The organism is Haloarcula montana, from assembly GCF_035666295.1.
In the GTDB taxonomy this organism is placed as follows: Archaea; Halobacteriota; Halobacteria; order Halobacteriales; family Haloarculaceae; genus Haloarcula; species Haloarcula montana.
Genome location: NZ_CP142028.1, coordinates 1 through 57,671 on the forward strand (window position 1 = coordinate 1; position 57,671 = coordinate 57,671).

At 63.0% G+C, this 57,671-nt stretch carries 52 protein-coding genes and 1 pseudogene (1 of these 53 running past the window's edge); 28 read left to right on the top strand and 25 right to left on the bottom strand.

The genetic code is table 11. The features are described from left to right. Positions 1-339 precede the first annotated feature (339 nt). The 3 genes from VJ109_RS15770 (at position 340) to VJ109_RS15780 (ending at position 2,866) form a co-directional block, all read left to right on the top strand. Positions 340-1,185, top strand: a complete 846-nt coding sequence (locus VJ109_RS15770; RefSeq protein ID WP_276223418.1) for a ParA family protein — start codon at positions 340-342, stop codon at positions 1,183-1,185. Further along, positions 1,182-1,535 (top strand): DUF7970 domain-containing protein, encoded by a 354-nt coding sequence (locus tag VJ109_RS15775; RefSeq protein WP_324760671.1) that lies wholly within the window; start codon positions 1,182-1,184, stop codon positions 1,533-1,535. The genes VJ109_RS15770 and VJ109_RS15775 overlap by 4 nt, the downstream gene beginning before the upstream one ends. Before the next feature lie 566 nt (positions 1,536-2,101). Continuing rightward, positions 2,102-2,866 (top strand): cyclase family protein, encoded by a 765-nt coding sequence (locus VJ109_RS15780; RefSeq protein WP_324760673.1) that lies wholly within the window; start codon positions 2,102-2,104, stop codon positions 2,864-2,866. A 543-nt stretch (positions 2,867-3,409) separates the two neighbouring features. Here VJ109_RS15780 and VJ109_RS15785 read toward each other — a convergent pair. The 4 genes from VJ109_RS15785 to VJ109_RS15800 all read right to left on the bottom strand — a co-directional run bounded on the left by VJ109_RS15785 (position 3,410) and on the right by VJ109_RS15800 (position 7,944). After that, the gene (locus tag VJ109_RS15785; protein ID WP_324760674.1) at positions 3,410-4,168 is read right to left on the bottom strand and encodes an IclR family transcriptional regulator; all 759 of its coding nucleotides are present in this window, start codon (positions 4,166-4,168) and stop codon (positions 3,410-3,412) included. A gap of 201 nt (positions 4,169-4,369) precedes the next feature. Continuing rightward, on the bottom strand, positions 4,370-5,791 hold the full coding sequence (locus VJ109_RS15790; protein WP_324760675.1) for a dihydroorotase: 1,422 nt from the start codon (positions 5,789-5,791) through the stop codon (positions 4,370-4,372). A gap of 38 nt (positions 5,792-5,829) precedes the next feature. Next, positions 5,830-6,240: a hypothetical protein gene (locus VJ109_RS15795; protein WP_324760676.1), complete on the bottom strand. Its 411-nt coding sequence runs from the start codon at positions 6,238-6,240 to the stop codon at positions 5,830-5,832. A gap of 165 nt (positions 6,241-6,405) precedes the next feature. Then, the gene (locus tag VJ109_RS15800; RefSeq protein WP_434737293.1) at positions 6,406-7,944 is read right to left on the bottom strand and encodes a uracil-xanthine permease family protein; all 1,539 of its coding nucleotides are present in this window, start codon (positions 7,942-7,944) and stop codon (positions 6,406-6,408) included. Between the two features lie 207 nt (positions 7,945-8,151). On the opposite strand from VJ109_RS15800, the gene VJ109_RS15805 reads away from it, so the two are divergent. Further along, a complete protein-coding gene (locus VJ109_RS15805) occupies positions 8,152-8,673 on the top strand; it encodes a universal stress protein (RefSeq protein WP_324760677.1) in 522 nt (173 codons plus the stop codon). 11 nt (positions 8,674-8,684) lie between these two features. Here VJ109_RS15805 and VJ109_RS15810 read toward each other — a convergent pair whose 3' ends face one another. Beyond that, positions 8,685-10,049: a uracil-xanthine permease family protein gene (locus VJ109_RS15810; RefSeq protein WP_324760679.1), complete on the bottom strand. Its 1,365-nt coding sequence runs from the start codon at positions 10,047-10,049 to the stop codon at positions 8,685-8,687. 176 nt (positions 10,050-10,225) lie between these two features. Between VJ109_RS15810 and VJ109_RS15815 the strand changes: the two genes are divergently transcribed. The 9 genes from VJ109_RS15815 to VJ109_RS15855 all read left to right on the top strand — a co-directional run bounded on the left by VJ109_RS15815 (position 10,226) and on the right by VJ109_RS15855 (position 22,257). After that, positions 10,226-12,121 (top strand): CocE/NonD family hydrolase, encoded by a 1,896-nt coding sequence (locus tag VJ109_RS15815; RefSeq protein WP_324760680.1) that lies wholly within the window; start codon positions 10,226-10,228, stop codon positions 12,119-12,121. 191 nt (positions 12,122-12,312) lie between these two features. Beyond that, complete coding sequence (locus tag VJ109_RS15820) at positions 12,313-13,332, top strand: SRPBCC family protein (RefSeq protein WP_324760681.1); 1,020 nt, start codon at positions 12,313-12,315, stop codon at positions 13,330-13,332. 120 nt (positions 13,333-13,452) lie between these two features. Continuing rightward, positions 13,453-14,496: an alcohol dehydrogenase catalytic domain-containing protein gene (locus VJ109_RS15825; RefSeq protein WP_324760683.1), complete on the top strand. Its 1,044-nt coding sequence runs from the start codon at positions 13,453-13,455 to the stop codon at positions 14,494-14,496. Between the two features lie 52 nt (positions 14,497-14,548). Continuing rightward, complete coding sequence (locus VJ109_RS15830; protein ID WP_324760685.1) at positions 14,549-15,691, top strand: MFS transporter; 1,143 nt, start codon at positions 14,549-14,551, stop codon at positions 15,689-15,691. 106 nt (positions 15,692-15,797) lie between these two features. Then, positions 15,798-16,997 carry a CaiB/BaiF CoA transferase family protein gene (locus VJ109_RS15835; protein WP_324760687.1) on the top strand — a complete coding sequence of 400 codons (1,200 nt, stop codon included), beginning with the start codon at positions 15,798-15,800 and terminating at the stop codon, positions 16,995-16,997. 57 nt (positions 16,998-17,054) lie between these two features. Further along, entirely contained in the window at positions 17,055-18,197 is a 1,143-nt protein-coding gene (locus tag VJ109_RS15840; protein WP_324760689.1) for an XdhC family protein, read from the top strand. Between the two features lie 129 nt (positions 18,198-18,326). Next, positions 18,327-19,214 carry an FAD binding domain-containing protein gene (locus VJ109_RS15845; protein WP_324760690.1) on the top strand — a complete coding sequence of 296 codons (888 nt, stop codon included), beginning with the start codon at positions 18,327-18,329 and terminating at the stop codon, positions 19,212-19,214. Between the two features lie 77 nt (positions 19,215-19,291). Then, a complete protein-coding gene (locus VJ109_RS15850; protein WP_276223388.1) occupies positions 19,292-19,804 on the top strand; it encodes a (2Fe-2S)-binding protein in 513 nt (170 codons plus the stop codon). Continuing rightward, on the top strand, positions 19,804-22,257 hold the full coding sequence (locus VJ109_RS15855) for a xanthine dehydrogenase family protein molybdopterin-binding subunit (RefSeq protein WP_324760693.1): 2,454 nt from the start codon (positions 19,804-19,806) through the stop codon (positions 22,255-22,257). Before VJ109_RS15850 ends, VJ109_RS15855 begins: the two co-directional genes overlap by 1 nt. Before the next feature lie 3 nt (positions 22,258-22,260). On the opposite strand, the gene VJ109_RS15860 is transcribed toward VJ109_RS15855, so the two are convergent. From VJ109_RS15860 to VJ109_RS15875, 4 genes are all read right to left on the bottom strand, one after another. Continuing rightward, positions 22,261-22,893 (bottom strand): nucleotidyltransferase family protein, encoded by a 633-nt coding sequence (locus VJ109_RS15860; protein WP_324760694.1) that lies wholly within the window; start codon positions 22,891-22,893, stop codon positions 22,261-22,263. Between the two features lies 1 nt (position 22,894). Beyond that, the gene (locus tag VJ109_RS15865; protein ID WP_324760696.1) at positions 22,895-24,103 is read right to left on the bottom strand and encodes a molybdopterin molybdotransferase MoeA; all 1,209 of its coding nucleotides are present in this window, start codon (positions 24,101-24,103) and stop codon (positions 22,895-22,897) included. 878 nt (positions 24,104-24,981) lie between these two features. Continuing rightward, positions 24,982-25,797 (bottom strand): IclR family transcriptional regulator, encoded by an 816-nt coding sequence (locus VJ109_RS15870; RefSeq protein ID WP_324760697.1) that lies wholly within the window; start codon positions 25,795-25,797, stop codon positions 24,982-24,984. Between the two features lie 274 nt (positions 25,798-26,071). Next, the gene (locus VJ109_RS15875; RefSeq protein WP_324760698.1) at positions 26,072-27,319 is read right to left on the bottom strand and encodes a Zn-dependent hydrolase; all 1,248 of its coding nucleotides are present in this window, start codon (positions 27,317-27,319) and stop codon (positions 26,072-26,074) included. 126 nt (positions 27,320-27,445) lie between these two features. On the opposite strand from VJ109_RS15875, the gene VJ109_RS15880 reads away from it, so the two are divergent. From VJ109_RS15880 to VJ109_RS15895, 4 genes are read left to right on the top strand one after another with little or no spacing between them, the layout of a single operon-like run. Further along, entirely contained in the window at positions 27,446-29,113 is a 1,668-nt protein-coding gene (locus VJ109_RS15880) for an ABC transporter substrate-binding protein (RefSeq protein WP_324760699.1), read from the top strand. Positions 29,114-29,125: 12 nt separating this feature from the next. Next, positions 29,126-30,085 (top strand): ABC transporter permease, encoded by a 960-nt coding sequence (locus VJ109_RS15885; RefSeq protein WP_324760700.1) that lies wholly within the window; start codon positions 29,126-29,128, stop codon positions 30,083-30,085. Further along, on the top strand, positions 30,085-30,993 hold the full coding sequence (locus tag VJ109_RS15890; RefSeq protein WP_324760701.1) for an ABC transporter permease: 909 nt from the start codon (positions 30,085-30,087) through the stop codon (positions 30,991-30,993). The genes VJ109_RS15885 and VJ109_RS15890 overlap by 1 nt, the downstream gene beginning before the upstream one ends. Next, the gene (locus VJ109_RS15895; protein ID WP_324760703.1) at positions 30,990-33,125 is read left to right on the top strand and encodes an ABC transporter ATP-binding protein; all 2,136 of its coding nucleotides are present in this window, start codon (positions 30,990-30,992) and stop codon (positions 33,123-33,125) included. Before VJ109_RS15890 ends, VJ109_RS15895 begins: the two co-directional genes overlap by 4 nt. Positions 33,126-33,168: 43 nt before the next feature. On the opposite strand, the gene VJ109_RS15900 is transcribed toward VJ109_RS15895, so the two are convergent. Both VJ109_RS15900 and VJ109_RS15905 read right to left on the bottom strand, forming a co-directional pair. Continuing rightward, complete coding sequence (locus VJ109_RS15900; protein ID WP_324760705.1) at positions 33,169-33,858, bottom strand: DUF1028 domain-containing protein; 690 nt, start codon at positions 33,856-33,858, stop codon at positions 33,169-33,171. A gap of 336 nt (positions 33,859-34,194) precedes the next feature. Next, positions 34,195-34,959 (bottom strand): pirin family protein, encoded by a 765-nt coding sequence (locus tag VJ109_RS15905; RefSeq protein ID WP_324760707.1) that lies wholly within the window; start codon positions 34,957-34,959, stop codon positions 34,195-34,197. A gap of 278 nt (positions 34,960-35,237) precedes the next feature. Between VJ109_RS15905 and VJ109_RS15910 the strand changes: the two genes are divergently transcribed. Then, positions 35,238-35,405 (top strand): hypothetical protein, encoded by a 168-nt coding sequence (locus VJ109_RS15910; RefSeq protein ID WP_324760709.1) that lies wholly within the window; start codon positions 35,238-35,240, stop codon positions 35,403-35,405. An 82-nt stretch (positions 35,406-35,487) separates the two neighbouring features. Here the strand turns inward: VJ109_RS15910 and VJ109_RS15915 are convergent, their stop codons facing one another. The 5 genes and pseudogenes from VJ109_RS15915 to VJ109_RS15935 form a co-directional block, all read right to left on the bottom strand. Further along, complete coding sequence (locus VJ109_RS15915) at positions 35,488-36,135, bottom strand: DUF389 domain-containing protein (protein WP_324760710.1); 648 nt, start codon at positions 36,133-36,135, stop codon at positions 35,488-35,490. Positions 36,136-36,368: 233 nt separating this feature from the next. Beyond that, entirely contained in the window at positions 36,369-36,617 is a 249-nt protein-coding gene (locus tag VJ109_RS15920; RefSeq protein WP_324760712.1) for a hypothetical protein, read from the bottom strand. 341 nt (positions 36,618-36,958) lie between these two features. Beyond that, positions 36,959-37,255: pseudogene (locus VJ109_RS15925) on the bottom strand (DUF8172 family protein); the annotation flags it as partial. Next, complete coding sequence (locus VJ109_RS15930; RefSeq protein WP_324760714.1) at positions 37,252-37,956, bottom strand: universal stress protein; 705 nt, start codon at positions 37,954-37,956, stop codon at positions 37,252-37,254. The gene VJ109_RS15930 and the pseudogene VJ109_RS15925, both read right to left, overlap by 4 nt. After that, on the bottom strand, positions 37,956-39,380 hold the full coding sequence (locus VJ109_RS15935) for an APC family permease (RefSeq protein WP_324760715.1): 1,425 nt from the start codon (positions 39,378-39,380) through the stop codon (positions 37,956-37,958). The genes VJ109_RS15930 and VJ109_RS15935 overlap by 1 nt, the downstream gene beginning before the upstream one ends. A gap of 211 nt (positions 39,381-39,591) precedes the next feature. Between VJ109_RS15935 and VJ109_RS15940 the strand changes: the two genes are divergently transcribed. Continuing rightward, positions 39,592-40,938: a 5'-deoxyadenosine deaminase gene (locus tag VJ109_RS15940; protein WP_324760717.1), complete on the top strand. Its 1,347-nt coding sequence runs from the start codon at positions 39,592-39,594 to the stop codon at positions 40,936-40,938. A gap of 360 nt (positions 40,939-41,298) precedes the next feature. Here VJ109_RS15940 and xacF read toward each other — a convergent pair whose 3' ends face one another. Continuing rightward, positions 41,299-42,741, bottom strand: a complete 1,443-nt coding sequence (xacF, locus tag VJ109_RS15945; RefSeq protein WP_324760719.1) for a 2,5-dioxovalerate dehydrogenase — start codon at positions 42,739-42,741, stop codon at positions 41,299-41,301. Between the two features lie 84 nt (positions 42,742-42,825). On the opposite strand from xacF, the gene VJ109_RS15950 reads away from it, so the two are divergent. Beyond that, complete coding sequence (locus VJ109_RS15950) at positions 42,826-43,692, top strand: fumarylacetoacetate hydrolase family protein (RefSeq protein ID WP_324760720.1); 867 nt, start codon at positions 42,826-42,828, stop codon at positions 43,690-43,692. Between the two features lie 6 nt (positions 43,693-43,698). Here VJ109_RS15950 and VJ109_RS15955 read toward each other — a convergent pair whose 3' ends face one another. From VJ109_RS15955 to VJ109_RS15965, 3 genes are read right to left on the bottom strand one after another with little or no spacing between them, the layout of a single operon-like run. Continuing rightward, a complete protein-coding gene (locus VJ109_RS15955) occupies positions 43,699-43,956 on the bottom strand; it encodes a DUF7968 family protein (RefSeq protein ID WP_324760722.1) in 258 nt (85 codons plus the stop codon). Between the two features lie 57 nt (positions 43,957-44,013). Then, positions 44,014-45,111, bottom strand: a complete 1,098-nt coding sequence (locus VJ109_RS15960; RefSeq protein WP_324760724.1) for a Gfo/Idh/MocA family protein — start codon at positions 45,109-45,111, stop codon at positions 44,014-44,016. Between the two features lies 1 nt (position 45,112). Further along, positions 45,113-46,288 carry a mandelate racemase family protein gene (locus VJ109_RS15965; protein WP_324760725.1) on the bottom strand — a complete coding sequence of 392 codons (1,176 nt, stop codon included), beginning with the start codon at positions 46,286-46,288 and terminating at the stop codon, positions 45,113-45,115. Positions 46,289-46,372: 84 nt separating this feature from the next. On the opposite strand from VJ109_RS15965, the gene VJ109_RS15970 reads away from it, so the two are divergent. The 3 genes from VJ109_RS15970 to VJ109_RS15980 all read left to right on the top strand — a co-directional run bounded on the left by VJ109_RS15970 (position 46,373) and on the right by VJ109_RS15980 (position 48,629). Next, on the top strand, positions 46,373-47,179 hold the full coding sequence (locus VJ109_RS15970) for an SDR family NAD(P)-dependent oxidoreductase (RefSeq protein ID WP_324760727.1): 807 nt from the start codon (positions 46,373-46,375) through the stop codon (positions 47,177-47,179). A gap of 2 nt (positions 47,180-47,181) precedes the next feature. After that, positions 47,182-48,051: an amidohydrolase family protein gene (locus VJ109_RS15975; RefSeq protein WP_324760728.1), complete on the top strand. Its 870-nt coding sequence runs from the start codon at positions 47,182-47,184 to the stop codon at positions 48,049-48,051. A 122-nt stretch (positions 48,052-48,173) separates the two neighbouring features. Then, on the top strand, positions 48,174-48,629 hold the full coding sequence (locus VJ109_RS15980) for a universal stress protein (RefSeq protein ID WP_324760730.1): 456 nt from the start codon (positions 48,174-48,176) through the stop codon (positions 48,627-48,629). A gap of 192 nt (positions 48,630-48,821) precedes the next feature. On the opposite strand, the gene VJ109_RS15985 is transcribed toward VJ109_RS15980, so the two are convergent. From VJ109_RS15985 to VJ109_RS15995, 3 genes are all read right to left on the bottom strand, one after another. Next, entirely contained in the window at positions 48,822-49,580 is a 759-nt protein-coding gene (locus VJ109_RS15985) for an IclR family transcriptional regulator (protein WP_324760732.1), read from the bottom strand. 67 nt (positions 49,581-49,647) lie between these two features. After that, positions 49,648-50,619 (bottom strand): carbohydrate kinase family protein, encoded by a 972-nt coding sequence (locus VJ109_RS15990; protein WP_324760733.1) that lies wholly within the window; start codon positions 50,617-50,619, stop codon positions 49,648-49,650. 51 nt (positions 50,620-50,670) lie between these two features. Beyond that, positions 50,671-51,327, bottom strand: a complete 657-nt coding sequence (locus tag VJ109_RS15995; RefSeq protein WP_324760734.1) for a transaldolase family protein — start codon at positions 51,325-51,327, stop codon at positions 50,671-50,673. 355 nt (positions 51,328-51,682) lie between these two features. Here VJ109_RS15995 and VJ109_RS16000 point away from each other — a divergent pair, with 355 nt between their 5' ends. The 5 genes from VJ109_RS16000 to VJ109_RS16020 all read left to right on the top strand — a co-directional run bounded on the left by VJ109_RS16000 (position 51,683) and on the right by VJ109_RS16020 (position 56,437). Further along, entirely contained in the window at positions 51,683-52,882 is a 1,200-nt protein-coding gene (locus VJ109_RS16000) for a sugar ABC transporter substrate-binding protein (RefSeq protein WP_324760735.1), read from the top strand. An 8-nt stretch (positions 52,883-52,890) separates the two neighbouring features. After that, on the top strand, positions 52,891-53,898 hold the full coding sequence (locus tag VJ109_RS16005; RefSeq protein ID WP_324760736.1) for an ABC transporter permease: 1,008 nt from the start codon (positions 52,891-52,893) through the stop codon (positions 53,896-53,898). Beyond that, positions 53,895-54,722, top strand: a complete 828-nt coding sequence (locus VJ109_RS16010) for an ATP-binding cassette domain-containing protein (protein ID WP_324760738.1) — start codon at positions 53,895-53,897, stop codon at positions 54,720-54,722. The genes VJ109_RS16005 and VJ109_RS16010 overlap by 4 nt, the downstream gene beginning before the upstream one ends. A gap of 165 nt (positions 54,723-54,887) precedes the next feature. Beyond that, positions 54,888-55,784 carry an SMP-30/gluconolactonase/LRE family protein gene (locus tag VJ109_RS16015; RefSeq protein ID WP_324760740.1) on the top strand — a complete coding sequence of 299 codons (897 nt, stop codon included), beginning with the start codon at positions 54,888-54,890 and terminating at the stop codon, positions 55,782-55,784. A gap of 308 nt (positions 55,785-56,092) precedes the next feature. Next, on the top strand, positions 56,093-56,437 hold the full coding sequence (locus VJ109_RS16020) for an L-rhamnose mutarotase (RefSeq protein WP_324760741.1): 345 nt from the start codon (positions 56,093-56,095) through the stop codon (positions 56,435-56,437). 21 nt (positions 56,438-56,458) lie between these two features. Here the strand turns inward: VJ109_RS16020 and VJ109_RS16025 are convergent, their stop codons facing one another. Next, positions 56,459-57,484, bottom strand: coding sequence for an aldo/keto reductase (locus tag VJ109_RS16025; protein WP_324760742.1), 1,026 nt, complete (start codon positions 57,482-57,484; stop codon positions 56,459-56,461). A 62-nt stretch (positions 57,485-57,546) separates the two neighbouring features. Beyond that, on the bottom strand, positions 57,547-57,671 hold the final stretch of the coding sequence (locus VJ109_RS16030; RefSeq protein WP_324760743.1) for a TIGR03560 family F420-dependent LLM class oxidoreductase. 877 nt of this gene lie beyond the right edge of the window; the window shows 125 of its 1,002 coding nt (coding positions 878-1,002); its start codon lies off the right edge, out of view — the gene reads right to left on this strand; its stop codon occupies positions 57,547-57,549.

Genomic DNA, 57,671 nt, shown 5'->3' on the forward strand with positions numbered 1-57,671 from the left:
TCTACTTTTCCGACACCGACCAAAGTGGATATATCGAGATATCATTTATGATTGTGTTACGGGACAAGGGCTACGTTTGTTTTCGACGGTTCTGTTCCATGTGAGTGGTTTACGCGTCTTGCCGGTGGCATGAGCGCAACCGACGCCGAGTGCCCGGAGCCAGTATCAGAATACGATATACCGATCGCGCTTCCACACGATTAGCCCCGCTGACGTGGTTCGAGTTTCGCAAACTCACCACTACCTCGGCGACAGTCGACTCCGCCAGATTATATAGCTGAGCTATATAGCTATACCGTCTGACTAAGCTTTAAGTCGGCATCCGCCGAACGATCACGTATGCTCACCTACACGGTGTACAGTGAGGCCGGTGGTGTCGGGAAGACAACGCTGGCAGGCAACCTCGCTGTCGCTGATGCGAGGGCCGGAAACGACGTCCTCGCGATCGACATGGACCCACAGGAAGGGAGCCTCTCGTATCTCTTCGACGTGGCGGACAACCGTACAGATTCGGACGCCGACAGTCTCGTTAGACACCTCGTCGAGCGGCCACGCGGCGAGTTTAGCGGCCTCATCGAGCGTTCCGAAGGTGTCGATATCGTCCCCGCCCACAACTCGCTGGAGGTCCTCTCGAAACACCTCCGCCGAAGAGAAGAGGAGGCGGCCGATTTCGGCGAAAACTGGAATCCGAACGTTCAGTTACTCCGTGTGTTAAAGGAGGCAGGCGTCCCCGAAAAATACGATACCGTCGTCGTTGACCCGCCGGCCACAGCGGACGTAAAGCTATACAACGCGATCCACGCGACGCGGAACCTCGTGATTCCGTTCGAGCCCAGTGGGAAGGGTCAACAGTCGGTGACAGGCCTCGCAGATCTCGTCGATGGGTTAGAGCAGACGCTCGATATCAACGTCGGTGTCCTCGCTGCTGTCCCGAACCGATTCAAGGGGACTAATGATCAACAGGAGATGCTTGAGGAACTCCGAAACCAAGACTACGATGTCCCTGTTGTCTTCCGTGAGCGGACGTCTCTTCTCGAAGGATGCTGGCGTCAGCAGTGTTCCGCCTTCGAGTACGTCGAGACACACAGGTCCCGGAAGCGCGACTACGAACTGGAGACGCTCGAACAGTTCGAAGAGTTAGCCGCTCGGTTGCGTTCGCCACAGGAACAGGAGGCAACAGCATGAAATCGGGATCCGGAGACGATCCGTTTGCCGAACCGAGTTCGGAGAGTACATCGTCCGAGCCTGACCGATCACCGGACTCAACAGCGACGGAGCCCGAATCCATCGATAGTTCTCCGGAAATTCCGTACAAGTTCCGACGGTCGTCAGTAAAAGCTGACAGGAAACAGCGACCGATCTTCCTTAGACCACACATCGAGGAAAGGGAATCCTCGTTTATCAGGACCCTCGAAGACGAACTCGGCGAAGACGTCTACAAGACTGATGCGCTCGAAGCGGCGCTCGTTGTCGCGATGGACAATCCAGAGCTCGTCGTCGAAGAACTCCGGGAGTGGGGCTACGACTGGGATTGAGCGAGCGTCGACCGGCTGTTTCGGTTTACTGAACTACCGTCAATAGCTTTCCTGATCAGCTGAGTAGGCCGTCTATGAAGAATAGCCATACTTCCTAACTATACTAGCTATACTCTCTGGCTATACTACCTTACTAACTCGTACGCTCAATCTAACTACCCATTCAGTATAGTGGTCTCGTTGGGACGAGTAAGCCAGGTATACCGGCAAGAACGAGAATAGCCATATCATTAGCTATACAGAATGGATATATAAAATAGCTACACTTAACAACTATACTATTTGGCTAATATGTGTCGGTGTATCGTTCACGGGAACTCCACCGATTGGCTGAGGGGAGTCCCTGTGAGACAAGTTGCGGAGGTGGAGACAGGAGAATTGCTCGTGCATCTCAACGACTCTTCAGTGATCGCCGAACACAGTCAATCAAACCCTGCTCCGACACTCCAACCGACCAGAATAATCCGGTTCCCTGTAAGCGCCGGTACAGATCCACTGCTGGCAACCGCTCGGTCCCACGGCCAGTACCCAAGGTTTAATTCAGTTACTGGTGTAGCTACCAGTGTATGCTTGATGGCTATGAGATGTACGACCTGACACAGCCGTGGTCAGGAGATACCCCAGCGTGGCCGACCTACGACAACCCCAAAGTGTGGTACGAAAAAAGCCTGGACACCGAGAAGGTGAACGGGCAGAAAATCGAGTTCATGAACCACACAGGGACGCATCTGGACGGTGAGAAACACTTCGTCGCGAACGGGCGTGACATCGAAGAAGTCCCACTCGACGAACTCGTCAGCGACGCTGTTGTCGCGGACATCTCCGACAAGGTCGGGGATTACGATATCTACACCAGCGAGATGATCGAGGATGTCGTCGATGTCCAAGAGGGCGATATCCTCTTTATCCACACCGGCTATCAGAAACACGCGTGGCACCGTGAGGAGGCAGACCCACACCGGTTCTTCTGTAAGCACCCCGGCCCGAACAAAGAGTTCGCCGAGTGGTGTCAGGAGAAGAACCTGAACTACCTGATCCTCGACTGTGGGAGCGCGGACCATCCGATGAACACCGTTATCCGTGATATCCGTCCCGAACTGGCGGACGAAGCGGCTGACCACCTCGGTGTCGACGACCTCGACGAAGTATTCCCGCCCGAGGGGTACCAGCTGATGCATACCGACCTGTTCCCCGAAGGCATCATCCACGTCGAGAACGCACAGGTGCCGGAGGAGTTGCTCAACGAACGCGTCCAGATCGGTACGTTCCCGTGGCGGTTCCGCGGCGGCGAGTCGAGCGTCTCCCGTGTCGTCGCGTTCAAAGAGACGTAGGACTGCATCGCGGTCCGGCAGACCGACCGCTCCCTGAATTGCAACTGTTTTCCGTTATACGGCACCCGGTGTTGGCACGGAGGACGTGCGTGGTTCACCGGGTGTGGTACTCCGCCACGAGAGACACGGTTTGTGGGATGGACGTGCTACACGATCGCGTCTCTCGCCGTGTGTGCATCGGCTAGTCACCTCTGTCAGGGGTTGCAGAGCCGTTGTCACACCGGTGTTGATCGCTCCGACTGGATCACTGCGTACGAGAACGCAAGGTGTCCTGCATAGTGGGATACGAACGTTTTCGATTCGGATAGTTATCTTATAAGGTACGATCTATTTAGCCTGTCTGAATGGACGTTCGGTCACTGGTTGCTTTTGTCCATGTCAATCGTTAACTTGATTCATTGGTATAACAAACGTACGTCTGATATTCTGTTGAACGTTTCCGTTCAATCGACACTGAGACGATAGCCTGGCGGGAGACACCAGCCGTTACCCGGCAAAGGATGTCCCGAAACCGGTATATTTCATATGATGGGATAAGACGGATCACGAGTAGGCCAAGTCGAGTTCGATGACGTTCTTGATGTCGGAAAGTTTCGAGGGGAACGTCTCACGAAACCGGTCGTTCTGGATACGGTTGGTCGGGCCGGCGATGCTGACGGCACCGAGGATAGTCCCGTCCCCGTCAGTTATCGGTGTAGCGACGCTACGGAGACCGTTGAGCCGCTCTTGGTCGTCGAACGCGATACCCCGCTCGGCGACCCGGTCGAGTTCGTCGAACAGCTCGTCGCGGTCCGTGATCGTGTTCTCAGTCAACGCCGGGAGACCGCGGCGTTCGACGATGTCGACGGCACGTTCTCGGGGGAGGGAGGCGAGAATAGCCTTCCCGAGTGCGGCACCGTGAAGAGAGATCCGCTGGCTGATGTAACTATCAATATGGACAGCTTGCTCGCCCTCGGCCCGGTGTAAGAACACGCCCAGTCCGTGCTCCTCGACGAGCAGGGCGGAGATCTCGCCGGTGTCTTTCGCCAGCCGGTTTATCTTCGGTCGGGCTACCTCGTGGACATCGTGGTACGAACGGGCTTTCGCACCGAGTTTGAGAAAGCGACACCCGAGACGGTAGGACCCGCCCTCGTTGACGACGTACTCGTTTTGTTCCAGCGTCTTGAGATGGTTGAACACTGTACTTTGGGGCAGGTCGATTTCGTCGGCGAGTTTCGTCACGCCGACACATTCGTGTTCCTGTAACGCCTCTGCGATCCGAAGCGTCGTTTCGACCGCGTTGACCGGAACGTTGGAGCCCATACGACCAGCTATATCTTGACCGGGTAAATATCTTTTTCATAGAATGAAATGAGTATCCGATTCGCAGGGATGTACCGGCCAGACAGAATAAATATTCTGTAGGACGGGATAGTGGATGTGTAACTGTCACACGGTACCACTGGTGGTCGATCAGAACCAAAGGGAGAACCGAATCCGTGGAACGATGTCAGGTATCGGCTGTCAGGGCATCGGGGCGCCGTCGGCGTCTCTCGGGAGGTAGTCACGGCCGCCCTTTTCCACCTGCAACTGGCCGTCTTCGACCACGACCTCGCCGCCGACGATGGTGTGGGTCGGCAGGCCGGTAAGCTCGTCGCCGTGGAACGTCGAGTAGCGCGGCTCCATGGTGTGATAGAAGTCGTCGTCGACGACGGCGGACTTCTCTAGATCGACGAGTACCATATCGGCATCGGCGCCCTCGACGAGAGCACCCTTACGCGGGTACAGTCCCCAGCGGCGGGCGTTGTTCTCGGCACAGACCTCGACGAGACGCTCCATGCTGATGCGGTTCTTGTTGACGCCTTCGCTCATCATCACCGGCAGGAAGTACTCGATACCGTTGTTGTCCCCCGGGATCGCGTCCCAGATGTCGCCGTATTTCCCCTCTTCTTTCTCTTTGAACGGCTTCTTGTGCGGGCAGTGGTCGGTGCCAGCGTAGTCGACGACACCTTCGCGCAACCCCTGCCAGAGTTTCCGCTTGCTCTGTTCGCCCCGCAACGGCGGGGAGATCTTCCCCCAGACGCCGAGGTCTTCCTCCTTGGTGTGGGCGAGAAACGCCGGCAGGGTCTCCGCGTTGATGTCGACGCCCTGCTCCTGATACCGCCGACAGATGTCGACCCCCTCGCCCGTGCTCATGTGGACGATGTAGGCGGTCGAGTCGGTGTAGTCGGTGAGTTTGGCGATGTTCTCGATCTGCATCGCCTCGGCGACGTTCGGTGCGGACTCCGACCACGCCTGGAGATCGTTGCGGCCCTCCTCCTGGAGTTCCTGGCGCCGCTCGTACGCGAGATCCTCGTTTTCGGCGTGGAACATGACGACGCCGTTCTCGATGTCGGCGACCCTGTCGAGTACCTTGTAGACACGTCCGGAATCGGAATGGTTGATCCCCAACTCGGGTGAGGCGTGTTTATACCAGTTGTAGAAGATCTTGAACGAGCGGATACCGGCATCCGCCAGCCCCTCGATCTCGTCGACGTGGTGGTCCTTGTGGACGATCGCGTGGTACCCGAAGTCGATGTAGGAGTTCTGTTCGCCCGCCTCGATGAAGTAGTCCATGTCGGGCAGGTACGGATCGGGCTGGAGGAGGAAGTTCACCACGGTCGTCACGCCGCCGTGGACGGCCCCCCGCGTCTCCGTCTCGAAGTCGTGGGCCAGCCCCTCGTGGTACTCGTACTCGTAGCGCGAGAGGCCCCAGTGGACGTGCGGGTCGATGAAGCCGGGGATCAAGTAGTTGCCGTCGGCGTCGATACTGCGGTCTGCCTCGGGGAGCGACCGGTCAGTGCCGACCGCGACGATCGATCCATCCGTCGCCGCGACACCGCCCAGAATCGTTCCGCTCGGCGTCACAACTCGGGCATTGCGTATCCGCAAGTCTGCTTGCGACATGCTGTTTCACTCCACTCACCCACGCGACTTAGCTTTTCCTACCCGTCGTGAGAGCGATCCTCGATACTATCGACGATCGTCTCGTGGCATTCTACCGGATACGTCGGATACACCGTCACGGGTTTGGATTCGTTTTCGACTTGAATACGGAGCGCGTACCGGTTGCCGTACGTCCGGTACATGCTCAACACGCCGACGGCGGCGAACGCGATTCCGACCAGTGGGTTCCGGGTTATCGCGACGTAGCCGCCGATCCCGATCAGGAGGGCGCTCATGATGGCGAGATCCCACCGAAGCGACTGGAGCGTTACCTTCCGGACGTGTTCGTTGTCGATCTGTATTTTCTCTCCGTCGCGTTCGATGTACACCGCATCGTCGGTGTATCCGATCCAGCCGCTGTCGCGGAGCGACATCCGCGTCACGTCGACGGCGTCGTTCGTCTGTGTCATAGTTCGAAAAGCAACGGGGCTCACTTTGCAGTTTGGACAGCGGGCGCAGTCGATAGTGTCCGGCGCCAGCATCTCGGCCACGTGATCTCGGTCGAAGACGGGGCTAGTGACGGTAGTTCGTTCCGAGCAGTCAAAAGAAGTCTAGGTGGATCGGGCGACCGAAGTTCAGTCGTCAGCGACTTTCGGTCCGGAGTCCCCGCCCGAGAGCAACTGCTGGTGGAACGGTTCGAACTCGTCGGCGTCCTCGGTGATCTCTTCCCACTGGGTCAGTCCACGCTCCTCGTCGGTACCCGGGATAGTGTTGTCGAGGATGAACGCGGCGAGTCCGCCGACGGCGATCTCCGTCCCCATGACGATACTGATCGTCTGAGCGACCTCCGGGATGCCCAGCACCGCACCGAATACGGGGACGTTGCTGAGCCCGGTCTCGAGTGCGCCGCTTTCGAGTCCGGAGATGTACTGTGGAATCGACAGTCCGGCGAACAGCCCGAAGCCGAGCACGAACACGTTCCGGTTCTGGTTCATATCGACGTGCTGGAGCTGCGAGAGCCCGACACCCACGATCTGTGCGAACATCGCGAGGAACAGCCCACCGACGATGGGGTTGGGGATCGTGGTCACGAACGCGCCGAAGGGGCCGACGAACGCGACGAGAATCATCACGAGCGCACCGACCTGGACGACGTACCGGGAGGCGACGCCCGTGATACCGATCGCACCGATGTTCTCGGTGTAGGACGTGGAGCCGTTCCCGGTACCCATGATGCCGGCGAAGACGTTGCCGATCCCCTCCATGCCGAGCCCGTGGTTGACGCGCTTCTTGTTCGGTGCACCTTCACCGGCCATACGGGCGACGGAGTGGTAATCGCCGAAGCTCTCGATGGCCGACGCGAGCATCCCTGCGAACATCCCGACGATGAAGGAGGTGGTAAACAGCGGCATCCCCCACTGGAACGGCGTGATGACACGCACCAACGGCGCCTCTGCGATCGGGCTGAGATCGACGATATTGACGACTCCCGCGACCGACAACACCAGCGCGAGTAGGTACGCCCCACCCAAACCGAGCAAGACGGGGAATAATTTGAACACCTGCGAGTAATCGTCGAGGTACTGCGAGAACAGCGTGATGAGCACGAGCGTCAGACCCGCGAGGTACCAGTTCTGATTAGCCGAGATGATCTGCGGGACACTGATGAGCGCCAACCCGATCAGCGTGATGACCACGGCGATGACGATCGGCCCCATGTACTTCTTCAGGCGACCGAAGATGCCGAGATAGCCGATGAGTACCTCGACAGCGCCGGCGACAATGATCGCCCCTTGGAGTTCCCGCATCATAACCGTCGAACTCGCGCCGCCGCCAGCACCTCCGAGTGCGGCGACGATAGCGATAGCCGGCCCGAGCATCGAGAACGTCCCTCCCTGGACGATGGGGTACTTGTTCCCGATGGTCGTCTGTGCGAGGGTCGCGATCCCCGAGACCAGGAAGAACGTCGCGATCAACTGGGCCGTCTGTCCCCCATTGAACCCCAGGACTCCGGCGAGTACCAGTGGAATCGCGATCGTCGACCCGACCATCGTCAGCCAATGCTGTGTCCCGAGCAGGACCGACTTCCCCAGCGGTGGCTTGTCTTCGATACCGTACGTTACCATGTTTCCGCCGTCGGTGCGTGCTTCAGTTGCGTCGTCTGATTCTGTCATTAGTATCACCGGTTGCTGGAATGCTCGTCATGGCAATCCATAGCTTGCGATAGGATTGGTATATACTAACAGGGTGATAAAACTATTGATGGGTGGGGTTATTCACGGTCACCTCAAACCTGTTCCAGCGGTCAGCTCCATTCCCCGGAACGATAGACGCGGAATTGTTGGGCCAACTTATATTATGAATGCCCGTCAAGATTCGGTATGGGACAACGTATTCTCGTCCCCGTGGACGACTCGGAACGCGCGAAAGAGGGGCTCCGGTACGCGCTCGAAAACTTCCCCGACGCGGAGTTTACGGCCTTACACGTCGTCTCCTCGGGGACCGGTGACCTCGGAGCGTTCTCGGGACCATCCGGGGAGACCCAGGAGGAGGCGGACGAGGGAGACACCGATACCGATACCGGTTCCGCTTCGGCGCCCGGAGACCTCGGGGCGTTTCCGGGACCCGGCGGGGAGCCACCGGACCAGACGGACGAGGACGACGCCGGCGACCCCGCCCTCGGCATGGCACGAGAGATCGCATCGGAGCACGGCGCCGAGATCAAGACCGACCGGATGCGTGGTCGCCCCGACCGGGCTATCGTCAAGTATCTCGAAGAGAACGAGTACGACCTCGTCGTGCTCGGAAGCCACGGGCGCGACGGCGTCGCGCGAGTGCTCCTCGGGAGCGTCGCCGAGAAGGTCGTCCGCCGGTCACCGATTCCGGTACTGGTCGTTCGGTAATCCGACCGGAACTACTCTGTCGTGGCGCTCTCGGAAGCAGCCGCCGGCTCGGTCGATACTCTCCCACCGGGGAGGACCGCATTCAATACGACTGCGGTGAGACCACCGACGAGGAGCCCGGAGCCCAGCAGTACCTGGACTTCCTCGGGGAAGGCCGAGACTGCGTCCGGACGCACCTCCACGCCGACACCGAGGACGACGGAGACCGCGACGATCGTCAGGTTACGCTGTGACGATACCACGCGATCGGCGAAGATGCGGAGCCCGATCGAGAAGATCATCCCGAAGAGGACGATCGCCGCGCCGCCGAGAACTGGGTCCGGCATTGCGCTGATGACGGCGGCCACCTTCGGGAAGAACCCCAACAGGACGAGAAACACCCCACAAATTCCGACGACGAACCGGCTGGCGACGCCAGTAAACCCGATCAGGCCGACGTTCTGTGAGAAGGACGTGTTGGGGAACGCACCGAACACGCCCGCGACCATGCTCATCACACCGTCGGCAAGCAGTCCCCCCTCCATTTCCTCGTTCGACGGTTGCCTGTCGACGACACCGGTCGTCCCCTCGATATCACCGATCGTCTCGATCGACGTGATGAGATACGCGAAGGCGACGATGAGAATCGCGGTCGGCTCGAAGCTGACGCCGAATTCGAGCGGGCTGGGCAGCGAGATCAGGCCAGCACTCCCGACGCCTGAGAGGTCGAGAAGTCCCAGGGGGATCGCCGCGACGTAGCCGACGACGACGGCGACGAGCACACTCGCGACCGACAGGAACCCCTCGAAGAACTGGTTGAGTCCGATCGCGACCACGAACACGAGCAGTGCCAATCCGATATTCACGAACGCGCCATACGATTCCGCGCCCGGTCCACCCGCCGCGTAGTCGATGGCAACTGGAATCAGCGTCAGTCCGACCAGCATCACGACGATGCTCGTCACGAGCGGCGGGAACAGTTGTCGCAGATCGTCGTAAAAATAGCCGATGACGATCTCGACCGGAGCGGCGACGATGACGGCACCGAAGACCGCCGCGACACCGAAGGACGTCCCGATGCTGATGAGCGGCGCGACGAAGATAGCACTGGTCCCCATCACGACCGGGAGCCGTGCACCGACAGGGCCGACGGAGTACACCTGGACGAGCGTCGCGAGACCGGCGACAAGCAGTGCCATCTGGACGACGTAGGTCGTCTGTGCACCGTCGAGGCCGATCGCGCCGGCGATGACTAACGGCAGTGCGACCGTCGAGAGGAACATCGCTCCCAGATGTTGCAACCCCAGCGGAATCGCTTCGCCGAGCGGTGGCTTGTCCTCGATAGCGTACTGTACAATACTGTTCTCGTTCTCACTATCTGTGGGATCGATCCCCATGATATCCCGTACGTAAACTGTTCGTAATAAATCATACTGTCGTGTCAGGAATGGCCGAGAGGCGAAAGCAGCCACCATGCCTGTAACAGAGTGAGATCCCAGCGTCTGCCCGCCGGGCGTACCCGAGGATCGCCCCGTACGTAAGTTATTTTACGCTCTTGGTGCTCGGTCGTAGCATGCGTAGCGAACCAGCGTACGGAGTGCAAGCAGAGCTGAACGTTTCGGTAGAGATGCGTGACGGCACGGTGTTGGCGGCCGACATCTACCGGCCGACAGACCCCGAGACGGGCGATCCGATCTCGGAGCCGAAACCGGCACTGCTCGACCGCACGCCGTACGGCAAGCGCGGCCGCATGGAGCGCCACGGCGAGTGGTACGCGAAGCGAGGGTACGTCGTCGCCATCCAGGACTGTCGGGGCCGATTCGAGAGCGAGGGGGATTTCTACATCTTCAAGAACGAGGCCGAGGACGGTCACGATACCGTCGAATGGCTCGCCGACCGGCCGTACTGTGACGGACAGGTCGGCACCTTCGGCACCTCCTACGGGGCGTGGGTACAGTCGGCGTTGGCGACCCAGGACCCGCCACACCTCGAAGCGATGTTCGTCAACCAGGGGGCCGCGAACGGGCGGAAAGCGACGTTCCGGCACAACGGCGCCTTCGAGTTGCGCTGGCTCTGCTGGGCGTTGACCCTGGGCGGCGGGTTCGCCAAGCGCGCGCTCGAAGACGACGACATCCAGCAGGCACTCGCCAACGTCGATGTCCGGGAGGTGCTCGAAGACGGACCGATCCAGCCCGGCCAATCACCACTCAAACACATCCCGGACTACGAGGAGTGGACCTTCGACATCATGACATCGGGCAACGCCAACGACGAGCTCTGGCAGTCCCCGGGGATCAACTTCGAGGCCTACTACGACGAGAGCGCGGACGTGCCGACCGTCTACGCGGGCGCCTGGTACGACTCCTACACCAAGGCAACCTGTGACAACTTCGAGGCGTTGGCCGAACGCAAGGACAGCGACCACTTCCTCCTCATGGGTCCCTGGACACACGGGTGGAACAGCTACCCGCTGCCGTCCTGGAACAAGTCCTACTCCGGCGAACTGGAGTTCGGTGAGCAAGCGCTGATGGACTACCAGCAGACCCGCCTGGACTTCTTCGATCACTACCTGAAAGGCGCGGACACCTGGACCGACCAGTCGACCGTCGAGTTCTTCCAGATGGGGGAAGGCGATGGTCACCAGTCCCGTGACGGTCGCCTCTTCCATGGTGGCTCCTGGCGGAGCGCGTCGGACTGGCCGCTTCCGGAAACGGAGTTCACTGCCCTCTACGCACACGAAGACGGCGTCCTCCGGCGGGAGGCCCCGAGCGAGGCCGAGTCACACACGAGTTACGAGTTCGACCCCAAGAACCCCGTGCCAACGCTGGGCGGGAACTGCTCGTCGTATATCACCTACGAGCCACGGGAGGAGAGTATCCTGGAGTATCCGCTCTCCGAGCGGAATCTGGTAGATATGACCGGGCGTGGCGGATACGACCAGCGGACGAGAGCGGACACGCTCGGGGCCAAACGGGCCGATAGACCGCTGGAGACCCGCGACGACGTGCTCGTCTTCCGGACACCGCCACTGGAGGAACCGATGCGCATCGCCGGCCCGATCTCCGTCACGGTGTACGGCGAAACCGACGCACCCGATACGGACTTCACCGCCAAACTGATCGACGAGTATCCGCCGAGCGAGGAGTTCGAGGACGGGTTCGCGCTCAACCTGGCGGATTCCATCTGCCGCGGCCGCTACCGCGGCTACCGGGAGACCCCGGACTTCGTCGAGCCCGGTGCCGTCCACGAGTACACCATGGAGCCGTACCCGACGGCGAACGTGTTCAAGGCGGGCCACCGCATCCGACTGGACATCTCCTCGTCGAACTTCCCGCGGTACGACGTGAACCACAACACTGGCGGACCGCTGTACGGTGACCGCGAGTACAACGTCGCCACGAACACCGTCCACCACAGCGAGGAGTATCCGACCCACATCGAACTCCCGCTCCAGCCGGCCGACAAATAGCGGTTCCGACGATAGATATTTGTGTGAACAGCGACCACGTTACAGTATCACACCGCGAACAGTGGCGGTCGCGACGGTGACGACCCACCGGATACGACAACTATGATACAGCAATCGTTTCACGACGGAGCGGCGACAGACCCAGAGACGGCCGGCCGACGACCAGGTGCAGTCGGAGGTGACACGGGCCGATGATGGAGTTCAGCGGCGAATTCACGGTCGACGGATCGCCCGAGGAACTCTGGAAGTACTTCACCGACCCGGACATCCTCTTGGACTGTGCCCCCGGCTGTAACAAGATGGTCCTGGAGAGTCCGTCACACATCGTCGCTGGGCTCTCTGTCGGCGTCGGAAGCGTCAAACCGTCCTTCGACGTCGAGGCCATCGTGACGGAGTGTGACCGGCCGAACAGACTGGAGATACAGGCGACGGGTGAAGCCAGCCGGAACTCCTTCGACGTGACCGCCTGGCAGGAGCTTCACGACAACGGCGACGGGACGACGACGGTGTCTTGGCAGGCCAACGCGGAGATCTCCGGGATCATCGCGAGCATGGGCGAACGTGCCATCGGGAGCGTCGCCGACAAGCTAGTCAACGAGTTCTTCCAGGACATGGAGGCACACGTCAACGCGGGGACACCTGCGGAGTCGAGGCTCCAGGCGGCGAGTAGCGAGGAGACCGAGGCGCTCTCTGAGAAGGCGTCGGAACCGGCGACCGAATCGGCAGGTGCCGACGCCGTCGGTACAGTGGTCGGCAAGGCCGTCTCGATGACCAGTGGTGACGGGCCAAGCAACGGTCAGTCGTTCGCTGCCGGTGTCGTCCTCGGCCTCCTCGGCTCGGGACTCTGGCGTCGGCTCCGGGGGAGCGATCGACAGCCGGTCCCCACACGGACCCCGTCGACCGGAACCCCACGAGCGACGGAGCAACCGACCCCACAGCCCGCCGCACCCGAGGACAGCTCTTCACTGCTGGTGCTTGGACTGACGGCCGCACTGGGCGCAGCAGGCGCGATCATCTGGCAACAGTCACAGTCGGCGGACGCGTCAGAGTCGGTAACTGCCGATCCGACCTCGGCTGAGACGGACGAATCAGCCGACGCAGTCGAGATCGACGACGACCAACCGGCCCCAGAAACAGCGGAGGCCGAACCGATCACCGCCAGCGACGCAACGAGCGAGAACCCGCTTGACAGGCTGGAGAGCCGTCCGTAAGCCCCGAACACCAGCACCTATCGAGTCCTGTCAGCCGATCGCTGACAGCGATCGTGGGAACCAAACCGCATTTACTGTGCAACGACATACCACCAACGGGCCATGCCCGACCGATCACGTATGAAGGCTGTTGTACTCCCTGACTGGGGCGAAGAACTGGCAGTCGAGTCACGCGAACGACCGGACCCGGCGCCCGACGAAGTCCGCGTCGAAGTCCGTGCCTGTGGCGTCACACGCACCGTCGAGAACGCGATACAGGGCGGGCTCGACGACGACCCGGGGCTCGTCCCGAGAGTGCCGGGACACGAGTTCGCCGGGGTCGTCGACGCCGTCGGCGAAGACGTCACCGACCACACTGTCGGCGACCGCGTCGCGGCGTATTTCTATCTCACCTGTGGCCGGTGTGACGCCTGCCGGCGCGGGGACGCCAACCAGTGTACCGACTTCGGCGGGTGGCTCGGCGTGAATACCCAGGGCGCGTACGCCGAGTACACGACGCTCCCGGCGGCAAACGCCCTGCCGATCCCCGACGACCTCTCCTTCGGGGCCGCGGCGATCGCCGCCGACGGGGTGGCGACTCCACTTCACATCTGTGAGCGGACCGACATCGGTGACGAGGACACCGTGCTGGTCATCGGCGCGGCCGGCCGTATCGGCGTTCATCTGACCCAACTCGCCGCCGCGCGTGGTGCGACGGTTCTCGCTGCCGACGTTCGGGACGAGCGCCTGGCACACGTCGAGAGCGTCACCGGGCCGGCGGTATCGACGATTGACGCCAGCCGCCCCGACTTCACGGCACGACTGCGATCGGCGACCCGCTACGGCGACGGCCCGTCAGTCGTCGTCGACACCGTCGGCGACGTTCCGACGCTCGAAGCCGCGTGGGACGCGCTCGCGATGGGCGGGCAGGTCGTCTCACTGACGACCCACCACGACCGGTCGTTCGCGCCGCCGCTGAAGGAGTTCGTCGTGAAGGAAGCCTCGGTCATGGGATCACGGTACGCGACCAGACAGCAGGTGATTCGTGCTGCGCGCCTGCTGTCTGACGGCCGTATCGACCCTGTGATCACGGACGAGGTCGGACTGTCGGCGGTGCCCGCGGTGCACGCGGACATCCGGGACGGGGACACGTTCGGGATGACGATTCTGGACCCCGCCCGATGACGCCTGTCCGTCTCCACGGTGAGAACACGCCAGCGGGGGAGTGTCGTCGCTGATGGCACTCCCGCGGCGAGCGCTGGCTGTCCTCGGCTGTGGGCTGTTCGGGATGGGACTGGCCGTCGGCGGGTTCGGAACCTACGTCGCGGAACTCGTCGCGCGGGACTTCGCTCCCAGCGTCGCCGGCTTCGGATCGACGCTGTTCCTGTTCGGGCAGTTCGTGATCGTCTGGCCGACTGACCTCCTCGCCCGACGCCGTTCGGCTCGTCTCGCCGCCACCGTCGGCCTGGGGGCCGGCACAGTCGGGACGGCCCTCGGTGGAAGCCTCTCCCTACCGCTTGCTCACGCCGGGCGTCTGCTGCTCGGGTTCGGGATGGGGGCGACGTTTCTAGCGTCGATGAACTACGCCGGGGTGCGTGCCGACGACGGTGATGTCGCCCGAACACAGGGACTCCTCGGCGCGACGTTCACGCTCGGTCTCGCGGTCGGTATCGCGGTCACACCGCGGGCTGTCGCGGCTGTCGGGCCGGTGGTACCGGCCCTCGCCGCAGCGGTCCCGGTCGCAGCCTCGGCGCTGTTCGCGCCATCGCTTCAGCCCATCGCCTCCGGTGAACCGCGGCGGTTTCGTGACTACGTCGACGCGTTCTGGAGCCCTTCCGGGATCGGACTCGGACTGGCCAACGCGGCGTCATACGGCCTCCTCATCGTGGCCACGACGTGGTACACGGACGTACTCTCCGGCGTTCCGGCGTTGCCGACGACGCTCGTTCTGGTGGGCTTTGCGACGGCGACGTTCCTCGGCCGAACGTACAGCGGGTGGCTCACGACGGTGACGACGGCGACACGCGCCGTCGAGGGCGGACTGGTCTTTCTCGCGGGGACGCTGGGGCTGGTTGCCGCCGCCCTGTGGCTGGGGGCACCGCTCCTGCTGGCCGTCGCGCTCGTCCTTACCGGAGCCGGGTTCGGACTGCCGTTCGGCCCGCTGTTCAGTCTCGCATTCACCGACATCGACGCCGACGCCGGCGTCCTGCTGGTCGGGATGACCGCTATCGGCAACGTCGTCGCCCTGGCGTATCCGTGGCTCGTCGGGCAACTCCTGGAAGTGACGGCGGGCTATACGGTCGGGTTCGTGGTGCTGTCACTGTCGACTGTCGTCGTCGTCGGCGTCTGGCGACAGACCATGGGCAAGAGCGAAGGATGAGCCTCGGAAAACTGACTGCTGTGCAGTCCTGTGATCGAATGGGTTGCCGGTTCCAACCCCGACCGCAGGCGGTACATATTTGAAACCGGTGAGTGTGTACGTACGTATGGCAGCGGAAAGCCCGATCCTCGAAGACATCACGGTTGTGGATCTCTCGACGTTCGTCACCGGCGGCTTCTGTTCGCTGATGCTCGCGAACCAGGGTGCGGATGTCATCAAGATCGAACGCCCGAACGTCGGTGACGACATCCGTCACTCCGGCCCGCCGTTTATCGACGGCGCGTCGCCGTACTACTGGACTGTCAACTACGACAAACGAAGCGTCGAACTCGACCTCAAGAAAGCGGAAGGACTGGCGGCCTGCTACGATCTCGTCGAGAGCGCCGATGTCGTCCTCCAGAACTTCCGGCCGGGTACCGCCGAACGGCTCGGTATCGGCTACGACGACCTCTCCGAGCACAACGAGGAACTCGTCTACTGTGACATCTCGGCGTTTGGCAACACTGGCCCCTGGAGCGAACGCCCCGGCTACGATCTGCTCGTCCAGGGGATGAGCGGGATCATGTCCGTGACCGGTGAGGAGGACGGCGACCCGGTGAAAGTCGGGCTGCCACAGACCGATCTCATCACGGGCATGTGGGCGGCGTTCGGTATCATGAACGCGCTGTACCGCCGCGAGCGGACCGGCGAGGGGGAGTACGTCGAACTCGGGATGCTCGACGCGACGTTGCCGTGGCTGACCAAACAGGCCGGCAAGGTCTTCGCCGGCGAGGAGCCGACACGGATGGGGACGAAAGACCCGGTGCTGGCTCCCTACCAGACGTTCGAGACCGCCGACGGCTATCTGAACGTCGCCTGTCTCAACCAGAAACTCTGGCGGGGCTTCTGTGAGGCGATCGACCGGCCCGACCTCGCCGAGGACGACCGGTTCGCGACCAACGCCGACCGCGTCGAGCAGATGAACGCGCTCGAAGCCGAGATCGCCGAGACGCTCACCGCCCGCACGACCGACGAGTGGATGGAGATCCTCGTCGAGGCCGGGATCCCGGCCGGCCCGGTCCAGACCGTCGACGAAGCGCTGTCGAGCGAACAGGTCGAAGCCCGGGAGATGGTCAGCCACATCGACGACGGCGACCGGGAGATCCCCGTCATCGAACACCCGCTGAATTTCGGCAGCGCCGTCTCCGGATTCGACGCCGCCCCGCCGGAACTGGGCGAGCATACCGACGAAGTATTCCGGGAGCTGGGCTACGACAAGGAACAGTTAGAGCGACTTCGGGACGACGGCGTCTTCGGTGACGAATAAGCTTACCGGCCCCGGACAGATCGGCAACTTAACTGATCGGAGGACTAACGTGACAGTATGACACAGGCTACGTCCGAGGATCCCTGGAGCGTTACCGAAACGGATCTCCGGGAACAGATGCGTTCGCTCCGCCAGAACGACGCGGACGCGGCGGTCGTTACCGTCGCGGCCGTCGACGGGTCCGCGTATCGCCGACCCGGTGCGAAGATGCTCGTCCCGGCTGACGGGGACGCCGCCGGTGCGGTCACCGCGGGCTGTCTGGAAGAACCGGTCGTTGATCTCGCCCAGGAGATACTCGCCAGCGGCCAGCCACGGATCGAGGTGTTCGACCTGCTGGAGTCCGACGACGACAGCTGGGGGTTGGGGCTGGGCTGTAACGGCGTCATCGATCTCTTCGTCGAACCGCTGGACGCGAGCGTGGACCGGCCGCTGGCGATGCTGGACAACGGCGACCCGGCAACCGTTCTCACGGTCGTCGACGGGTCGGGCGACACCCCGATCGGGAGTCGAACCGTCGTCGGAGCCGACGGGACACGCGAGGCTGTCCCCGACCGTGAACCGGTCCCGACGACACTCCTCGATGCCATCGGTGAGACAATCGACCGAATACACGGGACGGGAAGCACCCGGACGGTCGATATCGGTTCGGCGACGGTGCTGGTCGACAGCCTCCAGCCGGTCTCGGACCTGCTCCTCTTCGGAAGCCAGAACGATCTGCCGCCGCTGGCGCGTCTCGCTGCCGATGTCGGCTTCCGCGTCACCGTCCACTCCCCCCGTGGGGGCGTCGACGAGTCGACGTTCCCGCACGCGGACACGGTGACGACTGGACACCCGACCACCATAGCCGACAGCGTCGCGACCGACCAGCACACGTACGCGGTGGTCATGTCGCACAACCTCGTCGACGACCGCCTCGCCGTCGAGACACTCCTCACGGAGACCGAGGTACCCTACGTCGGTCTCATGGGTCCTCGCGAGCGGTTCAAGGAGCTTCGGAAGTCGATGGCCGAGGACGGCGTCAAACTCCCGAAATCGGCGCTTGACCGCCTCTCGACACCCGTCGGTCTCGATCTCGGCGGGGGCGAACCGCTAGAGATCGCGCTCAGTATCGTCGCAGAGGCACTGGCCGTCAGTAACGGCTGCGAGGGGGAACGACTTCGGGACCGCGACGGCCCGATTCACCCGAGGATACCGGAATAGCGACAACAACACTTATTATCGCACTGGACGGAGTATATTCATCAACAATATGTGGCCAGATAGCGCACCACGAGCGACTGCACGCGACCTGATCGACTGTCACGGCCACCCGGAGGTGCGTGGCACAGAATGAAACCCTCAGCGTTCGAGTACCACCGCCCTGAAACCGTCGATGAGGCGGTGACGTTGCTGTCCGACCTCTCCGAGGCGGAACTGATGGCGGGAAACCAGTCGCTGAGTATCGTGATGGCCAATCGCCTCGCCAACCCTGACCACATTATCGACATCAACGCTGTCGACGAACTCTCTCACATCGATGCGACCGGTGACGCCGTGGACGTGGGGGCGCTCACCCGCCACTGCGATATCGAGCACTCGGACGTGTTGACCGAAGAGTACGCGGTGTTGTCCGAGTCGGCGGGACAGATCGCCGGGCCGACGGTCCGGAACCGCGGTACCATCGGCGGGAGTATCGGCGAGGCCGATCCCGCCGGCAACTACCCCTGTGTCCTCGTCGCGATGGGTGGTGAACTGGAACTGGCGTCGACGGACGGCCGGCGCACGGTCGACGCGGACGACTACTTCATCGCCTACATGATGACCGACATCGAGGAGGACGAACTCATCACCGCTGCCCGGTTCCCCACCGACCCGTTCCCGGCCGCCCGAACCGGGATGACCTTCCTCGGGCAGAAACGGGCGGCACAGACGTGGCCGACGCTCAGCGTCGCAGGCGCGGTGCGCGTCGACGACCCCGACGCTGCCGAGCCAGCCATCGAGGAGGCCCGCATCGGGCTGGCAAACGCCGCGGACGTTCCGCTGCGGATCGAAGCCGTCGAGGCAGCGGTCGAGGGCGAACCACTCGTCGACGCGACGGTGGAAAACGCCGGCGAGATCGCCTACGAGCAGGTCAGTCCGGCGGCCGAGATGCACGCGGACGAGACGTACAAGCGGGAACTGGCCCGCGAGTACACCAAGCGTGCGCTCCGGACGGCCTACGACCGAGCGATCGCCTGACGACGCGTCGGGCAAGTGCGGCATATTGGAACAGGTTTAAGACGCTGACATCCTTTGTTTGAAGGTGTCTAACAATCATGAGTACGGATGACGCAGCGGCGACTCCCGACCGCCCGACACAGGAAGTCTCTCTGACGGTCAACGGGGAAGAGGTGACTGCGGAGATCGAGCCGCGCCTGAAGCTCTCCGATTTCCTCCGGAACTACGTCGATCTAAACGGTGTCCGTGTCGGCTGTGAACACGGGGTCTGTGGCGCGTGTACGGTCAGCTTCGACGGCGATCTGGTCAAAAGCTGCATGATGTACGCGGTACAGACCGACGGGGGCGAGATCGTGACCGTCGAAGGGCTCGGCGAAGACGGCTCCCTCCACCCGATCCAGGAAGCGTTCCACGAGGAACACGCCCTCCAATGTGGGTTCTGTACGAGCGGGTTCGTGATGTCGACCCGTGACCTCCTCGAAGAGGACCCCGACCCCTCACAGGAGAAGATGGAGTCACATCTCTCCTCGAATATCTGTCGGTGTACTGGCTACCAGAACATCTACGACGCCGTCAAAACTGCGGCCGACAAGATGGAGGACGAAGACTGATGTCGCGGTCCGAAGCCGCCCCGGACGAGATTCAGGACGAACCGGACGAGGAGACGTTCGTCGGTACGGGACTCAACCGGGTCGAGGACCACCGTATCCTGACCGGTCGCGCGGAGTACATCCACGACATCACTCCGGAGGCCTGCCTGAGCATGGGCCTGCTCCGGACGACACACGCCCACGCCGATATCGTCGACATCGATACCAGCGCCGCCGAAGACCACCCTGACTGTGACCTCGTCCTGACTGGCGAGGACATCGCCGCGGAGTACAACCCGATGCCGTGTGGCCTCGACAGCATGTCCGAGTGGGCGCTTGCCCGCGATACGGTCCGGTTCGTCGGCGAGCCGGTCGCACTGGTCGTAGCCGACGACCGCTACGTGGTCGAGGACCTCATCGACCGAATCGACGTGGAATACGACACCAAGGAGGCGATCACGGACCCCGTCACAGCCAGACAGGACGAGACACTCGTCCACGAAGAGCTGGGAACGAACGTTCCTGATAAGGAGCGGCTGACCTTCGGCGATGTGGACGAAGCCTTCGAGGAGGCGGACAACGTCCTCGAGAACCAGTACTCGTGGGGTCGTATCTCGGGGGTCCCACTGGAGACCGCCGGCGTCGTCGCCGAGTACGACGAGGAGGCCGACAGTTTCGACATCGACTGTAACATCCAGCTTCACACGCTGGTCGACGACACCATCTACGAACCGCTCGGGTACGACCCCGACGACGTCAGGCTCAACGTCCCGCCGGACGTCGGGGGCAGCTACGGGACGAAGATCGCGATCCACCGCTACTGTACGCTCGCAGCGATGGCCAGCCAGCAACTCGACGGTCGCCCGGTCAAATACGTCGAGGACCGCATCGAGAACCTCCAGGGCGGGGATATGCACTGCTCCGACCGGGAGTACATGATGCGGCTGGCATACGACGACGACGGGACCATCCAGGGTCTCGACGTGAACTTCGTCGACGACTTCGGAGCGTACCCCCACTACCCGGTCAATCAAGCCCTCAAGCCGCTCTCGGTCGTCACCAACGCCTACAACATCGACCCCGTCCGGTACAACTACGAACTCGTCCTCACGAACAAGACCGCCCAGACTGCCTACCGCGGGTTCGGCGTCGACCCGCACCTCTACGCGCTGGAGTCCGTCGTCGACGACGCCGCCGACGACCTCGGGATGGAGCCCTACGAGTTCCGCCAGCAGAACCTCATCCAGCCCGAGCAAATGCCGTACAAGCTCCCCTCGAAGAACATCTACGACTCGGGTGACTTCCCTGGGGCGCTCGCACGGATCAAGGAACTCGTCGAAGACGAGGAACGGACCGAGGGCGGGCTCCTCGACCCGGAGACCGTCGAACAGCAACGGGAGGACGGGAAGTACCGCGGCGTCAGCTACACCGTCCACATCGAACCCGGAGTCAGCGGGGCCGACTGGACGGACCGCCAACGGTCCGACCGGGACGCACTCGCCGACCGCGAGATGGACGACGTCGACGAACTGCCCGAACACCTCCGCTGTGAGATCGAGGCCGACGGGACCGTCCGCACCTACCTGGCGACCGACTCGTCGGGTCAGGGCCACCAAACTATCGTCAAACAGCTCCTGGCCGACCAGCTCGAGATACTGCCAAGCGACATTGAGGTCGACTACCTCGACAGCGTCGAGGCACCGACGGAGTACGGCAGTGCCGCGTCCCGGATGGCCGTCATGCTCTCCGGTGCCACGGAGGGGCTCGGCGAGACGGTCGTCGACAACCTCGAACGACTCGCGGCCCGCCACTGGGATGTGGACCGGGAGACGGTCGTATACCGTGACGGCGGCGTCGAACGTGAGGACGGAACCGAACGACTCAGCCGAGCCGACCTCGTCGAGATCGACGACGAGACCGACGGCGACCGGCTGACCTACGCCGAGTACGACTACGAGTTCCCGGTGTTGGACGTCGAGGAGTTCGGGGAAGCGCTCACGCAGAAGTACCCAGTCTACCCGACGGCAGCGTTCGCCGCCAACGCGCCGATCGTCGAAGTCGACATCGAAACCGGCGAGATAGAAGTGCTCAAGTTCTACTCGCTGCGGGACTGTGGCACACAGCTCAACCCGACGATCGTGGAGGGCCAGGCCCACGGCGGGTTGGCCCAGGGGATCGGCGCGGCGTTGCTCGAAGAGTTTTCCTACGACCAGTCCGGGCAACCACAGGCCGTCACGCTCTTCGACTACCTGTTGCCGTCGACCAAGAATATCCCCGAGATGCACCTCGAACACACGGAGACGCCGTCGCCGTTCACGACGACCGGCGCGAAAGGGACGGGTGAAGGTGGAATGATCGACGGCCCCGCGAGTATCGCCACGGCGATCAACCGCGCACTGGAGCCGTTCGACATCACCGCCGATCGCATCCCCGTGACACCCGACCGAATCCGGAAGAAGCTCCGCGAGGAGTAGCCCTTACCGGTCCGTATGCCGACCGTCTAGGTCCGCTGGGCGATCGATGTCCCGCAGGACACCCGGATCACCGGTTTCGATCATCGCTGCGTCCGGATCGTTCAGGAGGATCTCCCGACCACCGACATCCCCGTCGATGTTCGACAGCGCGTCGAAAAACCGGCGATCGAAGAGGACCGGATTACCACGTGTCCCGTCGTACGCGGCCGCGAGCGCGTCACCGTCACCACAGCGATAGGCCCGAAGCAGCGCGTCGATCGACTGGACGGCAACGTCGGGCATATCTCCGAGCGCGAAGACGACTGCATCGGCGCCGCGTTCCCGCGTGGCTTCTACCCCTGCGGCCACCGACGTGCTTTGGCCCGCCTCGAACGCCTGGTTCACCCGGATATCGGCCCCGAGATCCGCGATGGCCTCGCGAACGCGCGCTGCCTCGTAGCCGACGACGACGGTCACGCCATCGACGGAGGATGCAGAGAGCGTCCTGACAGCGTGTCCGACGAGCGGTTCGCCGTCGACCGCTTCGAGGAGTTTGTTCGAGTCACCGTAGCGGCTGCTCGTCCCTGCCGCGAGGACGACACCGTGAACGGTCGGGTGAGTCTCCTGGTCGGGCGCTCCTGTGGGTGTCCCCGTCATCTCACTGGATGGCGGCGTAGGGAACCACGCCGACATCTTGTCCGGCTGCCAGTGCGATGTCGGTCAGGACGAACCCGTCTGCGCGTGTCGCACGCGTGCTCGAAGACAGCACGCTCGGGTCGAACTCCCGCTCGTACACCTGCAGCGGGGAGTCTACGTGACCGAGCGGCATCGCCTCACCGTCCGACAGGACCACCGGGATCGCGTACTCGAACCCGTCGGGGCCGAGTTCGATCTCCCGAGCGATGGGGCGCCGTACTGTCGGCAGGTCCTGTCTCCCGGTGAAGAACGGCCGCACGACGAGTGACGCGACAGTATGAGCACCGATCGGTTTCCCGGGGATCGCGAAGGCAACGGCGTCGGGGAGTGAGGCGAGTGCGAGTGGTTTGCCGGGTCTGAGACGGACGCGGTGGAACGTGACCGTCCCGAGGTCGTCGAGCGCTCGCACGACGTAGTCTTTCGGTCCGACGCTCGTCCCACCGGTCGTTAGGACAACGTCGTGTTCCTCCGCCAGCCGGCGTATCGCCGCTTTCACCCGCTCGAAATCGTCTGGGACAGTCCCCTCAAACGTCGCCTCGTGGCCCCAGGATCGAACGAGTCCCTGTAACATCGGGGAGTCGAGATCCGATTGCGTTCCCTCGTGGATTTCGGAACCGGTTGCGAGGACACCCACGGACAGTGGCTCGAACACCTCGACCGTCTCGTGACCGAGGTCCCGAAGGAAGACGGCGTCTTTCGGCCCGAGCCGTTCGCCGCGCTCGAACACTCGCGTACCGGCCTCGACGTTGCTCCCGTGCCTGTACGTAGCGGTGCCCGGTTCGAGCGTCGGTCCTCGAAGCCGGCCCCTGTCGACGGTCGCTGCCTCGTATTTGAGCACGGCGTTTGCCTCCGCTGGCAGGGGCGCGCCCGTGGCGATTTCGATCGCCGATCCGTCGTCGAGTCCCGGAGGTTCGTCTTCGGGATACACGCCCGCCTCAACGATATCCAGCGGGTAGGCGTCGGTCGCATCGAACGCGTATCCGTCCATGGTCGCGTAGTCGAACGGTGGGATGTCCGTCGTCGCCGTGAGTGCTGTCGCGAGGACCCGACCGCCGATCCCGTCGAGTGCTACCGTCTCGGTCGGACGGGTCTCGAACGTGCGGTTACGGACAGTCAGCACACGATCGACGGCGTCGGTTCGATGGATCAACTCCCGGGTTTCGTCTCCCATTCGATGATGGATCTTGTACAGCTACGGATAAAAAGTCCGCGCTGACACGCTAGTCACAATTACTGTATTCGATCTCCGAATCCCCGTCCCCGATCCCGAACACCGCAGCGATGCGATCACGTGGACTGTTCGGCGCCTATGAACCGATGCGGGGAATTCGCGTTGGCGTCCGGTATCCCTATCGTGGCCAGTAAAAAGCGACGGACACCCGACCGTACGACAGCAGTTCGATCGGCATGTAAATCGCTGCAGTTGTTACTAAGCGGTGAATGCCGCCGTGGGAGACGTCTGAACCGCCGAACGGTAACACGACGGAGGGGATCACCACGGATTCACCGACCCGTGATCATCAAAACCAAATCAGCTGATACCACGGGCCACGATTCTAGTCCAAGAAACAGATATATCATGATAGTTCACCCACGAACATGCATCAATATACGGGATAGAAAACAAAAATACGAATACAACTCTACTCTCGACGTTCTCGAACTTATCTTAGCGGATAATAGAATGGATTGCCGGAATTTAGCGATATATTTCCAAACACTGGACGGAAGTGGGTGTCTCGATAGAATATCTCGTCGTAAGCCCGGTTTCTCCTGGTATTTCTTCCCAATAGGTCAACCTCGATGTCGTCTGCGGCGAACTATCGGGACCCGACGTTGTCGGAATCGTCGAAAACGAGGGATCTTGAGGCTCACCCGTAGTGAATCGGGTCCGATTTATGCTATATTGTCGATACCGCGATCTGTCTTCAGCAGTCCCGAAAGCAATGGATGGTTTCGATGGGGACTCGTGCTGCTCTACAGTGCACCGGTCTGAAATAACATATGTACGATCGTTACTCCAAGCGTTCGTGCGTCCGTCTTCGGTCCTCAACTGAACGTCGGGAACTCGTCGTCTGTCTCCTCCATGTTGATGTTCACTTCGATGACGTTCGCGGTGTTCACCACGTCCTCGATGAGTTGCTCGTGATACCCGGACTGTTTCATCCGTCTAACCGGCCCTGAGACGCTTATCGATCCGAGAACTCTGCCGTGGCGGTTGCACACGGGTGCGCCGATAGCTTGGAGCCCCGTGATCTCCTCTTCCTCGTTGAGCGAGTACCCTCGTTCACGTATCGTTTCCAGATCCTCGAACAGCGCCTCGCGGTCGGTGATCGTCGACTCCGTCTTCTCCGGGAGCCCGTATTGGTCGATGATCCACTCGACCCGCTCGCGGGGCAGGTGTGCGAGTATCGCCTTTCCGGTCGCCGAGAAGTGCAGATAATCCGCACGCTGGAGCTTGTTCACCTGATACTCGCTTCCGACCGCCTTCTCACCGCTGACCTTGTAGAGGTTGACCCCGAGTCCGTGCTCCTCGGTCGCCAGGTGAGCGAACTCGCCGGTCTTCTCCGCGAGTTCCTCCAGTTCGGGCTTGCCGATCTGATAGAGGACGTTCTGATATCGAACGTACTCGCCGACGAGCAGGAACTGCAGGGAGAGTTCGTAGGTGTCGCCCTCCTTGACCACGAACTTCTCCTCGCGGAGCGTACTGAGGTAGTTGTACACGACGCTCTTCGAGAGGTCGAGATGTTCGGTTAGTTCGGTGACGCCGGCGCCGTCTAACTCCTCGAGCGCTCGGACGATGTCGAACGCACGGGACACTGTCTTGAGGGTCCGCGGCGAACCGTTTGTCCGGTCGTTCGTCATACCCGTGTTCGGATCTGTATCGATATAGTTGTTTGTATTTCGCAAACGCTATTTGTCGACAGTTTCGCCGAGGGAGCGAGAGAAACGGCAATCAGATCGAACTCTCACAGCGCCCTCAATTATCTTCTCCCGATATCAGGGAACAACAGGGCTGAGAACAGCATCCCGGAATGCGTTCTCATACTCTGGAAATAGGAACAGGAGCGGGTTCGCCGGGTCGGGTCAGAACGCGAAACAGAGAGCCACTACTGGACAGTCGGCAGTTCCAGAACAGCTACGCCTCGGCTAGTTCGGCGAGCGCACCCGCCAGAACCCGCGTCGCGTCCGCACAGTCGTCCCAATCGGTCCATTCCAGTGGGTTGTGTGAAATCCCGTCACGGGAGGGAGCAAAGAGGAGTGCCGCGTCGGTCACGCTGGCGACGTGCATCGTATCGTGTCCGGCGCCGGAGTGCATATCGAGTGTCGCCAGGTCCGCGTTCTCGCCGGCAGCGTGGAGCGCGTCGCGACAGCGGGCGCTCATCTCGATCGGGCTGCGGTCCCAGGGCCGTTCGATCGACGTACGGACGGGTCGCTCGTCCTCGATCGCACCGAGACGCTCCCTCGCTTCGGCGATGATGTGATCGATGGAGTCGTACTCGACGTCACGGACGTCGAGGGTCAGCGAGACAGTTCCGGGAATGACGTTCGGTGCGTTCGGAGAGACATCGAGTTTTCCGACGGTCGCGACGGCTGTCTCGGAGGCATCACAGCGCTCGGTCGTCACCGTTTCGACGGCGAGAACGAACTCGCTGGCGGCTGTCAGTGCGTCGGCGCGGTCACCCATGAGCGTCGAGCCTGCGTGGTCGGCCTCGCCGGTGATCTCGATCTGGCACCGCGAGAGCCCGACGATACTCGTGACGACACCCGCAGCCGCGTTCTCGGTCACGAGCCGTTCGGACTGTTCGATGTGGAGTTCGATCCACGCGTCCCACGCGCCGGCGTCGACCCGTCCCTCGCCGCGGTAGCCGATATCCGCCAGCGCATCCCCGAGCGGGACGCCGTCCGCGTCCTCGATAGCCAGCGCTTCATCGAGGCTCATGTCCCCAGCCGCGACGGCCGACCCGATGAGCCCGCCGTCGAAGCGTTGGCCCTCCTCCTCGGTGAAGCAGACGACCTCGATCGGGCGGGCGGGTTCGATCCCGGCATCCTGCATCGTGCGGACGCTCTCCAGGCCGGCGTAGACGCCGAGCGGGCCGTCGAAGATACCGCCTTCCGGAACGGAATCCAGGTGGCTCCCGGTCGCGACAGGAGCGGCGTCCGGGTCGGCGCTCTCGGAGGTCCACCGACCGACGATGTTCCCGACCTCGTCGATCGATATCGTGAGGCCGGCGTCACGGAGCCGCTCACAGAGGAACTCCCGCGCTCGTCGGTCCGCCTCGCTCCCCGTGAGAACCGTCCGTCCGCGGCCCTCCTCGGTGGGGACGGCACCGAACTCCGCGTTCGACTCGATATCACTGCGGAGCCGTTGCTGATTGATTTCCATGGCGCTTGCGTTGGGCTTCGTCGCTTCCCATATATTAACATTTCGCGGAAAAACCGACATATCGGTTCGTATCGGTACTGCCACCACCAGAATGTTTATTAATGGTTGTTCGCATTGGTAGAGTACATGCGAAAGAATAGCAAGGGAGAAGAGTCGACTTCCAGCAACAGCTCACGGTCGCTTCGCGGTCGGATCGGCCGACGGACGTTCCTCGGTGCGGCGGCATCGACGGGGACCGCTGCCCTCGCCGGCTGTTCCGGTGGCGGCTCCGGGGACGGCTCCAGCTCGGGCGGTGACGGCGGCTCCGGGGACGGTGGCGATACCGCGACCGAAACGAGCGGCGCCCCGAAACAGGGCGGAACGCTCCAGTGGGGCGGCGCAGTCCCGGTTCAGGGACTCGACCCCCACATCGATACCTCGGCGGCGTCGAAACGAGTCCTCGAAAACATCTACGAGGAGGTCGTTGCGCTGCAGGACGACTACTCCATCGAGCCCCACCTCGCGACCTCCTTCGAGCAGTCCGAGGACAACACGCTCCTGACGTTCGAGCTTCGCGAGGGTGTGACCTTCCACAACGGGAAGGAGATGACCTCCGCGGACGTTCTGGCCAGCTACGAGCGCGTCCAGAACGGTGACTACCTCGCGACGGGCTTTTTCGACTTCGTCGAGGAACTCCGTGCCCCCGACGACTACACCTTCGAGATCCAACTCACGCAGCCGTTCGCCCCCTTCCTGGCGAAGATGGCGACGGCGGAACTGTCGGTGATGCCCGCCGAGAAAGCCGAACAGGACATGGTCGAGGAACCGATCGGGACCGGCCCCTACAAGTTCGAGAGCCGGGAGATCGAGACCTCGTTCACGATGGTCCGCAACGAGGACTACTGGGGCGCCTCCGAGGAGGACGGCCCGTTCATGGACCGGATCGTCAAACAGGAGGTCCCCGACGCGAGCGTCCGCCTGCAGTCGTTCCTCTCCGACGAGTTCGACTTCATCAACGGCGTCGCACCGAAGGATGTCTCACGGGTCGAGAACGCCTCGGGCGTCCGCCTGGAACAGCAGTTCCCCAAGTCGCTGGTCTACCTCGGGATGAACTGCGACCAAGAACCGTTCGACAACAAGGACGCCCGCCTCGCACTGGACTACGCGATCGACAAGGAGATGGTCGCGGAGGCCGCGCTGTACGGCACGGGACAGACGACCGCGTCGCCGGCCGCACCCGGCAGCCCGTGGGTACACCCTGACATCGGCCCCCGAGAACGGGACCTCGACCGCGTCCAGGAGCACCTCGACGCGGCTGGCCTCTCGGACGGTTTCTCGGCGACCTTCAAGATCCCGCAGTCGTATCCGGCACAGGTGCAGGCGGCGGAGGTCATCGCGAACAACGCCTCCGAAGCCGGGATCGACCTCGACATCCAGCGGATCACGTGGAACACCTGGCTCTCGGACGTCTACAACGACCGGAACTTCCAGGCGACGACCAGTTCCTACCTCGCGCTGTGGTACCCCGACGTGTCGTTCTACAAGTTCCTCCACCCCGACGGGGCGTTCTTCTTCACCAACTGGACCAACGACGAGTACAACTCGCTGGTCGAGGAGGCCCGGACGATCTACGACGACGACGAACGCGCCGACCTCTACCACCAGGCGACCGAGATCCTCCACGAGGAGCGGGCCGGCCACCTCTTCCTGTGGTGGCAGCCCAGCCTCTACGGGGCCGCCGACCAGTACAAGGGCGACATCGGCGCGCCGGACGGCTCGACGCTCCAGTTCGCCGACAACTGGCTCGACCGCTGATCCCCAGACACGATGTCGATGTACAACTACGTGGCCCGCCGTATCGGGTTCATGACGGTGACGCTGTTCCTAGTGACGCTTATCGCCTTCGGGGTCACCAACATCCTCCCGGGCGACGTCGCGTTGCTCATCCTCGGTCCGAACGCGAACGCGGAGTCGATCGCGGCACTCCAGGCCCAGTTGGGTCTGGACCGCCCACTGTACATCCAGTATATCGACTGGCTGGTCGGTCTCCTGCAGGGAGATATGGGCGAGTCGCTCCGGTTCGGTGACCCCGTCGTGGGGCTGATCGCCGAGCGACTCCCGCGCTCGCTGTTGCTCGCGGTCACCGCGACGCTCGTCGCGGTCACGCTGTCGATCCCGCTCGGCGTCTACGCTGCGATCAATCAGAACGAAGCCCCCGACGTGTCCGCCTCGATGTTCGCGTTCGTCGGCATCTCGCTGCCGATCTTCCTGTGGGGACTCGTGTTCATCCTGATCTTCGCGGTGTGGTTGAACCTGTTCCCGACGAACGGCTACGTCTCACCCGGTGAGGACCTACTGGCGTCGTTACACCGGCTGGTCCTCCCCGCAGGAGCGATGGGCTTTGCGCTGACAGCCTACATCATGCGGATGACCCGGTCGTCGATGTTGGAGGTCCTCAGCGAGGAGTACATCAACCTCGCGCGGGCCAAAGGGATGAGCCAGCGGGTCGTCGTGCTCCGACACGCGCTCCGGAACGCGATCATCCCCGTCATCACCGTCATCGCGTTCCAGTTCAGCTACGCCTTCGGCGGCGTCGTCGTGCTCGAAGAGGTGTTCCTCTGGCCGGGGATCGGCCGGTTGACCCTGACTGCGATCCAGAGCCGCGACATCCCGCTCATCCAGGGTTGCATCATCGTCGTCGCGTTGATCTACATGCTGTCGAACTTCGCTGCTGACCTCCTGTACGCCTACTTCGATCCGCGCATCCGCTACGGAGGTGAGAACTGATGGCCGCCGAACGACAGACCGAGGCGTCCGATAGCGGGCGGTTCGGGCTCTCCGACTCACAGATCGAGCGCGTCGTCGCGTTCGCCCGGAAGTTCCGGCGCAACACGAAGGCGATGATCGGGCTGACGATCGTGTTACTGCTGTTCTTGGTCGCAGCCTTCGCGCCGGTTATCGCGCCCTATGGGATGAACGAGACGAACATCCAGGACCGGACCCAGGGTCCGTCGCTCGAACATCCCTTCGGAACCGACGACCTCGGCCGTGACATCTTCAGCCGCGTGGTTCTGGGGAGCCGTATCTCGCTGTACGTGGGCTTCGGGTCGATCTCGGCGGCGCTCGCGATCGGAGCCATCCTCGGGGTCATCGCAGGATACGCCGGGGGACTGCTCGACGAGGTGCTGATGCGCGTGATGGACGCCGCGATGGCGTTCCCGCCGGTGTTGCTCGCCCTGACGCTGCTCGTAGTGCTGGGGCCGGAACTCCGGAACGTGATCATCGCGCTCGCGTTCGTCTACACGCCCTACATCGCACGGGTCTCGCGGAGCGCGGCGCTCTCCGAGCGCAACGAGGCCTACGTCGAGGCGGCGGTCGCCCGCGGGGAGAACAACACCCGGATCGTCTTCAGCGAGGTGCTCCCGAACTGTACGGCACCGATACTCGTCCAGGGGTCGCTGAACGTCTCCTTCGCGATCCTCGCGGAGGCGAGCCTCTCGTTTCTGGGACTGGGCGCACAACCCCCCCGTCCGTCCTGGGGGCTGATGATCGATACCGGACGGGGGTTCATGCAGTCCGCGCCGTGGATGTTGCTCTTCCCCGCGCTGGCGATCGGTATCGCCGTCGTCGGGTTCAACATGCTCGGTGACGGCCTGCGTGACGTCCTCGACCCCAAAGTGGAGGCGATAGAATGAGCGACGAGCGACCGGTGGACGGCGACGGGCCGCTGCTGGACGTGCGGGACCTCCGCACCGAGTTCCGGACGGAATCGGGGTCGGTCGTCGCGACCAACGACGTCTCGTTCTCGCTCGACCGCGGCGAGACGCTGGGTATCGTCGGCGAGTCCGGTGCGGGTAAGTCCGTCACGGCCCGTTCGATCATGCGTCTCATCGACTCGCCCGGGGAGATCACCGGCGGACAGGTCGTCTTCGACGGCGAGGACCTACTGGAGAAGACCGACCGGGAGATGCGTGATGTCCGTGGGAATCGGATCGCGATGATCCCCCAGGACCCGATGTCTTCGCTGAATCCGGTGATGACCGTCGGCGAGCAGATCACCGAGACGATCCGCCGCCACCAGGACGTTTCGAAGTCCGAGGCCCGTCGGCTCGCCGTCGAGTCGATGGACGACGTCGGCATCCCGGACGCGAGCGAGCGCATCGACGACTACCCCCACGAGTTTTCCGGGGGAATGCGCCAGCGCGTCCTCGTAGCCATCGGGTTCTCCTGTGAGCCGGACCTCATCATCGCGGACGAACCCACCACCGCGCTCGACGTGACGACGCAGGCGAAGATCCTCGACCTGCTCAACGAGATGCAGGAGCGGGAGGGAACGGCCGTGCTGATGATCACGCACAACCTCGGTGTCGTCGCCCAGACCTGCGACGACGTCGGCGTGATGTACGCCGGCAACCTCGTCGAGACGGCGGAACTCGGGGACCTGTTCGAGCGGCCGCGACACCCCTACACTCGTGCATTGATCGACTCCATCCCGGAAGTCGAGACCGAGTACGACGAACTACCGACGCTGGACGGCTCGATGCCGGACCTCGCGGACCTCCCGAACGGCTGTAACTTCGCTCCCCGGTGTCCTCACGCGACCGAGGCGTGCCGGACCGGCGACGATCCGTCGCTGGACCCGGTCGGCGAGGGCGCTTCGAGCGCGGCGTGTATCCACGCCGAAGACCTCGATCTCTCCGAGAGCGCGGCCTCGGTGACGGGCGGCGGCCGGAGCGAGATCGACCGCAGCGGCGAACCGCTCTTCGACGTGCGGAACCTGAAAAAGCACTTCAGTGCCGGCGAGGGGATTCTCGGGAACGTTCGCCTTTCGAGGGACGGCGGCGGGCTCCCGACGATCGAGCGGCGCTACGTGAAGGCAGTCGACGACATCAGCTTCGACATCTATCCCGGAGAGACCGTCGGTCTGGTCGGCGAGTCCGGCTGTGGGAAGTCTACCGTCGCACGGACGGTCCTGCGGTTGCTCGAACCGACTGCCGGCGAGGTTTACTTCGAGGGGCAGCCGGTCCACGAACTCGGCTCCAGCGAGATCCGGAGCCTGCGCCGCGAGATGCAGATCATCTTCCAGGACCCACACAGCTCGTTGAACCCGCGAAAGACCGTCGGGCGGATCATCGGTCGCGCGATGGAGCGCCACGACATCGCGACCGGCGAGGAGAAACGCCAACGCGTTCGGGAGCTACTCGAACGAGTCGGGCTCTCCGGCGACGCCGCGGGCAAATACCCACACGAGTTCTCGGGCGGCCAGCAACAGCGGGTCGCGATCGCACACGCGCTCGCCGTCCAGCCGAAACTCATCGTCTGTGACGAGCCGGTGTCCGCACTGGACGTGAGCGTCCAGGCCCAGATCCTCAACCTCCTCAACGAGATCCAGGCCGAGGAGAACATCTCGTATCTGTTCATCTCCCACAACATCGGTGTTATCCGGCACATCTGTGACCGCGTGGCCGTGATGTATCTCGGGAAGATCGCCGAGTTCGGCAGCATCGAGGACGTCTTCTCGCCGCCGTTCCACCCTTACACCGAGAGTCTCCTCTCGGCGGTCCCGCACGCGAACCCGGACCGTGAGACCGACCGTATCCTTCTCGACGGGAGCGTCCCGAGCCCCATCGATCCACCATCGGGCTGTCCGTTCCAGACCCGTTGTCCGAAGAAGATCGGCGACATCTGTGAGGACGAACTGCCGCCGTTGGAGGCCGTCGACGGTTCGGACCACCACATCGCGTGTCACCTCTCGACCGAAGAGATGAGCGAGCGCGAGTCGTTCATCGCTCCGAAACACCGGACGAACCCGACGGAACTGGACTGATCGGAGCGGTTCCCCGCTCGCATTTCGCTCGCGTCTCTCCGTCTCAGTACTTGATGCCGAACTCCAGCAGTTCCGGCGGGTAGTCCTCGAATAGCTCGTCCGTCTCGGCTCTGATGCGGGCTTTCGCTTCTCTCGCCTCCCCGAGCAGTGCCCGGAGATCCGCGACGGGGGTCTCCGAGAGGTCGACACGGAGGTTGTGGTAGAACTCCGGTTCGGGCGCGTGGACGAGGATCGCCGCGCTCATCTCGCCCCGGTCGTCGCCACCGGCCGCCACACCGGCTTCGAGTGCCGAGACGAGACTCTCGGCCATGTCGCCGTCCGCGTCGAGGTACGCCTCCTCGACGGCCTCGACGACGCCTGGGCCGGTAAGGAGGTTCCCCGCGACCGTCTGGTGCTTCCCGACGCGGTGTCCGGCCCACCCGCTGCAGCGCTCGCCGGTGAAGCCGAACTCGCTGTCGGACCCGACGCCGTGGACCTGCCGGAAGGCGGCGTGCTCGTCGGCCGCCAGCAGCGCCTCGCACGCGTCGTCGATCCGCTCGCCGTCGTCGGCCCGTTCGATCGCGTTCCGGCCGTGTTCCGTCTTCGTGAACGCCTGTGTCACTGCTGCCCCGTTGGCGCTGACGTACGGACAGGTCGCGCCGACGGCGACCGTGCCAGTCGTGACCGCGGCGCCGAAGGCATTCGTCTCGGGATCGCGTGCGGCTATCGAGAAGGTTCCAGGTGTGTGACGCATACCGTCATCTCTCCCGGCGAGCGCCTATAGCTTTGCCTGTCGGTGAGTAAGCCATCGATACAGACATACCTGATAATAGATAGATAAGTGAGTTATTTATTAGCAAATACCCCATATATAAACACATACAACGAGAAGAGAGGGGTCAGAAGTTCTAAGATACTTCAATATAGGACAGATACAAATGCGTATCTTCCCGATAGAACTATCTAGGTAAACTTATGGGTGGATTTCCCGTTCACGTCGGAAAGTACCCGTCGGTCGATAGCTGTTCCGACTGTCCTCAGTAACTCGTTCGGTACGTCGAAGAGCGTGGTACCGAGCGTCGACGCTGTCTCACCGGCCGATTGTCCCCTGGCGCGTGATCGGGGCGTCGGGGTTGATGGAAAACGCGACGATAATCGAGTCCTCGGTTGCGGTGACGGCTACGTCGCGATCGTCGGTCACGAGTGCGCTCTCGGTGTATCCGACGGACTCCTCGCCGATCTCGACAGCCCCCTCGAAGACGTACAGATAGGTATGCCAGTCCGACCGGGACGGAAGCGTGGTCGTGGCGCCGGCCTCCAGGCGGCAGTCGGAGAAGTGGACGTCGTTGCGGACGGAAAGCGGCGCGTCACTCCCTTCGGGGCCGAAGAGGTGTCGCCACTCGCCGGCGACCGGGTCGGGAATGGGCTCGTGTTGGATATCCGGATCGAGATCGAGACTATGTGGCCGGACGAATATCTGGAGCATCCGCAACGGCGGGTCGTCCGCGAGCGTCTCTTCCGCGTGCCAGAAACCGCTGCCGGCGTTCATCACCATCACGTGTTCGGGATCGGTCACGAGTTCGTTGCCCTGGCGGTCGTCGTGGCGCATCACGCCGTCGGGCACCCACGAGATGATCTCCTCGTTGCGGTGCTGGTGCATCCGGATCAGCGTCCCCGGGTCCATGAACGACTCGACGACGGTCGCCAGCGGCCCGTAGCCGTGGTCGTCGTGGTCGGGAACTGCTCGGCCGGGGAAGTTGAAGTGGGTCCGGAACTTGCCCTGGTTCTGTGAAACGTCGGTTCGTGGTGCCGTGTAGAGACGAGGCTGTGTCCGTGTCGAAGACGAATCGTCCATTACCGAATTAACGTCTCTCAGGCGTATATGGGTTCTGTGTGGTTCCTCGATATGCCACGCTCCCCGTGACCGCTCTCGATCCGCTACCGTGGCAGTTCTGATTCTGGTGAGCCGGAACCGAGTTCCTGACGCGCTTGTCTGTGAGGCAGTGGTTCGTTTAGGGTGTCATAGAACGATTCCCAAGATGTTGTTTGCACCCACAATTAGGTGAATTAGCTATTAGAATGACTGTGCGTATAGTGCGAACTCTTTTATTAATCGGTAGTGGGGAAAATGCTATGGAGAAGACAGAGGTTGAGCTTCTCGGCGTCCAGTTAACACTCGTCGGACTGCTTCTCGTCGTATTCTTTGAGAGTGTCTTTCCGTATCCATTGGTGGGTCTGTTACTCGGTCTTGTTGGAACGTCTGTGTTCCTGACTGCACTGATTTCAGATACTTGGCCCTGATATCTGAATCACCTGAATTTCCCAAAGGGGTACGTACGATTCAGCATGGACGAGCGAAACAGGCGATAGGTACGTTGCATGCCTATTTGGTTGTGTCCGCTTTCCGATCGCCACGAGCCCCGAGCCAGAGTGTCACCGTCCCAGTTATCACGACCATGCCTGCATTGAGGACGAGTAAGAGGAGGCCGCCACTGGCCTTGCCAGGCGCTTGTGACAGTAATGTTATTCCCCCAGCAGCTGCAGCCGGGACGAGTGCGAGGGCAGCGACGACACCGACGAGCGTGTCTTGCCGTTCTTTGTCGGTCGTTACCCCCGCCGCGATGCCCGCCGCAGCAGCAGCAACGACGCTGAACCAGCCGGCCGTAATACGCTCCTCAAGTAGTGGTTTATCGATGAGGTTCTCCGCAGGTGGGAGAACTCCTGTCGTGTTCAGTGTTACCGTCGTCACGATAGCCCCCACAGTCGCAGCCAACAGACCGACGACCGCGACCAAGGCCCCGAATCCGGCTCGATTCAACCGGTTGGCAGCAATGCCAGCAGAAACGAGTTCCAACGGCGTCAATGCGGGAGCAATGACCATCGCGCCGATGAGGATCGGAATCGAGTTAGTGAGAAGGGCCACGCCAGCAAGCACACCGGACATCGACATCAAAACAAGATACGAGGTATCAAGGCCGACCTGTTCGTACTTGTTCTCGCACTTTTCAGTAAGTGAGACTCTAGGAGACATCTCGAAGAAATACGGGCGTGCCGGGTGAAAGAATTGCGACGATGCGAGAGTGTCTACTAATCGAACTCCGTCCGTATATTCCACTCTTATTCACCCTATCTACCTTCTGTACCGGTCACATAGCTCTTAACAGAGATACGGTAGTTGAGAGCGCTTGTGCAAGATGGAAGGCGCGAACCTCGCACGGTAGCAACTCCAGGGCTCGGGTGCTGGAATCGTTCGATACAGAGGGTCTATCGGTCGTTCTGTTTCCCTTCACGATATCCCAATACTCCTGACTCAGCCGTCGTTTTCAGGATTCGGTATATTCCAACGAGAACCCTGACCATGAGAATCCCACCACCAACCCAGATGAGAACCCGTGAGAGTTCAATCCCTCCGAGGAGGATGGTCTCGGGAGTAATTACCCCGAGAAGGAAGAGAGCCAAACCAATCCAGAACGCTTCGTTCCGCTGGGAGAGTTCTGTGAGAGCATCCGCCATATCGTTAAGTAAGTTGTTGTGGGGATTAAACTTCTCCAATGACCGACTCGCGCCCTCCATCTTGCATGGCGTTCAGAAAATCTCTAATATTGGTAGAACTACTGGCGGTCAATACGCAACTCTCATCGACCGGGTGTTTCAGACGATAATATCTCTGAAGAAGAGGATTTCAACGGAAACGATAGAGCGCAAATATCAGCACTAGATTTATCCCGCTTCACGGACTTCATTCTAGTATGAGTCTTGAAGAGACAGTTGACTACCTCGCTGAAGAACTTGACCTTGAGCGGAGTGAACACGTCCGTGAGGTCGGCCAGTCGGTCGCCGAGCTTCGCGACTGATCAGAACATTTCTCTGAAGTCTCGTTCGACGAGTCCGTCCTCCAGATACGTGATGAACTCTTGTTTCGTTGGTCCTTGACGATCGAGCAGATCATCCCGTTCTGCACGTTGGAGGACTGCCTGAGCGAAGTCCGTACAGTGGGACTCGTGCTGCCCAGCGTACTCTGAGAGGGCTTCTCGCCAGTGCATATCCAGTTCGAATTCGGACAATCGAATTTGGATCCCGTCTTTTCGTTCGACGAGGTCGACATCCAACTCTTCGAGTTGCTTGAATCAGAGGTTGTTACGCGACACTACACCGATTCGTCGTCGGACGATTCGTCGCTTCGGACGACCAGCACCGGCCCGACCGACGCCGCAGCCACGCGCTCGGATTCGTCGCCGAAGACGAGCGACCGGAGCGACGGTGCCGACTCGCCCATGACGATAGCGTCGTGGTTCGGGACCGCGTCCATCAGCGACTCGAACGGGGAGTCAGTCGACAGTGACGTTTCGACGTCGATTCCGGCCTCTCTGAGCCGGTTCGTGGCAGTGTCCAACCGGTCGTCCATACCTTCCTCGGTATCGCCTGCGAGTAACAACGTGACATCGATCTCGCGGTCACCGATCACCTCGATCACGAATTCGAGGATTCGATCGACTGCAACGTCACCGGACAACGAGACGAGCAGGCTGTCGATGTCGCCGGTTACCCCGGAGATAGCGAGCGCTCGCGCACCGACCTCGTCGGCGATGCGTTCGAGGGTCTGCTCGCGGTCGTGCGTGAACACCAGCCGATAATTGACCTCCCCACCGGCAGCTCTGAACTCCTCGGTGAGGTCTTCCAGGGCTGCGGTTGCCCGCTCCTCGTACTGGAGTCGAGCCTGATCCGGCGGCGTCTGTTCCGGCAGAACGTGGTAGCCGAGGACGGTTACGTCGACGGGTCCCAGCAGCTGCATCAGTCCCGGTGAGACCGTCTTCCCCTCAAGGATTTCGACGGGAACGAGTACGCGGGTCATTATAGGGCTCCTTTGAGACGTATATCGCGGGCATAATAGAAGTACCACCCGGCAGTGGCACCGATGACGCCGATGCCGACGACGATCGAGAGCGGGTCCATGAACGCGATGAGGCCGAAACTCGCCAGCGCACCGATCACCGGGATCACCGGACCACCCGGGACCGTGAAGTCGGGATCGTACCAGTCCGGTTCGTCCCGGCGGATCGCCACCAGCGCGACACACATCAACCCGTACATGATCAGGTGGAGGAACGAGGCGACTTCGGCCAGCAACTGGACCTGTCGGGTGGCCGCCAAGACGATGACGGGGCCACCGGCCATCCCGAGCGCGACGTGTGGCGTTCCGTATTTGAGGTTGATCCGACTGGCCCACCGCGGGAGGAGTGCGTCCTTCGAGACACCATAGATGGCCCGTGAGGTGCTGAGAATCGAGGCGTTGGCCGACGACATCGTCGCTAACAGGCCGCCGACGATGATCACGAGCGCACCGGGAGTGCCGAGTAACGCGCGACCGATTTCGACCATCGCGGTCTCCCCAGCCGCTGCCAGCGCGTCCTGGGTGAAGACGCTCGTCGCCACGAAGATCGTCACCACGTACATCGCCGTGACGATCACTACCGAGCCGATCATCGCCAGCGGGAGGTTCCGGCCCGGTGACTTCATCTCGCCCGCGACGGTCGCGACCTGTGCGAAGCCCAGATACGACGTAAAGACCAGCGCGGCCACGGACATGATCGGTCCGATGGCCCAGACGTCTCTGGCTTCCCCGGGCGGGGTACCGGCATCGACGAATCCGAGTGCGTCGGCCATCCCGAACGCGAGAAAGGCGAGCAGCATCGACAACAACAGCGCGACGATCCCGTTCTGGAGTTTCGCCGCGTTCTCCGTTCCGGTGACGTTCAACACCGTAAACCCGATCCCGGCGACGACTGCGATCCCGGAGACGATGGTTTCCGGACTCGAACCGACGGTAATCCCGACCAGGGCGAGGCCGTCCAGCGCGTAAAAGCCCAGGCCGACTAAGTAGAACGCCGTCGCGAACACCAACCCGAGCCACAGCGAGAGTCCGATGACGGTTCCGGCAAGCGTCCCCAGCCCGCGGGAGATGAAGTAGTACCCCCCACCGCTTTTGGGCATCGCCGTCGCCAACTCGGAGGTCGGCAGTGCGACCAGGAGTGCGATGACGCCGCCGACCCCGAACGACGCCGCGGCGGCCACCCCGACCTCCGCGCCGGCCAGCCCGGGAAAGACGAAGATCCCGGCGCCGATCATCGTCCCGATCCCGATAGCCAGCCCTCCTGAGAGCCCGATCGTCCGTTCGAGTTCGGCGTCGTCCGTGATCGTCGCGTCATCGGTCTCGACGACGTGCTCGGCGTCCGGTGCTTCGCCCTCGATGTTGGTTCCGGTCGGTTCGGTGCTCATTTGTGTGGCGTTTCATCTCCGGGCCTGGAATAAGTACGGGCTGTCTCGCGCCGGCGTCCGGAGAGCCGACGGTAGTCGAGGGTCCCAGCCATATCTAAAGCGGACAACGGGTGCCCTGAACGTCGGCCGCCCCGAGCGCTCCAGACGGACAGTTTCGGCAGCAACGGTCTTCCCCCTGGCTTTTTTCCGGTGTCGACATTACTTCGATTGGATGTTGCTATCAGGAACCGTCCTGCAGGATTCGACGACGGTCATCGAGGACGGGGCTGTCGTCGTCGAGGGGGCCGAGATCGCTGCTGTCGGTGACCGGACCTCGCTCGCCGATCGGTATCCCGACCACAGGACGAAGCGATACGGTGTCGTCATGCCGGGGTTGGTGGGGAGCCATATCCACTCCGTCCAGAGCCTCGGACGGGGTCTCTCGGACGACCAGGAGCTCCTCGATTGGTTGTTCGACGCCGTCCTGCCGATGGAAGCGTCGCTGACGGCCGACGAGATGGAAGTCGCGGCCAGATTGGGCTATCTCGAACTCATCGAGACGGGGACGACGACGGTCGTCGATCACCTCTCGGTCAACCACGCCCGCCGCGCGTTCGAGGCAGCCGGCGACATGGGGATTCGGGGACTGCTGGGAAAGGTACTGATGGACCAGCACGCGCCCGATGGGCTCCTCGAAGACACGCAGGCCGGCCTCGACCGAACGGAGACGTTGATCGAGGAATACCACGGGAGTTTTGACGATCGGATCCGCTACGCCGTGACGCCGCGGTTCGCCGTGTCCTGTTCTGAGGCGTGTCTCAGGGGGGCACGCGAACTCGCGGACGAGTACGACGGCGTCCGCATCCACACCCACGCCAGCGAGACCCGTGACGAGATCGAAACCATCGAAGAAGACACCGGAAAGCGGAACATCCACTGGCTCGACGAGGTCGGACTCACCGGCGAGGATGTCGTCCTCGCACACTGTGTCTGGACCGACGAGTCCGAACGGGAACTGCTGGCCGAGACTGGGACCAACGTCACGCACTGCCCGACGTCGAACATGAAACTCGCGAGTGGCATCGCTCCGATCGTCGACTATCTCGACCGCGGGATCAACGTCGCGCTCGGCAACGACGGGCCGCCCTGTAACAACACGCTCGATCCGTTCACCGAAATGAAACAGGCGAGCACCCTCCAGAAGGTCGATCAACTCGATCCGACGGTGACCCCGGTCCAAACGATCTTCGAGATGGCGACTGTAAACGGGGCGAAAGCCGCCGGATTCGATCGCCTCGGCGAACTGAAACCCGGCTGGCGGGCCGATATCGTTGGTCTATCGGCCGATGGAACCCGTGCGACCCCTCTCTACGACGTGCTGTCGTACATCGTGTTCGCCGCCCGGGGCGACGATGTCGAGTTCACGATGGTCGACGGCGAGGTACTCATGGAGGACGGCGAGGTAAAAAGCGCCGACGCGGACGAGATCAGACGGTCGGCAAACGAGGTCGCGGAATCGCTCGATCTCAGCCACCCACGGATGCGTTCGGACTCCGAAGGACCCAGTTCGGACCGGTAACCAATTCCCTACCGCTGACGTTTTAGACAGACAGAGGGCCGTACTGGAAGTGAGATTCGCGAGTCCGCGTCCAAATATTTCGATAGAGCTTCAGTAGTACCATCGTCCAACACAAATATCGGATCTAAAAACTCACACTCCCATTTGCGAGAAACTAATCGGAATATTTCGGATTGTATTCCCAGTTCTACCCCTAATTATACGAAGTTATCCCCTGATACTGGTTCGTTCGACCCGCTCGTTCGATCGTGTTCCGCTCGATTGTGGTGTAATCGAGATCTCCTTCTAAATATTCCGGATCGAGTCGGAAATTTACCTGTAGCGATTCCTTCGACGGGGCCACTCTTCGGAGGCGACCCGTCAGTAGTTCATATACACCGTCTTCGAGATGGTGTAGAAGTCGAGTCCGGCGTCACCCTGTTCGCGGTAGGTCTCACTGGAGGAGTCTTTCATCCCGCCGAAGGGGACGTGCAACTCCAGTCCGGTCGTCTTTTCGTTGACTTTCACGACGCCGGACTCGGAGTCCTCGACGAACTGATTGGCCTCGGAGAGGTCCTGCGTGACGATACTGGCCGAAAGGCCGTAGCGGACGCCGTTAGCGACTTCGACGGCCTCCTCGTAGCTTCCGACCGGAATTACGGCAAGCACCGGCCCGAAGATTTCCTCCTGTGCGATCCGCATGTCGGGCTCGACGTCGGAGAACACAGCCGGTTCGACGAAGAAGCCGTCGCCGGCGTCGACCTCGCCGCCGCCGGTTTCCAGCGTCGCTCCCTCGTCGACGCCGATATCGACGTACTCCAGCGTGCTGTCGAGTTCGCTCTCGCTGACCTGCGGCCCCATTTCGGCCCCGTCCAGCCCCGGGCCGACTTCGATGGCCTCGGCCGCGGCAACGACACCCTCGACGAACTCGTCGTAGATGTCCTCGTGGACGATCGCCCGCGAGGTGGCCGTACAGGCCTGTCCGGTGACGCCGAAGGCCCCGCTGGCGGCGATGTCGACCGCCTCGTCCACGTCGGCGCTGGGCATCACGACGGCGGGGTTCTTGCCGCCCATCTCCAGTTGGATCCGCTTGCCGGTCTCCTGTGCCTGGTCGCCGACGGTGTCCCCGACCGCCGAACTCCCGGTAAAGGAGACAGCGTCGACGGCCTCGTGTGTCGAGAAGGTTTTGCCGACCTCGCTGCCGGGACCGGTGACGTAGTTGAGAACGCCGTCGGGGAGCCCGGCCTCGTCCAGACACTCGACGAGCTTCCGCGAGACGTTGGGGGCTTGCGAGGCCGGTTTGAACACGATCGTGTTCCCCGTTGCTAGGGCCGGCGCGATCTTCCAGGCCGGGATAGCGACCGGGTAGTTCCACGGGGTGATGAGACCCGCGACACCCAGTGGTTCGTTCACGGTGTACAGCCGCGTGTTCTCGCTGCTGGAGGCTTTCACCGTGCCCCCGAGGTCGCTGGCTTTCGCGGCGTAGTACGCGAAGATGTCGATGGCGCGCTGGACCTCGCCGGCCGCCTCGGGCCGGGCCTTCCCCTCCTCGCGGACGAGTGTCTCGGTGAGTTCGTCCTTGCGGTCCGCGAGGTTCTGCCCGGTCGCGCGCAGTATGCGACCCCGCTCCGGGCCGGGCGTGTCGGCCCACGCCGTGCTCGCCTCGGCAGCGGCTTCGACGGCCGCCTCGGCGTCGGCTGTCCCCGACTGCTGGAACTCGCCGACGATATCCGATCGATCTGCAGGGTTGTGGACCGTGAAGGTCTCCCCGGTGTCAGCGGCGATCCATTCGCCGTCCACGTAGTTATGGTAAGTTTCCGTCATCAACCGTACTGACGCGGTCGACTTACGAGAACCTTTGGGACGAGCATCGGAACCGACAAGTCGATGCCCGCCGAAATTAAACGTATGCGATATTATCGCACAGTCGGAGCCGGCGGTCCCCGCCTCGTTGCCAGGGCGGGCGCCGACGCCTACGACCTGACTGCCGTCCGGCCGAACGTGACAGCGTTCGAAGACCTCGCGTACGTTGCAAACGTGAGCGACCGGACCGTCGACGAGGTGGCCAGCGACCTCATCGACGCGACCGAGCCGGTGTCGGTGCCCACGGAGACGGCCGTCGGCGTCCCGACTCTCGTCGACGAGGTGTGGGCGGCGGGCGTCACCTACGAGATCAGCGAGCAGGCCCGCGAAGCGGAGAGCGGGATGCCGGAGATGTATCTCGATGTCTACGGCGCCGAGCGCCCGGAGGTGTTTTTCAAGGCGACCTGGGACCGGGTGGTCGGTCCGGGCGACGCCGTCGGCGTCCGTGGGGACTCCGAATGGAACGTCCCTGAACCCGAACTGGGGATCGTCCTCTACGAGGGCGAGATCGTCGGCTACACCGTCGGTAACGACGTGAGCAGCCGCTCTATCGAAGGCCAGAACCCGCTCTATCTCCCGCAGGCGAAGGTGTACGACCGCTGCTGTTCGCTCGGCCCGTGTGTCGCGACACCCGATGCCGTCGGGGACCCTCACGACCTCACGATGACGATGACCGTCGAACGCGACGGCGAGACGGTCTACGAGGGGAAGACCTCGACCGGGGAGATGGTCCGGACCTGCGAGGAGTTGGTCTCGTACCTCCGTCGGCACAACACCGTCCCCGAGTCGGCAGTCCTCCTGACGGGGACCTCGCTCGTCCCGGAGGAGGGGTTCTCGCTGACGCCGGCCGACGAGATCCACATCGACATCGAAAACATCGGTGGCCTCACGAACGACGTGACGACTGTCTGATCCCGGTCAGTCGTCGCTCCGCTCGTAGTCGAACGCCGTCTCCGGGCCGATCCGGTGGCCGTCCTCGACTGCGCGCACGCGGAGCGTGACTGCCGTCGTCTCGCCACAGCCGTCCGGCACGACCTCGGTCCACTCGTCACCGACCGCCACCGGACCGGCCTTCGACCGGCGGAGGTACTGCACGTAGACAGTCTCGCGTAGTTCCTCGGCGGCGGCGTCGTCTCCGGTGTGAGCAAGCACGACGCGATCGGCGTCGGCGGGCATACGGGTGCTGAGCGCCGAGCCGAAAAAACCCTTCCGCCCGCTCTCGCGGGGAGTGAGTTACCAGGAGGTGATATTCACGTCCCGAAGCGGGCGGTCGAGCGGGACCGACACCTGTCCACCGGTGTAGTGAGAGATGTAGAAGCCAGCGATGATCTCCAGCGATCGGGTCGCCTCCTCGCCCGTCGAGGGGTTCTCGATGGCCCCGTCTAGGACAGCCACGGCGTCGCCAGCGGCGTTGGCGAAGGCGTCGCGGTAGTCCTCGTCCCACGTCCAGGCACTCTCGATTCCCGGCAGGTCCGCCTCGACGTGGGTACCGTCCGCGAGCCGCCAGTAGCGCCACTCCCCGTCGTCGTTGTTGAGGTAGAGTTTCCCTTCGCTGCCGACGAACTGGAGTGTCATCGAGGAGGCCGCTCGGGGGATAGTGCAGTCGATGGTGACGAAGCTCCCGTCGTCCATCACGACGAACCCGCCACCGCCGGCGTCGTCGACACGCTCCCCTGCTTTCAGCGAATCGACGGCCTCGTTCTCGCCGGTGATGTAGCCGGAGACGCGCTCCGCACGGGTGTCGAGCAGATACACCAGCGTATCCAGCAGGTGTGTGGAGTTTCGCAACAGTTCCATCCGGAACTGCGTGGCGACGGAGTGGACCTCGCCCAGGAGATCCTCGTGCTGAATGAGGTCCCTGAGCTGCTGGAGTTTCGTCGTGAACCGGAACGAGTGGTTGATCAGCAGTTCCGTCTCCGTCTCCTCGCAGACGGCGACCATCTTCTCGGCGTCGCTGACCGAGGAAGCGATTGGCTTCTCACACCAGATCAGCCCGGGATCGGCCGCCGACTCTGCGGCGTCGACGACGTGGTCCGCGTGGAGATACGACGGCGTACAGACCGAGACCATATCGAGGTCCTCCGCCGCGAGCATCGACTCGTGGCCGACGTACCGCCTGTCGGATGGAATCTCCCAGGCCTCACCGAACCGGTCGAGTTTCTCCTCGTCGACGTCGGCGACGGCAACCAGTTCGACGCCCTCGGTCGCGTCGTACCCCCCGGCATGGCTGGCCTTGACCTTCTTCTGGCCGATGTCTTCCTCGTCGTGCATCCCGAGGATACCCATCCCGGCGATTCCGCCAGTCCCGATGATGCCAGCTCTGTAGGTCATATCACTCGTAGGTGTGGACGCTGCCGGTGGCGTTTGCCTCGATGTAGTCCCAGTCGTAGTCGACGCCCAGGCCCGGCCCCTCGGGGACCTCGACCATTCCGTCGTCGTCGACCGTATCGAGCATGTCCGAGTAGCCGCCCTCGTACACCGGCGGCTGGGTGTTCGGACAGTCCGGGTGGACCAGGGCGAGTTCGTAGTAGTTCGTGTTGCGAATCGCCGCGATACAGTGTCGCTGGGCCGGTCCCGGCGCGTGGAACTCCACGTCCATCCCGAACCCTTCGGCCACCTTCGCCCGCTTCATCGCGCCGGTGATCCCGCCGTCGTACTCGGGATCTGCCCGCAGGAAGTCGGTCGACTCGTTGGCGGCGAAGTCGGTCGCCGGCTCCAGCCCCCGGACGTGCTCGGTTTGGAGGATAGGGGTGTCGAGAGTCTGGCGGAGTTTCCGGTGGGCATGCTGGGAGACGCCGCCGTCGCGGTAGGGGTCCTCGTACCAGAAGAAGCCCTCCTCGTCGAGCGCGCGGCCGAGTTTCAAGGCGTCGGCGTAGGTCTCTAGTTCGCAGGCCGGGTCGTGCATCAGGTCCATCTCGTCGCCGACGCGCTCGCCGACGGCGTGGACCGCGTCGACCTCGCGGTCGAGGTCGCGGGACCCCTCGCTGCCGCCCCAGCCGTGGATCTTGAAGCCGCCGTACCCCATCGAGCGACATTCTTCGGCGAAATCGGCGAAGGCTTCGGGCGTGTCCAGCCCGCCGTTTTCGTCCCCGTGATAGGTCGAGGCGTAGGCGGGGAACCGCGTCCGGTAGGTCCCGAGCATCTCGTGGATGGGGGCGTCGTACTTCTTGCCGGCGTAGTCCCACAGGGCGATGTCGATGGGGCCGATCCCCATCCGGTCGTACTTCCGGAGCGCCCGTTTCACCTCGCTCCAGTGTCGCTCCCGCTCCAGCGGGTTCTTGCCGACGAGGTAGTCGGCGAAGGTGTTGATCTGGGCTGCACCCGGGGAGTTGCCGCCGACGTACTCGCCGGTGATCCCCTCGTCAGTGTGGATCTTCAGGCCGAACAGTTTCCGCTCAGTGACCGAACCCGGTTCGTACACGAGGTTGAACCCGTGTTGGTCTGTCCCGACGTCCTCGATCGGATAGGCGAACTCGACGGACTCGATGCTGGTTATCTCTGGCGCCATACTCTACTCTTGTGACACCGGGGGAGATAAACGTAGGGTCTTTTACCGGTGGTTTCATTTCGCCGTGGCGAGTACCTACCCCGCATGGTCGGACACACCAGCTACGACTTCAGCGGTGAGACCGCAATTGTCACCGGTTCCACGAAGGGAATCGGTCGGGGAATCGCCGCCGGACTGGCCGATGCCGACGCCAACGTCGTCGTCAACTCCCGGACGGAGTCGGCTGTGGAGTCGACCGCCGCGGAACTGGACGACCGTGGCTCGGGTCGCATCGTCGGTATCCCAGCGGATGTCGGGTCGACCGACGATATCGACACGCTCGTCGACCGAACCATCGAGGAGTTCGGGCGGATCGACCTGCTCGTCAACAACGCGGCCGTCTGGCCCGAGGAGGAGTCACTCGTCGATTCGGACCTCGAACAGTGGAACCACACGATGGCCGTCAACGTCCGCGCACAGTATTACGCCGCAAAGCGGGTCGCCGGACACATGATCGACGAGGGAATCGAGGGCTGTATCGTCAACCACACGAGCCAGGCCGGCGACCGCCGGACGGGTCCGTTCGGGCTGTACGGCATCTCGAAGACCAGCATCAACGGCCTCACTTGGCGGATGGCTCAGGAACTGGCCGAACACGGCATCCGGATGAACGCCGTCTCGACTGACGTGACCGAGACGGCACAGCTCCGCCACGAGGCCGAACAAGAGGCGGCAGACGACCCCGACCGGACGGCCGACGAGATACTGCGAGCCCGGGGCGAGCAACGGCCGCTGGGCCGGCTCGGACAGCCCGAGGACCTCGCCGACGCGGTGCTGTGGCTCGCGAGCGACCGCGCGGACTACGTCGTCGGCGACATCGTCCGTGTCAGCGGGGGCGGCAACCTGGAGTGACCATGCGTCTCGTCGACACCCACACCCACACCTGGGGACCGGACACCGCGGAACTGCCCTGGTCCGAGACGGTCCTCCCGCCGGGCTGGGAGGGACCCTACACCGCCCACGATCTGATCGAGGACATGGACGCTGCCGGCGTCGAGGAGGCAGTGACGGTGACGACGCCGATGTACGGCCGCGGCGTCCGGGCCAACGAGTACACGATGCGGTCCATCGAGGCGTACCCGGACCGCCTGTGGGGGGTCGGCCTGATGGACTTCTACGGCGACCCCGACGAGGTGCGGGCGGCGCTGCGCCGTGTCGTCGGCCACGACCGGATGCTGGGCGTCCGGATGCACGCGTGTCTCGACTACGAGGAGCACTCGACGGAACTGAACCGGACTGCCGACTGGATTCTCGACGACGAACTGGCACCGGTCTGGGACGAGGCCGCCCGGCAGGGGACAACCGTGTTCGTCTTCCCGAAGGCCGAACAGCTCTCGATGGTCGCAACCCTCGCGGAACGGCATCCAGAGGTGCAACTGGTCATCGATCACATGGCGTTTCCCGACGAGACGACGGCCCCGGATGCGGCGCCCTGGACGGATTTCGAGGGAGTGGCCGACCACGACAACGTCGCGGTCAAGGTAAGCTCGCTCCCCCGCTCTAGCGAGGCGGACTGGCCCTACGAGGACCTGTGGGGCTACGTTCGCAAGCTCGCGGACTGGTTCGGCACCGACCGCCTGCTGCTCGGCTCTGACTACCCGTGGATGGACGACTGGGCCGAGTACGAGGACTGTCTTTCGTGGGTCGAGGAGGCACCGTTCCTCTCGGCACGTGACTACTCGTATCTGGCTCACCGGACGTTCGAACGGGTCCACGGAGTGTGACTGGGGTCACTATCGAACGCGTCGAGACGGTAGAGTGGGCTTACCGCTCCCGGATGCGAGACTGCTGTCGGTCCCGGCCGAGACCCCAAACACCTAATTGTCCGTCACACGAATTCTCTGGTATGGCACACGACCGGATACTGCTGGCAATCGGGCCGGACGACCGTGACAGCCTGGACACCCTCGTGGACGCCACCATCGACCTCGCGGAGCCCGCGGACGCGACCGTGTCCCTGCTGTATGTCTTCCCGCGGGACGACTACGAGACGATAATGGAACAGATGGACATCGACACGACGACCAGCGGGCTCACGGCCGACGAGGTCGCACAGCGCCACGAGAGCGTCCGGGAGCCGGCCGACCGGCTGGAGTCGCTGGGCATCGACTACGATATCGGGGGCGTCTCCGGCGGGAACCCAGCGGACCAGATCGTGCGGAAGATCGAACGGATCGACGCGGACGTGGCCGTCGTCGGGGGTACCAAACGGTCGCCGACCGGGAAGGCGGTGTTCGGTGATCACGCCCAGCAGACCCTCCTGAACGCTCCCGTACCGGTGCTATACGTCAAGCGGGAGTAGGTGCGACGATCGGACTGTTATCCGTTCCGCAGAGGTGAACGCACTACCGCCAGAAGAGAACGATAGCGAAGGCTAACGTAACATGCGTACCTTTGTTATATGAATGGACGAGACGGTCGGTAGGCTGCATCAACGCCGTCGTTCAGTAGAGCGGAACAGCATACCACTTCGACCGAACAGTCGTCCGAACGGTCACGAGTACACGAGGTTGATTTCGATGACGTTTGCGGCCGACCGGAGCAGTTCGGGGATCTCCTCGTGGAAGCGGTCACCCTCGATACGGGTCGTCGGACCGGAGACGCTGAGTGCCCCCACGAACTCCCCGTCCTCCGGTACGATCGGGGCGGCGACACAGCGCAACCCCGAGAGCCGCTCCTCGCGGTCGTAGGCGTACCCTCGCTCCCGGACCTCGGCGAGTTCCGATTTAAGTTCCGCCCGGTCCGTGATGGTGTTTTCCGTCCGAGCCGGGAGACCGTGGGTGTCGACGATCTCGTCGACGCGTTCCTCGGGTAACTCTGCGAGGATCGTCTTCCCGAGTGCGGTACAGTGAAGCTTCACCCGCTTGCCCGCGTAGGTGTCGACTGCGACAGCCTGGGTACCCTCGGCACGGGTGATGTAGACGCCCTCGCCGTGTTCCTCGACGGCGGCGTTGGCCATCTCGCCCGTCTTTTCGGCCAGCGCCGCGACCTCCGGGCGGGCCTTCTCGTAAATGTTCATCCGGTTGCGCTTGTACTCTCCCAGTTCGAGAAACCGCAGTCCGACGCGGTAGACACTGCCTTCGTTCGTGACGTACCCCTCGCCCTCCAGCGTTTGGAGATGGTTGTGGATCGTGCTCTTCGCGATGTCGAGATCGTCGGCAACCGCCGTCACACCGGCTCCGTCCATTCGTTTCAGAGCCTCGATGATCCGCAGCGACGTTTTGGTTGCGGTGATGGTATTGTCTTCTCCCATACAGTGATGGGGAACCGCCACCCACAAAGCTCTGTTCACTTGGGCGGAACGGCTGTCCAGGTGAGCACTACGACAGCCAGGGGATGTCGTCGTGGAACTCTCGGAGCGCGTCGGGTCCAGTCAGCGCCGTTACGGCACCGGCCTGTGTCGTCGTGACAGCGCCGGCGGCGTTCGCGAGCGCCAGCGCACGGTTCGGGTCCTGAACACCGTGTGTCAGTGCGGCGATGAACGCTGCGAGGAACGCGTCACCGGCCCCCGTGGCGTCGACGGGATCGATGTCGTATCCTCCGTGGTGTACCTGCCCGGTCACTGGGCTGTCGTCGGTCCCGTAACAGAACGCGCCCACGTCTCCGAGCGTCAGGACCACGGTGTGTGGCCCCTCGTCGGCGACGGCACGGGCCAGTTCCCCCGGCTCCTCGGCCTCGAACCCTGCGACCGCCAGTTCTTCCGGCGTCGCCGTGACGACATCAATATCCGGTAGCGCGCCGCGGATGACGGCACGGAACTCGTGGCTGCTGTGCCACATATCGGGCCGCCAGTTGGGGTCCAGCGACACGGTACAGCGGTCGCTGGCCCGCGACTGGAGTTCGAGCGTCGCCGATCGGCTCGGCTCGACACTCATCGTTACGCCGGTCGTGTGGACCCACGACACCGAGTCGAGGGTGTCGTCCGAGACGGTTCCCTGTTGTAGTCTGGTGTCGGCTCCCCGCTCCCGGTAGAAGACGTACGACGGCCCCCGATCCGCGTCGTGATTGACCAGGGCGACCGTCGTCCGCGCCGTCTCGTCTGTCACGAGGAGGTCGGAAGGGATATCGGAGGCCTCGAAGTGCGCCCGGAGGAACTCCCCGAGGCCGTCGGCGGCCAGCCCCGTCCAGCACAGCGGTGGGACGCCGAGTCGGTCCAAGGCCATCGCGGCGTTCCCACCAGACCCCCCGAAGGACGGTTCGTATCCGCCGGCGTCGCCAGGTGGACCAGGGTTACGCGGGACGAAATCCACGAGCGTGTCGCCGGCGACCAGGACTGTCGGTTCCGTCGTCATGAGACCCGATTGGACCCACCGGTATTTAGTGATTCGTCCGGGTTCCGGCTCTCACTCCGACAGCGGGGGATCACGATCACCCCAGTCGGCTGCGAAGCCGGCAACGCTTTCTTCGGTCTCCGAAGCGCCGACGTGGTCGTCGAGGACAGACGGCGACATTGTGATCGCGTCGACCCCGGCCTCGTAAAGGGCGGTCGCCTGCGTGGTGTTTCGGATACTCGCCGCGAGCACCTCCGTCTCGAACCCCTGTGTGTCGAAGATCGACTGGATGCGGCGGGTCGTCGCGAGTCCGTCGGCACCCGAATCGTCGATGCGGCCGACGTACGGTGCGACGAAGGTCGCGTCGTGTTTCCCGGCCAGCACCGCCTGCTCGACGGTGAAGACCACGGTCGTCCCCGCCGGAATGCCATCGGCACGGAGCCGTCCCAGCGCCTCGAACCCCGGCCGTGTCGCCGGGATCTTCGCGACGACGTGGTCCGCCCAGTCCTGGTAGCCACGCGCCTCACGAACCATCCCGTCGGCGTCCTCGGCAAGCACCTGCGCGAACACCGGTCCGTCGATGATCTCGGCTGCGATCTCGACCACTTCCCGGTATTGGCGGTCCGTCCCGGCGACGATCGAGGGGTTCGTCGTCACGCCATCGATCGAACAGAGTCGGTCAGCGGTCCGGATCTGTTCCGGCGACGCCGTGTCGAGGTAGATATTCACAGCGACACGTTCGGTAGCCGGTTGCATGAACCTATTGCTCGGATCGGAATGTCGGTCCTTTCGCCTTGTCGATCCGTTCATCGCTCCACCAAAAACACGCACCGAACAAACATGGTATGCTATCTCTCCTCATCCTTCAGTCGCCATGGACCCGCAGTACTGGGGTGCTGTCCCGAAGACCGCGTTCATGTCGGATTCGATACGGCATTTTATTTTCAATTATAAACACTCACAAAAAATATACGCCCGCACAGACTGAGGCCGGACAGATGGACACGATCGCCTGCGTAACGGCCGGTTCTGCATTCTCTATCATCGACAATCTTTATGTAGTACCGAGATAAACCACTGTAACATGCGAGGTAGTGACAGGCGAAAGTTCCTGAAAGCGACCGGCGCAGCAATAACAACCATCTCACTTGCAGGGTGTGGTGGCAACGGCGGCGGCGACGGTGGAAGCGGCGACGGCGGGAGCGGTGACGGCGGGTCCACCGGGGACGGCGGCAGTGGCGGTGGCGGTAACTCCCTCGACAAGATCGGGATGTCCGCGTACGTCCGTGGTGGCTCCTGGATCACGGCCTACATCGAGGCCGCGGAGTTCTACGCGGAGGACCAGGGTATCGAACTCGACGTCCGGCCGAACCAACAGAGCGCACAGAAGCAGGTCTCGGACATCCGCGAGTTCGCCAACAGCGACCACGACGCGATCCTCGTCGGTGTCTGGCAGACCGGAGCGGCAGAAGGAGCCATCAACCAGGCAATCCAGGGCGGCACGCCGGTGTTCGCGACGAACGCCGACACCTCCAGCTCGGAGATCCCGCTGTACGTCGGCTTCAGCAACTACGATGGCGGCGCGAGTTCGGGCGAGGAGATGGTGACGGCGCTGGACGAACAGTACCCCGACAAGGACTCCTACCGCGTGCTGAACATCCGTGGCCCCCAGGGGAACCAATCGGCCAATCAGCGATCGCAGGGGTTCCTCGACGTGATCGCCGAGCAGGACAACATCGAAGTCGCCCAGACGCTCAACGGGGAGTTCGCCCGCGACGTTGCCCAGTCGACCGTCCAGGAGTACATCCAGGCGAACGGTCGTGTCGACGGGATCTACTCGGGGAACCTCTCGATGGGTCTCGGTGTCGTCGGGGCGTTGCGTAACCTCGATATGCTGGTCCCGCGAGGGGAGGACGGCCACGTCTGCCTGACCCAGATGGACGGCAGTCCCGAGGTGAACCCGCTGGTCGGTGAGGGGATGATCGACGCGGCAGTCGACCAGCCCAACTACTTCTACAATCCCATCGCGATGTACTACATGCGGGAGTACGTCGAGAGCGGGATGGACGAAAGCGTCATCCCGGAGGTGGGGTCGGAGGTCACCGCAGACCAGTTGACCATCGAGTCCGGCCAGCACAAGGGCGTCGAGATGTGGTCGGAACCGATCTGGGATCCCGGGGTCATGCGTGAACAGAACGGCCACCCGTGGTTCCGGACCAACAGCATCGTCATCACGGAGGAGAACTTCGACCAGCCGTTCCTCTGGGGTAACGTCTGGGGCTAACGCTACAGATGGCAACGGAACAAGGATTCATCGGCCGGACCTTCGGGGACCGGGACGACGTGATGCTGACACTGTTAGACAACATGATCTGGCCGATCCTGGCCATCGTCCTGATCGGGGTACTGGTGTTCGTCCCCCAGACGTTCAGGTCGACCCAGTTGATCCTGTGGGGAGCAGTCCCGATCGGGTTGCTCGTCCTGGCCGAGAGCCTCTGTCTCCTGTCGGGACACTTCGACCTCTCGATCGGGTCGATCGCCGGCTTCTCGGCGATGTTCACCGGGATGCTCCTCGGGACCTGCCCGAGTTGCTGGTCGGTGACGACGAGCCCGTGGATCGGTTTCGGCGTCATCCTGCTGGTCGGGTCGCTCATCGGCCTGGTCAACGGCGTGATGATCGCGAAAGTGGGACTGAACCCGTTCCTGCAGACGCTGGCGTTCCTCATCATCTTCGAGGGCGCGAAGACGGCGATGCAGACTCAGCCAGTCACGGGCCTGCCGGCCCTGTACACGCAGGTCGGTGCGACGCCCGAGCTCGCGATCGGGTTGATGCTGGTCGCGTTCCTGATCGCCGGCCTGGTGTTGCGGTACACCTCATTCGGCCAGGCGGTCTACGCGCTGGGGAGTTCCGAACACTCCGCCCGCGAAGTGGGGATCGACACCGAGCGACTCATCATCCTCATCTACACCATCAGCGGCCTGCTGTCGGCGATCGCCGGGTTGATGTTGACTGGATTCGTCGGCGTTGTCCCGCCGTTGATCGGCGAGGGGCTCGTGTTCCAGGCGTTCGCCGGCGCGGTCATCGGCGGCATCAGTCTCTTCGGCGGTCGGGGGAAGATCACCGGCGCACTCGGTGGCGTTATCCTCATCCAGGTCATCCAGTCGGCACTGAACAACAGTCCGGTCGTCGGCGCGACACAGATCCAGATGATAAACGGTATCGTCCTGCTGGTCGCGATCCTGCTGTACAGCACACAGAGTAAGCTTCGCGCTCGCATCCTCGCGAGTGGTGCGGTATGAGCGTCGAAGACGAGGGGACGGCGGAACAGCGCCAGGCGGAGCGCGCCGATACCGGGACGGCCGGAACCCCGAAGCTCAGCGTGGAGAACCTCACCAAGCAGTTCGGCCGCATCGTCGCGGTCGAGGACGTCTCGCTGGATATCCAGCCCTCGGAGGTGTTCGCGCTCGTCGGCGACAACGGTGCCGGCAAGTCGACGCTGATGAACATGCTCAGCGGCGTCCACGCACCCACGAAGGGGCAGATATACAAGGACGGCGAGGCGGTGAACTTCAGTAACCCCTCCGAGGCCCGCAACAAGGGCATCGAGACGGTCTATCAGGACCTCGCGCTGATGGACGACCTCGATATCGCGACGAACATCTTCATGGGCCAGTTCCCGCGGAACGGGTTCGGTCCGTTCCGGATCATCGACTGGGACGAGACCTACGAGCGGGCCGAACAGATCATGATGGATCAGCTCGGCCGCGACGTGGACATCAAGACGGAGGTGGAGTTCCTCTCGGGCGGGCAGCGACAGCTCGTCGCCATCGGCCGGGCACTCGCGTTCGATCCGGACGTCATCGTCCTCGACGAGCCCACGAGCGCGCTGTCGGTCGATGCGACCCGGCTCGTCCAGGACACCATCGACACACTGGCCGACCAGGGGATCACGATCATCATCGTCAGCCACAACATCGAGTCGGTGCTGAATCACGCCGACCGGATCGGCATCCTCTTCCGGGGCTCGCTCGTCGACATCAAGCAACCCGACGAGACGAACTTAGAGGAGTTGAACGAACTGATGACGACCGGGACGCTGTCGAGCGGGCGTCTCGACGACTAGCGAGGAACCGCCCTGCGGTCGGTTCCTCCAACCTTACGAACCGGGAGCGTAGCGACTCTTGAGTCCGATACTGGAGACCGCCAGGAGACGACACGCTCAGCGGAACCCGCGAATCCCGGGTCACTGACCCCCCGGTTTTTCGGTCCCGACGACCGTTGGTCCGGTATGAGCACGCCCGAACAGGTCGTCGACATCGAGTGTGAGACCGGCGAGGGACCGCTGTACCACCCCGACGACGAACACGTCTACTGGTGTGACATCCCGAGAGGTCGGCTCTATCGGTACGATCCGGCAGCGGACGACTACGAACAGGTCTACCGGGACGACAGCGAGCGGATCGGCGGGTTCACCGTCCAGCAAGACGGCTCGTTGTTGCTGTTCCAGGAGGCCGGCGCAGTCCGGCAACTCTCCCGTGACGACTGGACGACCGAGACGGTCGTTTCCCCGGACCCCGGCCGCTTCCACGAACGGTTCAACGACATCATCGCGGACCCCGAGGGCCGGGTCTTCGCGGGCGTGATGCCCGATACCGAGCGGGATCTCCCCGGCCAGCTCTACCGACTGGACACCGACGGGACGTTCACACTCGTCCGGGAGTCCTGCGTGCTCCCGAACGGGATGGGGTTCACGCCCGACCTGTCGCAGCTGTACTTCACCGACACCTGCGAAGTCGATCCGGCAGAGCCCGGCTACATCTACCGGTACGACTACGACCGCGCGAGCGGCGAGATCGCCGATCCGGAGGTGTTCGTCGATGCGAGCGACATCGACGGCTACCCCGACGGGATGACCGTCGACGGCGAGGGACACGTCTGGTCGGCGTTCTGGGACGGGAACGCGCTCCACCGGTTCGCGCCCGACGGGACTCACGAGCGGGCCGTCACGTTCGATCCTCGGAAGGTGTCGTCGCTGACGTTCGCCGGCGAGGACGACGACACGGCCTACGTGACGACGGCCTGTGTCGAGAGCCGCGAGACGGAGGGAGCGGGTGCAGGAAGTCTCTACCGGGCCGATCTCGGCGTTACCGGTCGGCCGGAGTTTCGCTCCGCCGTCGACCCCTGAGCCGTCAGCCGTCGGTCCGCGCCCCGCAGACGCCGGCCATCCAGTCCCAGCGGACGACCGGGATGCAGACCTCCCCGCAGTTCGGAGCAACTGTTTGAACACCCGACATCTTCGCCCCGGTCCCCGCAGCCGAGGCGGACCCGGTCCGAGTTGGGGACCACACCCCAGGACGGCGACGTTCAGTCCGACCTCGGACAGCCAGTTCGAGAACCCCTGGAGGGCGTCGTATGACCACTCGGTGCGGCTGTCGCCGGCGGCTCACTAACACCCCCGAAACGCTGATTTGCCAGCCCCGAGTGGAAACGGGTATGGCAGACACCGAACGTGCCGTCTACGTCCAGCGACTCGATCCCGACCAGCGCGAGGCCTACGTCGAGGCCCACGACGAGGTCCCCGAGGGCGTGACCGACGCGATGGAACGGGGCGGCGTCGAGGAGTTCGAACTGTACGTCCGGGACGACATCGCGGTCTGTATCCTGGAGTGTACGGACTTGGACGCCTATCTGGACGCCGTCGACGGCGACGAGGCCGTCGCCGACTGGGAGCGCTACACCGGCCAGTTCAAACAGTCGGGCGTCGACGCCGACGCCGATCCGGAGTCGGGCATCCCGTTCATGGAACGGGTCTGGCAGTTCGAGCCCGACGCCGAGTGAGACCGGATTCCGACGCCGCCGTCAGTGACCCCAGAGGTTCCCATCGGGGTCGTACCGCGCGTCCATGATACGGTCCCACTGCGCGTCCGAGAGGGAGACCTCGGTCGCGGCGACGTTCTCGTCGAGTTGCTCGGTCGTGCGCGCGCCAACGATGGGGACGCAGGTGAACTCGTCCCATTCCATCAGCCAGCGCAGCGACACCTGTGCGGGCGTGGCGTCGACTTCGTCGGCGATCGTCCGGACCTCGTCGAGGACGTGCCAGCCCCGCTCCGAGAGGTAGTAGTCATCGAAGAAGTCGTCGAAGCTCCCCCGAGCGCCGTCGGGAGCTTCGACGGCCTCCGGGTCGTCGGGGTCGGCGCGTTCGTACTTCCCAGTGAGGAAGCCACCAGCGAGCGGCGAGTACGGACACACGGCAATGTCCTGATCGGCACACACGTCGAGGTACTCGCTCACGTCCTCGTAGTAGCCGGCGTGGTGGAGCGGCTGGGTGACCTCGAACCGTTCGAGGCCCTCGACGTCTGACTTCCAGAGGGCCTTTGTCAGTTGCCAGGACGCCATCGTGGAGGCGCCGAGATAGTTGACCTTCCCCTCGCGGACGAGATCGTTGAGCGTTCGCAGCGTCTCCTCGATGTCGCTGCCCTCGTCCCAGCGGTGGATGTAGTACAGATCCAGGTAATCGGTCCCGAGGCGGTCCAGGGTCCCTTCGACCTGTTCGCGGATGTGTTTCCGGCCCAGACCGGAGTCGTTCGGTCCGGGTTCGCCCCAGCCGTCGAACGGGAAGTACACTTTCGAGGCAATGACGAAGTCCGACCGGTCGTACTCGTCGAGCCACTCCCCGATGTACTCCTCGCTGGTGCCGTGTGGGGAGCCGTAGACGTTCGCCGTGTCGATGAAGTTGACACCGCGGTCCCAGGCCGCGTCCAGCAGTTCGTGGGCCTCCTCCCGGCCCGTCTCGACCACGCCGTTTGTCTCCTTGCCGAAGCGCCAGGTCCCGAGACAGAGTTCCGAGACACGGGTCCCCGTGCTGCCGAGCTGTCTGTAATCCATCGTACCGGTCTTTCGGACGGCTCTGTAAAACGGTTTTCCATCCCGACGACCGGTTCGGCGGGCTATTTGAACTGCGGGGCGACCTCGTCGCCGAACAGCTCCATCCCGCGGGAGTCGGGGAAATCCAGAAACAGCAACTGGAGCTTCCCGAAGCCGAGGTCGCGGATGCCCTCGATCTGCTCGGCGA

Coding starts and splice junctions, on each gene's coding strand:
- VJ109_RS15770 (WP_276223418.1), top strand. CDS start 340: ATGCTCACCTACACGGTGTACAGTGAGGCCGGTGGTGTCGGGAAGACA.
- VJ109_RS15775 (WP_324760671.1), top strand. CDS start 1,182: ATGAAATCGGGATCCGGAGACGATCCGTTTGCCGAACCGAGTTCGGAG.
- VJ109_RS15780 (WP_324760673.1), top strand. CDS start 2,102: ATGCTTGATGGCTATGAGATGTACGACCTGACACAGCCGTGGTCAGGA.
- VJ109_RS15785 (WP_324760674.1), bottom strand. CDS start 4,168: ATGGGCTCCAACGTTCCGGTCAACGCGGTCGAAACGACGCTTCGGATC.
- VJ109_RS15790 (WP_324760675.1), bottom strand. CDS start 5,791: ATGTCGCAAGCAGACTTGCGGATACGCAATGCCCGAGTTGTGACGCCG.
- VJ109_RS15795 (WP_324760676.1), bottom strand. CDS start 6,240: ATGACACAGACGAACGACGCCGTCGACGTGACGCGGATGTCGCTCCGC.
- VJ109_RS15800 (WP_434737293.1), bottom strand. CDS start 7,944: ATGACAGAATCAGACGACGCAACTGAAGCACGCACCGACGGCGGAAAC.
- VJ109_RS15805 (WP_324760677.1), top strand. CDS start 8,152: ATGGGACAACGTATTCTCGTCCCCGTGGACGACTCGGAACGCGCGAAA.
- VJ109_RS15810 (WP_324760679.1), bottom strand. CDS start 10,049: ATGGGGATCGATCCCACAGATAGTGAGAACGAGAACAGTATTGTACAG.
- VJ109_RS15815 (WP_324760680.1), top strand. CDS start 10,226: ATGCGTAGCGAACCAGCGTACGGAGTGCAAGCAGAGCTGAACGTTTCG.
- VJ109_RS15820 (WP_324760681.1), top strand. CDS start 12,313: ATGATGGAGTTCAGCGGCGAATTCACGGTCGACGGATCGCCCGAGGAA.
- VJ109_RS15825 (WP_324760683.1), top strand. CDS start 13,453: ATGAAGGCTGTTGTACTCCCTGACTGGGGCGAAGAACTGGCAGTCGAG.
- VJ109_RS15830 (WP_324760685.1), top strand. CDS start 14,549: ATGGCACTCCCGCGGCGAGCGCTGGCTGTCCTCGGCTGTGGGCTGTTC.
- VJ109_RS15835 (WP_324760687.1), top strand. CDS start 15,798: ATGGCAGCGGAAAGCCCGATCCTCGAAGACATCACGGTTGTGGATCTC.
- VJ109_RS15840 (WP_324760689.1), top strand. CDS start 17,055: ATGACACAGGCTACGTCCGAGGATCCCTGGAGCGTTACCGAAACGGAT.
- VJ109_RS15845 (WP_324760690.1), top strand. CDS start 18,327: ATGAAACCCTCAGCGTTCGAGTACCACCGCCCTGAAACCGTCGATGAG.
- VJ109_RS15850 (WP_276223388.1), top strand. CDS start 19,292: ATGAGTACGGATGACGCAGCGGCGACTCCCGACCGCCCGACACAGGAA.
- VJ109_RS15855 (WP_324760693.1), top strand. CDS start 19,804: ATGTCGCGGTCCGAAGCCGCCCCGGACGAGATTCAGGACGAACCGGAC.
- VJ109_RS15860 (WP_324760694.1), bottom strand. CDS start 22,893: ATGACGGGGACACCCACAGGAGCGCCCGACCAGGAGACTCACCCGACC.
- VJ109_RS15865 (WP_324760696.1), bottom strand. CDS start 24,103: ATGGGAGACGAAACCCGGGAGTTGATCCATCGAACCGACGCCGTCGAT.
- VJ109_RS15870 (WP_324760697.1), bottom strand. CDS start 25,797: ATGACGAACGACCGGACAAACGGTTCGCCGCGGACCCTCAAGACAGTG.
- VJ109_RS15875 (WP_324760698.1), bottom strand. CDS start 27,319: ATGGAAATCAATCAGCAACGGCTCCGCAGTGATATCGAGTCGAACGCG.
- VJ109_RS15880 (WP_324760699.1), top strand. CDS start 27,446: ATGCGAAAGAATAGCAAGGGAGAAGAGTCGACTTCCAGCAACAGCTCA.
- VJ109_RS15885 (WP_324760700.1), top strand. CDS start 29,126: ATGTCGATGTACAACTACGTGGCCCGCCGTATCGGGTTCATGACGGTG.
- VJ109_RS15890 (WP_324760701.1), top strand. CDS start 30,085: ATGGCCGCCGAACGACAGACCGAGGCGTCCGATAGCGGGCGGTTCGGG.
- VJ109_RS15895 (WP_324760703.1), top strand. CDS start 30,990: ATGAGCGACGAGCGACCGGTGGACGGCGACGGGCCGCTGCTGGACGTG.
- VJ109_RS15900 (WP_324760705.1), bottom strand. CDS start 33,858: ATGCGTCACACACCTGGAACCTTCTCGATAGCCGCACGCGATCCCGAG.
- VJ109_RS15905 (WP_324760707.1), bottom strand. CDS start 34,959: ATGGACGATTCGTCTTCGACACGGACACAGCCTCGTCTCTACACGGCA.
- VJ109_RS15910 (WP_324760709.1), top strand. CDS start 35,238: ATGGAGAAGACAGAGGTTGAGCTTCTCGGCGTCCAGTTAACACTCGTC.
- VJ109_RS15915 (WP_324760710.1), bottom strand. CDS start 36,135: ATGTCTCCTAGAGTCTCACTTACTGAAAAGTGCGAGAACAAGTACGAA.
- VJ109_RS15920 (WP_324760712.1), bottom strand. CDS start 36,617: ATGGCGGATGCTCTCACAGAACTCTCCCAGCGGAACGAAGCGTTCTGG.
- VJ109_RS15930 (WP_324760714.1), bottom strand. CDS start 37,956: ATGACCCGCGTACTCGTTCCCGTCGAAATCCTTGAGGGGAAGACGGTC.
- VJ109_RS15935 (WP_324760715.1), bottom strand. CDS start 39,380: ATGAGCACCGAACCGACCGGAACCAACATCGAGGGCGAAGCACCGGAC.
- VJ109_RS15940 (WP_324760717.1), top strand. CDS start 39,592: ATGTTGCTATCAGGAACCGTCCTGCAGGATTCGACGACGGTCATCGAG.
- xacF (WP_324760719.1), bottom strand. CDS start 42,741: ATGACGGAAACTTACCATAACTACGTGGACGGCGAATGGATCGCCGCT.
- VJ109_RS15950 (WP_324760720.1), top strand. CDS start 42,826: ATGCGATATTATCGCACAGTCGGAGCCGGCGGTCCCCGCCTCGTTGCC.
- VJ109_RS15955 (WP_324760722.1), bottom strand. CDS start 43,956: ATGCCCGCCGACGCCGATCGCGTCGTGCTTGCTCACACCGGAGACGAC.
- VJ109_RS15960 (WP_324760724.1), bottom strand. CDS start 45,111: ATGACCTACAGAGCTGGCATCATCGGGACTGGCGGAATCGCCGGGATG.
- VJ109_RS15965 (WP_324760725.1), bottom strand. CDS start 46,288: ATGGCGCCAGAGATAACCAGCATCGAGTCCGTCGAGTTCGCCTATCCG.
- VJ109_RS15970 (WP_324760727.1), top strand. CDS start 46,373: ATGGTCGGACACACCAGCTACGACTTCAGCGGTGAGACCGCAATTGTC.
- VJ109_RS15975 (WP_324760728.1), top strand. CDS start 47,182: ATGCGTCTCGTCGACACCCACACCCACACCTGGGGACCGGACACCGCG.
- VJ109_RS15980 (WP_324760730.1), top strand. CDS start 48,174: ATGGCACACGACCGGATACTGCTGGCAATCGGGCCGGACGACCGTGAC.
- VJ109_RS15985 (WP_324760732.1), bottom strand. CDS start 49,580: ATGGGAGAAGACAATACCATCACCGCAACCAAAACGTCGCTGCGGATC.
- VJ109_RS15990 (WP_324760733.1), bottom strand. CDS start 50,619: ATGACGACGGAACCGACAGTCCTGGTCGCCGGCGACACGCTCGTGGAT.
- VJ109_RS16000 (WP_324760735.1), top strand. CDS start 51,683: ATGCGAGGTAGTGACAGGCGAAAGTTCCTGAAAGCGACCGGCGCAGCA.
- VJ109_RS16005 (WP_324760736.1), top strand. CDS start 52,891: ATGGCAACGGAACAAGGATTCATCGGCCGGACCTTCGGGGACCGGGAC.
- VJ109_RS16010 (WP_324760738.1), top strand. CDS start 53,895: ATGAGCGTCGAAGACGAGGGGACGGCGGAACAGCGCCAGGCGGAGCGC.
- VJ109_RS16015 (WP_324760740.1), top strand. CDS start 54,888: ATGAGCACGCCCGAACAGGTCGTCGACATCGAGTGTGAGACCGGCGAG.
- VJ109_RS16020 (WP_324760741.1), top strand. CDS start 56,093: ATGGCAGACACCGAACGTGCCGTCTACGTCCAGCGACTCGATCCCGAC.
- VJ109_RS16025 (WP_324760742.1), bottom strand. CDS start 57,484: ATGGATTACAGACAGCTCGGCAGCACGGGGACCCGTGTCTCGGAACTC.